Origin of the sequence: Undibacterium paludis, assembly GCF_022568815.1 — a bacterium.
Lineage (GTDB): Bacteria > Pseudomonadota > Gammaproteobacteria > Burkholderiales > Burkholderiaceae_D > Undibacterium.
In genome coordinates this window covers 230687-288100 of the sequence record NZ_JAKZHX010000005.1, presented here as the reverse complement: position 1 = coordinate 288100, position 57414 = coordinate 230687, and the positions used below count along the sequence as shown (strand labels likewise).

Genomic DNA, 57414 nt, shown 5'->3' with positions numbered 1-57414 from the left:
AGCATGCCGGCTTCCAGTATCTTGACTTGTTGTTCTACTTTTTCCAGCTGGGATGCACAGTATTTGACCAGATCAGAGCCACGTTGGTAAGCGCTTACTGATGCCTCCAATGCCAGTTCTCCGGCCTCCATGCTGGCGACGAGTTTGTTTAACTCGGCCATCGCTGCTTCAAAAGACAAACCTTCAAGATGGGCGGGCGTAACCAGATTTGCAGTTGCTTGTTTTTTTGTCATAAAGAAATGTTTGTTTCGCGCCGTTAACAAAAAAAAGTGAAACCAAACGTAAAAATCGGCGTGAAAATCAAGGTAAACAGTGTTCGACCTGCTATTTTAGAGCAATCCCGAGAAATTTAGTGTTTGGTGTTTTCCTGCTAATTCAAATTAGGGGAGACGCTCGAAGTGCTTTTCGTTTTAACTACAGGCAACAAGATATACTTAAAAAAGTTCCCGGAATTGCGTTTCAATCATTTCCATGTGGAAATTAACCGTATATAGTGTGCCTGAAGATGTGATTAATTATTGGGCAGATATTGAGCAGGTAAGCAGCACATAAGCAGTTTGTCATTACCAAGTCATCGTCAAGTCCGAAACTGGAGTTATCAGATAGGGAATTGCAATAAATATATTGATTCCGTGTCTTGCTTTTTTACTTATATTGTTTTATACCTATATCTATTCCTGGCAATCATTATATTTCCATTCTTTTTCAGGTATTGCCTGGTAATAATTGTAATTATTCGTAGCCTTGGTAAAATTTAAATAGATTTTATTGCAGCCATGTCAACGTTGACCAATAAACCTCAAACCAGCGGAACTGCCTTGCAGTCCCGTGATGGCGTTTTGCGTGGTTTGGTTCCGTTGGCCAACCATCTGGTGGCGTCGCAAATTGATGCTTTTTCTGCCCGCCTGTCGAATGCTTTCCTGGCTTTGTCCGAGCAAAGCATGGATGCCCGTGAAGCCAACCTGAGCTTCAATGCCGGCCAGTTACTGAAAAAGAATGCCTATGCATTCTATTACCTTACCACTGCAGGTTTTGAAGCGACCTTCCGTAAAGAAGTGGAAGCGCTCCTGCAAGGCGTCAAGGCCGTGGCCTCGCCAGCTGATGTAGCCCTGACCCTGGTCACTTATGAAGAGATGGACCAGAAGCTGGCGCTCAGTCGCGCCGGGCGCACACTGGAACTCGATAGCGCCGAGCAATATGCCGCCCTCAATATGCGCTTTGCGCATCTGATGGATCATGAAGCACTGAGCATTGCTCAAAACCCTTTCCGTCCAGAGATTTTCCTGCACACGATCTATTCGGCATGGTGTGAGTTTGACCCAGAGGTCAATACCCACGAACTGGTGCTGCCTTTATTGCGTGCAGACATACTGTTTGATCTTGAGCCCATCCTTAATGCGCTCAATGAGGCCCTGATAGCCAAGGGCATTTTGCCTGACCTGCATGAATCCTTCCGCATCCGCCGCAGCCGCAATTCGGAAAGGCGAAAGGATGCAGCTCCAGGTGATGTGTCACAAAAACTTCGAAACCTCCTGTCCGGTAATGGTCAGGCCGGTGCTGCCAATGATGCCTCCGGGCAGTTTGCCCAGGGCAGTGGAGGGCAGGCAGGTGGCCTGGGTGGCGGCTTTGGTGGTCAGGCTGGTGGTCAAGGCGGGCATGCAGATGGTGGCATGGGCCAGGGAGGGCCGTCTGGCAGTACGCCTTACTCTGGTTTTGCGCAGGCGGGTGAGCCACAGACTGTCGCCCGTGCAGAATTGTTCCAGAAGCTCGCAGACCTGCAAAAGAGCGTCAAGCTGCAGCAAATGATGGCTGGGGCGCAAGATGTATTGCGCCTGTCACAAATGCGTGAACATATGCCGGAACTGGCCAATACCGGTGTAGAAAAAAATACCCTGGATTTGCTGTCGCAGGTTTTTGACAGCGTTTTCCGCAACCAGGCCATACCGACCCAGATCAAGGAACTGATTTCCGTCCTGCAGATACCGGTACTCAAGGCCGCCCTGATGGACAAGGAATTCTTTTTCCAGGAAAACCATCCGGCCCGCCGTCTGGTAGAGCTGCTGTCACGTTACAGCCTGGCCTGGGACCAGAAAAAAGGTCAGCAGGACCCGCTGTTCCAGACCATGCAGCGCAATGTACATCGTGTGCAGCAAGAGTTTGATCAGGAAATCGCGCTCTTTGATGAAGTCGTCAACGACCTGGAATCTTTCATACAGAAAGAAGAAAAAGAAGCTGCAGAAGCCCTGCAGGTGCCTATCAAGACGGCACTGAAAAAAGAAAAAGTCAAACAGGCTGGTATTGCCGCTACCCACGAAGTGAATCTGCGTGTCGGCACAGGTGAAGTCGTCGCCTTTGTCGAAACCTTCCTCGAAAACCGCTGGACCAAGGTGCTGACCCTGGCCTACAGCGTCAAGGAAGAAAAACCGTATGCCGTCGAAGACGCCATCAAGACCATGGATGACCTGATCTGGAGCGTCAAGCCCAAGATCACCCTGCAACAAAGACAAGAACTGTTGAACCGACTGCCCGCCATTCTGGCCCGCCTGAACAAATGGCTGAGCCTGATCAAGTGGGAAGATGCTGATCGCGTGCAATTCTTTGCCGAACTGGCAGAATGCCATGCGTCGATAGTGCGTGCGCCGCTTGACCTGTCGCCAGAACGCCAGATTGAAATCGCTGTCGAAGTGGCGCAACAGGCAGCAGAACGCAGGCTGGCCAAACGTGCAGAAGCAGAAAGCAAGGCCGAGGCAGAACCTGAACCGGTGCCGGACGAACATGTCGATACCGTCACTCAACTGGAACGCGGTGTCTGGCTGGAATTCACCAAAAAAACAGGTGGCACCAACAAGGTCAAACTGGCCTGGGTCAGCCCCATGCGCAGCCTGTATATCTTCACCACCGGCGACAAGGAAAAAACCTTCCAGGTCACGGCCGAAGAACTTGAGCAAACCTTCCGCGAAAAACGTGCGAAGATACTGGTACTCGACAAGGTCGTTGACCGCGCCCTGATGGAAGTGCTGGAAAATACACCTGACGAACAAGAAGAGGAAGAAGAGGAAGTCAGCCTGGTCTGATTTCCCTTGCTCGCGCTTTTTATACCACAAGCCCTGCCCTGATTTTTACCTGGTTTCGCATTGGGTGAATCATGTTGCACAAATTCTGCCAATGGGAATTGGGGATGTGGTTACTTCAGGCAGGAGCGGCTTTAGCTGCGCACAATGACCAGCTTTGTGTGTAGCTTTGTTCGCGGTTAAAGCCGCTCCTACAAAAAATACTCCCTTCAATTCTTTGCAAGCTTCGCCCTGACAGTGGCGCTGCCTGTTTTTCTCTGCTCTCAAAACATGTTGAGCTTACTCATATGCCGGCAGGCGTCGCTGTTCATCGGCATTGAAAAACTGGTTGCGCACCTGCGTCAGTGCGGCCTGTTTTTCTGTCTCGCTATGAAAAGTCATTTCTGTGCTGAGACGGCTTTTCTGTGCCAGGTATTGCTCTATGCGTCCCTTCCAGGCGGCTTCTTCCTGGTCGACCTGAGCTAGCCGTGCCGCAGCTTCCGGTGAGGTTGCGCTGGCGCGCAGGCGGAAGATTTCTTCTTCGCTGGCGCCCTGGGCGCGCAGGTTTTTGGCTTGCTCTTCCAGGCGTATCACCTGATAAGGCGCGTTTTTTTCTTCTTTCAGTGCAGCGGGCATGGCGTCGTCCAACGCTTTCAATTGCGCCTGCTTCTGCTCGGGATTGAGGTTGCTGTTTTCTGCAATCTCCATGCGATTCAGTGAGTCAATGTCATAGGCATCGTCAAAGCCGAACATGGCCTGGTTTTCTTTTTCGCTGAAATAGCGTTGACGGGTTTGCTGCATTGCCGACCAGCGCTGTCTTGCTGCCGCGGCCATGCCGGTCTTGCCCATGCTGATATTCTGTGCATTGCTTTCTACACCGACCAGCGCCTGCTTGTATTGCAGATAGCGGGACAGCAAATCCTTTGCCTGCAGGGCTGCCCGGCCCGTCAGTTTCTGGTCAAGTACACGCTCGATTTCAGCACGTATTTCGGGGAGTTTTTTTTCACCGGTGGCGCTCAGGTAATAATCAAATAAAAGGCGCAGTTCGGCGTTGACCTGCAAGTCACCACTGTCATTTTGCGTGAGATTGCCGTCATGGGTGGTGCCCTGGAAAGAGCGCACAAAATCAAAGCTGGGGTCAGCCTTGCGCAATTTGATCGGCTCATCAGCAGGCGCTGATTTCAGGGAGGTAAACACAAAAAAAACCGCGACAGCTACAGCTGTCGCGCCAGCAAATGCCAGATTGGCTGTTCTCATAGACTCCCGCTCCTTATCCAGATTTGAAACGTATTACGACTGTTGCATTAAGACCAAGGTTTATTACACCTGCTTACACGATGTCATAAACTCTTGGCACCAAAAGATGCTTACAGCCCTTGATTCTTGAGACGATTTGCATGCTGGCGATACAGCGTTACCGGACTGGTTTCAAAGATATTGACCAGGCCTATGGTCTGATTGACTTCATCGAGGTGGTTCATCGCATAATCGTCACGTATCACCTTGCCCAGATGGGTCGAGCAACTGGCGACCAGGCCGTCATTTTTTTCACCGCCAAATGCCAGTGAAGTTAGCGCCAGTGCAGGGTCAATCACATCCAGCACATTAGTGTAAGGCTTGGCGCCACTCCAGGAGAAATACGCCACACCGCGCGCCGTGTAGGCGCCTTCACCGCATGCCGTGGTGGGCACACCTTCAGGGTATTTGGCGTTGAACTTCAGTGAACCAGCGGTGCTCAATGAATTGGCTGCGGCCAGCGCATCTTGCGACATGGTTGGTTTGCCCGATAAAAAGCTGATGATCTGCGCCAGACCGTTGCTGATCGAAACCAGTACGGTGTTGGAGATGGAACCAGCGGGTGCTACGCCAAGCAGCACATCAGCTACCTTGGAACCACGATTGACACCACCGACCGAAGTTGCCGATGCGATCAGGTCAGGTCTGACAGAGGCGACATAACGGATGGTGGGGCCACCATGGCTGTGTCCTATCAGGTTGACTTTGGATGCGCCGGTGACGGCCAGGATCTGCTTGACCTGAGTCAGCAACTGTTCGCCGCGGACTTCTGTGCTGTTGGCGGCAGCCACTTGTGTGACATAAACCTTGGCGCCATCGCTGCGCAAGGCAGAAGGAATTCCATACCAGTAATCAACCGGGCCGATATTGTCGAACCCGAACAGGCCGTGCACCAGCACGATGGGATATTTTGTCTCCGTATAGCCTGCTGCCCAGGACGATGCAGGTAACATCATCAGGGCCATTACAAACATGACTGCTTTTCTTGCTAAGTGTTTTTTCATTTTGTCTCTTCCATTGTGTTCGTTAAATGAAACGCAGCGGTGCCTATGTGTTGTCTGACTTCTTTGAGTCGATTGATTTATATGGCAGGGTTCAGGCTAGGTTTGCAAGCCAGGATTGGCAAGTTGCTATGCAACATAAAAAGCAGGGAAAACAGATGGTGTTGGTAATTTCTAACGTCAGAAGTGTTAGTGCAAATAGTTAAAACATTTATATGCACTGCGTAAATGCATGATGGAAGCTGGCAAATATCTGGTTTTAGATGAAATTCACTAAAATACAGTCTTGCATTTCTGACAGTGGCTAATTGTCGGCTCTCCACAACAAGCGACGTACTTGTTCCAGAATTGTCGCCAGACATTTTCCGCAGTGCGGTGTTGTCAGCCTTCCTCACTCCATCTTCCTGGGCGTGCTGTGCTGCCGGGTTGTCACGTCAAGATATTCCCCGGTTGCCAATCTGTTTGCTCAGTGCTGGGCGGCGTCGGACGTCGGCTGGCAATTGCAGCCCGCATCAAGGGGAAAATGCATGCAGATGCTTTGCAATTCCCTGAAAAGGCGTATGATGGACATGTGATATATCAGTTGTTCTACATTGATTCGGTTTTTCAGGAGCGAAAAATGGATGACAAGCAGCGATTGTTCCGCCTTCAATACCAGTCTGCCATCAGTCCTTACTACAATGGTGTCCTGCATGGTTTGTTCGTCTTTGTGACAGGTGTCAGTCTCATCGTGTTCGCCATGGCACAGGTGCAGTCTGCCGGCTGGGCCTGGCTGGGTTTGCCTTTCACCTTGCTGTTTGCCAATGTCAATGAATGGCACATCCATAAAAACCGCTTGCACAAACGTGGCAAGAATCGCCTGTCGCAATTGATCTGGTATCGCCACACCAAAGAGCATCATCACTACTTCACACATGAAGAAATGAGGGTGGCCAGTACGCGTGAATACCGCATCGTATTTTTCCCGGCCTATGCTTTCGTCCTCGTCGCACTGCAAAGTGTGTTGCTTGGCCTGGTCTGTGGTTTGCTGGCGGGGCACAACCTTGGCTATATCGTATTTGCTACGGCGATCGGTTTTTATCTCTTGTACGAGGCCATGCATTTTCTCTGCCATGTCGATGAAAACAGCCTGGTCAGGAATCTGCCCCTGGTCAACACCATGCGCCGCAACCACCTCGTACATCACACCCAGGCACTGATGACCGAATACAATATGAACCTGACCTTTCCCTTTGCTGACTGGCTGCTGGGTACATCCGATTTGCAGCGCGGCCTGTGGGGTACGATATTCAATGGCTATGGCTCGCAACATCTGAAGCCGGAAGTGGCCATGCGCTATCAGCAACTGGGCATGGAGCCGCCGGTGCCGCATGTACAGGCACCGCTGCAGGCAGAGTGCCTGCCTGTGACGGAGCGAGTGTGACCGGGTATGAATGAGCGTGACCTGCCGTCCGCCATGCCCATGCACCTGCACCTGAAAAAAATGACCTGACGCAAGATATTGCAGACCATGGATAAAACAGAATTCCACAAGCTCTTCCCCCTCATCAAGAATGAATCCCAGGCAGCGCGTGCCTATCGCCTGCTGGAATTGCGCATCGTTTCGCTGGACCTTGCTCCCGGTCAGGCGATTACCGAAAGTGAGTTATGCGACTATCTCGACCTTGGCCGCACGCCGGTGCGCGAAGCTTTACAGAGGCTGGCACAGGAGTGGCTGATCAAGATCCTGCCCCGGCGTGGCATGATCGTCAGCGAAGTCGACCTGCAATGCCAGATGCGCCTGATAGAAGCACGGCGAGCCATGGAAAGCAGCCTGATACGCAGCGCCACCCGCAAGGCCGGCAAGGATGAACGCGTCCGCTTTCAAACGCTGGCAGAGCAGTTTCGCCAGGCGGCACACAGCAGGGATGAACTGGCACTCAGTGAGACAGACAGCGCCTTCAATCAATTGGTGTTTGAGGTGGCTGCCAATGAATTCGTGGTGTCTGCATTACAGCGCATGCACGCCTTGTCGCGCCGCTTCTGGAAGATACAGTCGCAGTTTGAAGACATTCTCCATGTCACCGCCATGACCCATGCCGACCTGGCGGAGGCGATCGCCAGTGGTGATGCCGAAGCAGCCGTCAGTGCAACTGAAAAACTGCTCGACAATGTAGAGGCTTATACCCGCGCTGCCCTGGACAGAAGCTGATACAGAACTGAAAGAAGCACATGAGCACACATATCTATAACGCGATAGAAATACAGCGCCCCGTACAGCAGGTATTTGACTATGCCTGCACACCCACACACTGGCCGGACTGGCATCCTTCTTCCTTGAAGCTGTATACCAAGAATGCTGGCATCGCGAAGAAGGGAGCGCGCTTTGAAGAAGATGTGCGTGCCGGTGGCCGTACCGGGCACCTGGTCTGGACCGTGACTGAATACACAGAGCAGCGCAGCTGGACCGGACAGGCAACCGTGGATAATGGCGCGAACCTGACGGTCATCTACCATGTGTCAGCCACCCCGACGGGCACCTTGTTCGAGCGTCACTTGCATTATGATTTGCCCGGTTTTGTGCTGAAAATACTGAACTTACTCGTCTTGCGTCGCCGCATTGTGGCAGAATCGGCATTGTCCTTGCAGCGTTTGCAAGATGTCCTGCAAGCCGGGCAAGAGAGGGGCAAGCAGCATGTCGCCTGAATTGCCTGTGCTCTTGCGTTAGGCTCAGGTAATATTTTCAACAGGCTTTGATGGCTGGATTGAAAAAATGAATTGACTTTGCGACAACTTCTCATGTTTCTATATCATTTCGCCATCATTTCAGGGTAAATTTTTCCAGATCAGGTATAATCTGCGGTTCTGTCCAAAATTTCCTCTTCAAGTCGTTTGATCGTTTGAATTATCTTCAAGACCGAAAGTCTTGTCGAAACAGGTTTTTGTGGATTCTTTCTCTCTTAGGTTGGTGCAAATTAATTTGGGGGGTGGGGATGTCCGATCTGGCTTCTTTGTCTAAACTCGCGCGTTCTGACGCGCAACTTCCTGTTCATGTGTATTTTGATGAAACGCTGTTACAGCGCGAAATCAAAGAACTTTTCCAGTCTGGTCCGCGTTATGTCGGCCATGAGTTGATGGTGCCCAATGTCGGCGACTTTGCCACGCTTGCGGCAGAAAACGAAGGCCGCATGCTGGTGCGTAATGCCCATGGCATAGAACTGATGTCGAATGTCTGCCGTCATCGTCAGGCACTGATGTTCAATGGTCGCGGCAATACCAATAACATTGTCTGTCCGTTGCATCGCTGGACTTATGACCTCAAGGGCGAATTGATCGGCGCACCGCATTTTGCCGACACGCCTTGTCTTAACCTGCAACGCACGCCGCTGCAAAACTGGAATGGCCTGCTGTTCGAGCAAAACGGTTACAACGTCATCGAGCGCATGGCCAATCTCAGTGTCACCAAAGACCTCGATTTCAGCGATTACATGCTTGACCATGTAGAAGTGCATGAGTGTGATTACAACTGGAAGACTTTTATCGAAGTCTATCTCGAAGATTATCATGTCGAGCCTTTCCATCCTGGCCTTGGCAGCTTTGTATCGTGCGATGACCTCAAATGGGAATTCGGCGAAGACTACAGTGTGCAGACTGTCGGTGTACACAAGGGACTGCAAAAATCCGGTTCGCCTGTTTACCAGCGCTGGCAGGAACAGGTACTGAAGTTCCGCAATGGTGAAACCCCCAAATACGGCGCGATCTGGCTGACCTTGTATCCCAACATCATGGTCGAATGGTATCCGCATGTACTGGTGGTTTCCACCCTGTGGCCAACCGCAACAGGCAAGACCCGCAATGTCGTCGAGTTTTACTACCCTGAAGAAATTGTCCTGTTCGAGCGTGAATTCATAGAGGCAGAACGCGCCGCCTATATGGAAACCTGCATAGAAGATGATGAAATCGGCCAGCGTATGGATGCTGGCCGCAAGATACTGCTCGATCGTGGCGTCAATGAAGTCGGCCCCTACCAGTCACCCATGGAAGACGGCATGCAACACTTCCATGAATGGTACCGACAAAAAATGACGTTTTGAAGTGCACAGGTAAAGTGTGTGCTTCAAGCTGAAAGACGCATCTACAATGGCATCAGACCGGGATTTTGCAGCCTCATTTTTTCTCTGTGAACCGCTGTGTCTCCGTGCCTCTGTGGTGAGAAGCCCGTTTTTTCGTATTCAATGCAAGTAGCAAGTAATCATGTAAGGGAGGCCTGTGCCTCCCTTTCCATTTTGGAGTCAGAACACAATGCAGTCTTTATGGATGCTGGTTGCCAGCTTCTTGTTTTCCATCATGGGTGTCTGCGTCAAGCTGGCTTCGGCTGATTATTCCACGGCCGAGATCGTCGCCTATCGCGGCGCCATCGGCATGCTGATGATCATCGCCCTGATACGCTGGCAGGGTGGCACGCTGCTGACCCGCATGCCTTACCATCACCTCCTGCGTGGCGGGGTAGGTGTGATTTCGCTGTGGATGTGGTTCTATGCCATCAGCAAGCTGCCGCTGGCCATGGCTGTCACACTCAATTACATGTCACCGATCTGGATTGCCGGCATCCTGCTTGGCGGAGCCTGGCTCAAGACCCGGCGCATGCTGGCCTGGCAACCGCTGGCGGCAATAGGCATGGGCTTTGTCGGCGTGATAATGCTGTTGCGGCCCAGCATCCATGCAGATCAGGTGATAGGCGGCTTGGTGGCCCTTGGTTCCGGCATGCTGGCTGCCTGGGCTTACATGCAGGTCAGGCAGATGGGTTTGCTGGGGGAGCCTGAATACCGCGTCGTGTTTTATTTTTCCATGACCTGCGCCATTGCCGGTGTGCTGGGTACCCTGTTTGGCAGGGCAGTGGACAATACGACCCAGCATGTCAGCTGGCATAGTCTGGATGTCCGTGGCCTGACCCTGTTATTGGCGATAGGCCTGACGGCTGCCGCTGCACAAATGGCCATGACCCGCGCCTATCGTCTTGGTAACCCCTTGCTGACCGCCAACCTGCAATATGTCGGCATCGTATTTTCCAGCATGTGGGATGTGCTGATCTGGCATGACAGCCTGCACTGGCTGAGCTGGCTGGGCATTGCCGTGATTTTATGCAGCGGCCTGCTCGCGACCTTTTATAATACCAGGACAAATAAGCAAGCCTTGCCCAGCGATGCCATCAGTTCGGAATAGAATGGCATGGTTGACCGTTAGCCGTGTTGACATCAATTGGAGAATTCAATGTTCAAAACCTTAATCAGTGCCGCCAACCTTGCCACGCATAAAGACAATGCCAACTGGGTCGTGCTGGATTGCCGCCATGACCTGATGGACCACAGCGCCGGTCAAAAAGCCTATGACCACGGCCATATCCCCGGTGCGCAGTTCGTTAACCTGGAGCAGCACCTGTCTGCTGCCAAGACCGGGCCTGATGGCACATTCCGTGGCCGCCACCCTTTGCCAGAGAAAGAAACCTTCATCGCCAGCCTGCGCAGCTTTGGCATCAATGATGATACCCAGGTCATTGTCTATGATGCACAGGGCGGCATGTATGCGGCGCGCCTGTGGTGGATGTTGCGCTGGATCGGTCATGATGCCGTGGCCGTGCTTGATGGCGGCCTGCCTGCCTGGCAGGCGGCAGACCTGCCGGTGACGACAGAAGTCCCGGCAGCCCGTGCAGGCCATATCACCGAGAAGCATACCTTGGCGCTGACCGTTGACGTCATCGATGTGCTGGGCAATATCAGCAGTGGTGCCCGAACTCTGGTGGATGCCCGTGCTGCTGATCGCTTCCGTGGCGAGAATGAAACCATCGATCCGGTGGGTGGTCACATCCCTGGCGCAAAAAACCGCTTCTTCAAGGACAACTTGCAGGTCGATGGCCGTTTCAAGCCCGGCGCGCAGTTACAGCATGAATGGGGTGTCATTGTCGGCGATGCCAGCAAGGCCATCATGCAATGCGGTTCCGGCGTGACCGCCTGCCATAACCTGCTGGCGCTGGAAGTAGCCGGCATGCATGGCGCGTTGCTGTACCCAGGCTCCTGGAGTGAATGGTGTGCTGATGCCAGCAGGCCGGTAGAGCGTTGATACACTGATCAGTATGGCGGCAACAGGGCTATGCTTGCATGGCCCTGGTAGTGACAAGCTTAACGATGCGAAGTCACAAACAGCACCAGCGCAACACCCAGGGCCACCAGGATGATCTGCGGTATGGTTTCCCTGATGGTGGCACGGCGCTGCATTTGCGGCATCAGGTCGCTGACGGCAATATAGATAAAGCCAGACGAAGCAAATACCAGCACATAGGGGATCATGCCGCTGGCATGTTCCAGCGTGAAATAGCCGAGTACGCCACCGACCACACCCATCATGCTGCAAATCAGGTTGTACACATAGGCGCGCATGCGGCTGAAACCGGCATTGAGCAAGACAATGAAATCACCAATCTCTTGCGGTATTTCATGGGCGATGATGGCCAGGCCCGTCACCAGACCCAGCTTGGGATTGGCCAGAAAGGCGGCGGCGATCAGTATGCCGTCCGTAAAATTATGCAGGCCATCGCCCACCAGTATCATCCATCCAGCCCGGCCTGCTTCATGCGCATCATGACCATGTTCATGATGATGACCATCGCCTTCATGGTGATGTGAATGACGCAGGATGGCGAATTTTTCCAGCATGAAAAACGCCAGCAGACCGCCGAGCAGGCAGGCAAACAGCGTACGCGGGTCAGCGCCGGATTCAAAGGCTTCCGGCAGGGCGTGCAACAATGAGGTGGACAGCATGATGCCTACCGACAGGCTCACCATGCGTTCAACAACCTTGGACAGCAGCGAAAACGAAAAAATAGCGGCGGCAGTAATGCTTAAAACACCAGCAATCGTGGTGGCAAACAGAATGGATAACAGGGTTGAATGAATTTTAAGCCTCGGGAATTTGCAACCAGGTTGCAAATTAAAGCATATTGCGGGCTTTTCTGCAAATGAGCAGGCTCACCCGCCATGGCATGGCAGTCTGGCAAATCAGGGCTGCCGTATGAAATCCACCAGCTCCAGCGTCTTGGGGTCCGGCCTGGGCGTGCAATAGCTGACCACCAGCATGGTCACAAAACCGGCCGGTACGCCAAATACCCCGGCAGAAATCGGCGCGATATTGAACCACTGGTTAGCAGTACTGCCGCCGAACAGCGGGTGGCAGTACAGCATATAAAACACGCAGACCAGAAAACCGGTGACGATGCCGGTGATGGCGCCCTGGCGGTTCGCCCGCTTCCAGAATATGCCCAGCACCATGGCTGGGAACAATGCAGACGCCGCCACCGAAAATGCCGCCCCGACCAGTGACAGGATGTCCGCCGGCTTGAGTGAGGCCACATAGGCGGCAATCAGCGCCACCACCAGCAGGAACAGTTTGGATATCGTCACCCGCTTTTGCGTCGACGCCTGCGGGTCAATGATCTTGTAATAGATGTCATGCGACAGTGAGTTCGATATCGTCAGCAGCAGGCCGTCAGCGGTCGACAGAGCGGCTGCCAGCCCGCCAGCCGCCACCAGGGCCGACACCACATAGGGCAGGCCGGCAATTTCTGGCGTGGCCAGCACGACGATATCGCCGTCGAGCACAATCTCGGCCAGCTGGACGATGCCGTCGTGGTTAATGTCTATAATGCTCACCAGCGGGTTGTTGCGGTCTATGCTGGCCCAATAGGTGACCCAGGATGGCAGCCGGGAAAACTCGCTACCCACCAGCGAACTATAGATATCGTACTTGACCAGCACCGCCAGCGCAGGGATGGACACATACAGCAGCATGATGAAAAACAGCGACCAGAATACCGATTCACGGCTTTCACGCACGGTGGGTGTGGTGTAATAGCGCACCAGCAAGTGCGGCAGGGCGGCGGTGCCCATCATCAGGCACAGTATCAGCGCCATGAAGTTATTGCGCTTGTCGTCGGATTCTTTTTTGTCCCTGGCGGCATACGGCGTGTATTGCGAAAAGCCCGGCTGTGCCTTGGCCTGGTAGACATTCTTGATGTCTGTCCAGCGTGTCCGCGCCTCTTGCGGTGACTTGGGGTAGGCGGCCAGTACCCGGCTGGCTGTCTTGATATCGATCAGTGATGCGTTGCCTGACTTCAGGTCTTCCAGTTTGCGTTGCAATTCAAAGCGGCCATCTTCCCAGGACTGCGGCAATTGCTGTATTTTCTTCTGCATCTCCGCTGCGCGCTGACCATAGATGGCACGCACTTCTTTTTCCCTGGGGTCGCTGGCAAACGCTTTTTCCTTGCTGACCAGCTCGGGTAGCAATTCACCATAGGTCAACGGTGCGACAGGGCTGTTGGTATGTTTGATCGACAGCCAGGCGACCGGTATCAAAAAGGCGATGATGATAATGATGTATTGCGCCACCTGGGTCCAGGTGACGGCGCGCATGCCACCGAGAAAAGAACAGACCAGTATGCTGGCCAGACCGAGGAAGATGCCAACAGAAAAATCCACGCCGGTAAACCGCGAAGTGATCAGCCCCACGCCGTAGATTTGCGCCACCACATAGATAAAAGAAATAAACACCGTGGCAATCACCGCCAGTATCCTGACCACGTTGTTGTCTGGCGTACCGGCAAAGCGGGCACCGAGAAAGTCCGGTATCGTATATTGACCAAACTTGCGCAGGTAGGGCGCAATCAGCATCGCCACCAGGCAAAAACCGCCGGTCCAGCCGATGATATAGGCCAGGCCATCAAAACCCTGCAAATACAGGCCACCGGCCAGGCTCAAAAAGCTGGCGGCCGACATCCAGTCTGCTGCTGTCGCCATGCCATTGAAGACAGCCGGCACGCGCCGCCCCGCCACATAATATTCAGCAATGTCCGAAGTGCGGCTGACCACGCCTATACCTGCATACAGGACGATCGTGGCAAACATGAACAGATAACCTATCCAGGCGCGCGGCACACCTTCTTTTTCCAGTATCGCCAGACTGATCAGAAAGACGAAAAAAAGCAGGGTGTACCACAGGTAATAGATCGTCAGTTTTTGCGTAAAGCGCTTTTGTGGCATGGGCTAATGTCCTGTTGGTTTGCGGCCTATCCAGCGCATACCCAGCGAATAGATGGCGATGATCAGCACAAAGCTCAGTGTCAGGCCCTGGGCAGCCATGTAAAAAGAAAATGGCCAGCCAAAAAAAGTCCAGCCCGACAGTTCGCGGGCAAAAAACAGCACGCAAAAACACAGCAGCGCCCAGCAGCTTAACAGGCCCACGGTCAGCCGTCTGGTATGTCGCCAGTATTGCCTGCTGACTGTGATCTCACCGGTGTCATTCATGACAGGCCCTCCATGGCGATTTCATCATAGGGATTGAGTCTGAAAGAAATGCGGAACAGACAGCCAGGGAAGGCCGGGTCCTGCGGATGCGGGTTGTCCAGTATCTCTATCACCGCATCATGCTGGCTGGCGATTTCACGCACGATGGCCAGCCCCAGGCCGCTGCCCTGTACATTACTGCCCAGGATGCGGTAAAAACGTTCGAACACACGGGCTCTTTCTGCGACCGGTATACCGGGGCCATTGTCTTCCACTTCCAGTCTGGCCAGCTGCTGGTAACGATCGAGCGCTACCTTTACCGTCACTGCATGATTTTGCGGTGTGTAACGTAAGGCATTATCGATCAGGTTGCTGAGCATTTCGCGCAGCATCAGCGGACTGCCAAAAATCAGTACAGGTGTATCCTGCTGCTCAAAACCGAGGTCGATTTTTTTGCTGAAAGAAGTCTGTATCCAATCCTGCACCACATTACGGGCCAACAGGTTCAGGTCTATCTGTTCCAGCCTCTGGTTGGCCGGCGCCTGGTTTTCTGCCCTTGCCAGTGTCAGCAACTGATTGATCAGCCGGGTTGCTGCTTCTGAGCTCGTGGCCAGCTGCGTCAGTGACTTGTGGATTTCCTGCTGGTCGGTCTGGCGCAGCGCCAGTTCTGATTGCATGCGCATGCCGGCCAGCGGTGTCTTCATCTGGTGGGCGGCGTCGGCAATAAAGCGCTTTTGTATGGCGATGGTCTGCGCCAGCCTTTCCAGCATTTCATTGAGCGAAGTGACCAGGGGGGTGATTTCTTCCGGCACATGGCGCGAATCAATGGGGCTGAGATCATCAGGCCGCCGCGCACGTATTCTTTGCTGTAACTCCACCAGTGGCGACAGGCCGCGCGTCAGCGCAAACCAGACCAGGGCGAGAGCGATAGGCAAAATGATGAATTGTGGCAGTATCACACCCTTGATGATTTCATTGGCAAGCAGGGCGCGTTTTTCCAGCGTCTCTGCCACCTGCACCAGGGCCAGATGCGGTTCTTTGGGGACGCCTTTCTGTACAGTCTTGTTCAAATCGATATAGCTGTAGGCGACGCGTATGTCGATGCCGCGCAGCGAAGCATTACGCAATTGCACGGTGCCGGTCAGCGGTTTTTCTTCTTCGGTTGGCGCGGGCAAATCACGGTCGCCATCAATCACTTCGCCATGGCTGTCCTTGACCTGGAAGTACACATTGTCCAGATCATCGGCCCGCAGGATGTCACGGGCCGGATTGCTGAGCGCCGTCACCACCTTGCCATCCGTTTCCTTGACCTGCTGTGACAGGACCAGCACATTGTCTTCGAGTGCACGGTCAAAAGGCTGGTTGGCAATCGACTTCGCCACCAGGTAGGTGATGGCGATGCTCATCGGCCATAATAGCAGCAAGGGGGCCAGCATCCAGTCCAGGATTTCGCCAAACAGTGAGCGCTGGATTTTTTCTTCAGCCGGCTTCACCAAGGTGCTGTCAGGGCTTGGCGCAGACTGCTGCGCTGCCCCGTCTGCCCTGTCTGGCTGCATGCTCATTTTGATTCAGCGGGCGGTGCTGATGACTGGGGCGGGGTGGCGTTCGCAGCCGGAGTAAAGATTTTTTCCAGACAATACCCCAGCCCGCGTACCGTGGCAATGCGCACACCGTCGACTTCTATCTTCTTGCGCAGCCTGTGTACATACACTTCAATGGCATTGTTACTGACCTCTTCGCCCCACTCACACAAATGGTCGACCAGTTGTTCTTTCGAGACCAGTCGCCCGGTGCGCTGCAGCAGCACTTCAAGCAAACCCAGTTCACGCGCGGACAAATCCAGCATCTGCTCGTGGATATAGGCAATACGCCCGACCTGGTCATACGTCAGCGGCCCGTGCTTGATGACGGTTGGCCCGCCGCCGGCGCCGCGCCGTGTCAGCGCCCTTACCCTGGCTTCCAGCTCAGACAGGGCAAACGGTTTGGCCATGTAATCATCGGCGCCCAGGTCCAGGCCCTTGACCCTTTGCTCGACCGAATCAGCCGCCGTCAATATCAGTACCGGTAGATGTGAGTTGCGCGCCCGCAAGCGGCGTAATACCTCCAGCCCGCTCAGTTTGGGCAGGCCCAGGTCGAGTATCAGCAAATCAAAATCCTGGGTGGACAGGGCGGTATCGGCTTCCTGTCCATTGTCGACAAAATCGATGGCATAGCCCGATTGCCTGAGCGAACGGGTCAGGCCGTCGGCCAGTACGCTGTCGTCTTCTGCTAGCAAAATACGCATGATGATTTACCTGTACGGTTTTGTCTCTGTTATTGTCTGCAGCGCCAGCCGATGAGTAGTGTTTAAGCACGGCCTGCATCCCTTTCTATTCTGGCATGATGCCATTGTGTGCATCTGTGTGCACCTCTTCTAGCGACAACTTTACCTCAATCCGGGCAATTTGCCTGTGACAGACTGTCATATATTTGTGCAAAGGCAAATATCTGTCGCCAGCGGGCGTCGGTATTTCGCTCCAGCTTATCCTCTGCCGCGAAAAAAAGCGCATCAAATCGCTTGACGCATTTGATTACAAGTGTAATCATTGATTATCAATTACATTTGTAATCGATGATCAATGCAGATGAATGTATATAAATGAGGAGGCGCAGCAATGAATACCATCGCCATCAGTGAAGCAGAATCCATCGTCATGGAAACCCTGTGGAAAGAACATCCCTTATCCGCCGACGATGTCATCGCCGCCTTGCAGCGACAACAGGACTGGCAAGAGGCAACCGTCAAGACCCTGCTCAACCGCCTCTTGAAGAAGGGCGCCATCAGGGCAGAAAAAGATGGTAGACGCTTCCTGTATTCGCCGGTACTAAAGCGTGAACAATGGGTGCTGTCAGAAAGCAAGGGTTTCCTGGACCGCATGTTTGACGGCAGGATTGCGCCGCTTGTCGCCCATTTCAGCCAGCAGAAAAAACTGTCCAGGCAAGACATCGCCGAGCTGAAACGCCTGATCGAGGAGCTTGGTGATGGTAAATGACATCCTGGACCTGCTGCTTGGCCTTGCCATCATCAGCAGCGCCGTGCTCATGCTGGTGCTATGCCTGCGCCTGCCGCTGCGCCATTACTTCGGCGCCAACCTCGCTTACCAGTCTTGGATATTGTTGCCCCTGGTCTTATTGGCTGGAATAGTGGCCGCAGTGCTGCCGCATAAAACAGTCCAGCAGGCTGCTTTGCAATTGCCTGCGGAGCAGGTCGCGACAGGCGCTGCCACGGCACTTGGCCTGGCGCCGGTAATCTGGCCCTATGCCATGCTCGCAATCTGGCTGGCCGGGCTGCTGGCCTGTCTGCTGTGGTTTGCCTTGCAGCAGACCTGGTTCATGCGCAGCCTGGGAAAATTGCAGGCCCATGAAAACATCTACCTGGCAGAATATGCGCATGCAGGCCCCGCGGTAGCCGGTCTGTGGCGAACAAAAATCATCATGCCAGCAGATTTTTTTGAACGCTACGACGCAACCGAACAAGAACTGATCCTGCGTCACGAACAGATACACCAGCACAGGCGCGACGTCAGCATGAATACCCTGTTCGCCCTGCTGCAATGCCTGTTCTGGTTCAACCCGCTGGTGCACCTGGCTGCCCGCTGCTTCCGGCTGGACCAGGAACTGGCTTGTGACGCCCTGGTCATCCGCCACCATCCGGCAGCGCGGCGCGACTATGCCCAGGCCATGCTCAAGACCCAATTGAATCTGCAAACCAGCAGTCTTGCCTGTCACTGGCAATCACATCACCCACTCAAGGAGAGAATCATGCATCTGTCACACAATTATCCATCCCGTGCCCGTCGTTTTTCCGCCTATGTCATGCTGGCTTGCGCAGCGACGGTCAGCACCTATAGTGCCTGGGCGAATGCACCGCAGCTTGCTGCCCCACAGGCCACGACTACCGCAGGTCAACACGAACTGGCAGGCAGCTTTGCAGTCAGCACCACGATCAAGATAGAAGGTAAAACCTTCAGCCCCAAAGTCGTTGCCAGGTCGGGCGACCAAGCCGTCGTCCGTATTACAGAAGCTGGTGCGCAATGGGATTTTCTGATGACCGTGACCGCGCAGCAAGACGCCAAATCGGACGATCTTGCCCTGCTGGAAAAAATCAGGAAAAACAGCGGCAAGCCTGTCGCAGCCGATGCTGCTTTGCTATCCATGGTGATCAGCAAGAATGGCGCCGTACTGGCCCAGCCGCGTCTGCTGGTAGGATTGGACCAGACCGCCCGCATCCAGCAGGAAAAGCCCGACCACAAAGGCGATTTTGATATCAGTCTGATCGCCAGCATAGTAAAATAAAACCACCACCTTTCTGTCAATTGTCTGCCCATGCACAAATTATTGCTGACCAGTCTTGGCCTGCTTTTATGCAGCAATTTATACAGCGGTGCTGCCATGGCTGCCACCAGCAAATTGTGCACGGGTGATGCTGCCCTTAAAAAGCTGGAGGGCTATTGGGCTGACACCCGTTTCCTGGCATTGCTGGACCAGCATCGTACATGGGCCGACGCCATGCAGGCGGTGGACAGCCAGCAAAATGGCCTAAGTATCAAAAACGGCAAAATCAAACGCAACCTGGCCTGGCATGAAGGCGACGAAAGCCGTCATTGCCTGCGGCAGGACGGCGATAAAATCTGGTTGCAGGCCGAAGAAGGCAAGCAACCAGAAGCCGGCCCTTACCTGCGTCTGGGCAGCCTGCAAAAAAATGAAGCCGATCTCTACCTGGCCCATATTATCGAAGGCTGCTTTGCCAGTGCAGAAAATGAACAATGGTGCTTCCATCATGGCAAGATCAGCATCAATGGCAAAGCCGTCAATGCCAGACTGGAACTTGATCTGTCTGAACTGGACCTGTATGGCACACCCTTGCGCGTGCAGGGGCGAAAACTCCCATTCTGGTACCTGGTCAGGCAGCAAGACAAGTGGGCCGTGTTTGAAGACGACTACGCCAGCAACGAACAGCGCAAACCTGTTGACCCCAGGACCAGCAAGCCCTGGCGTTTGTTGAAGCTATTGATCATCCATTGAAGTATTGCCATGACGGGTTGTATGGTGTGGTCAGGAAACAGTCAGGAAACGGCCAGGATTTCCAGCTTTTCCAAAGCCTCCGCCAGCCCCCTGTCGTCATCTGCGTAGGGAAAATCAAAATACCTGATCTGCAGCCATTGCGCTTCCTGGCTGGGGTGCACATAAATTTCAAAGTCGTCGACCAGCACAATGTCGCTGACAACTGAGTCGGGTACAAATTCAAGGTTCTTGGTTTCACCTTGCCAGTTCACGTATTCTATGTTGGCAAACCAGGCTGGTGCCATACTTTCCTCCACCAGCAGGCGCGCGATCTGCCTGAATTTGTCTTCTTTGACGGTGGTGAACATCGCCATACGTGGGAATAATTTTGCACAACGTATCAGAAAATCATGCAGGCCAGGGCGTGGTATCTGGCTCATGGCGTTGGAAATCAGCGTACCTTCCAGATCAAGCGCCAGGGTGGTCGGTCTTTTGTGTGTCATTGTCGGTTTTTTCTCATCATGGCTTACAGGTGATTCTCTGAGCGCATTTCAATGCATTTTTTATTGTTCATTATTGCAAATTAATCTTGCAATAATGTCGTTTTCAGGTAGACGCTGTCAGACTACTATAGCTGTCAATGAATGTGTAACAGCCTCCGCTACTTGTGCGGGCAGGCATTGAAGATTATTGAACTGGAGTCAGACATGAACAACCCGGAAGTTTTCCGCCCTAAAACGACAGCAGAAATCGACGACATGGTCGCCCGCAATCCCCTGGCACTGGTGATCAGCGCTGACGGTATTAACATCCAGGCTTCCCCCTTGCCCCTGGTCCTGCAAAGAAATGAAGATGGCAGCGCCGTGTTCATCGGGCATTTTTCCATGCACAACCCGCAGCTTGAAATCATACGCAAGAACCCGCGCGCCCTGCTGGCCTTTACCGGTGTACAGGGCTATATTTCTTCTGCCTGGCTCAGCGACCGTCGCTACGCACCCACCTGGAATTATGAAGTCGCCCACTTTGAAGTCGATATCGTGCTTGACGAAGAACCGGGTGCGGCCATGCGTGCACTCAATACCCTGGTCAGCCAGATGGACGCCAATGAACCAGAGCCATGGAAGACAACCGAAAGCCCAAGGGCAGAACAACTGTCCAAGTACATCGTCCCTTTTCATGCCAACGTCATTTCCACCACGGCCCAGTTCAAGCTGGGGCAGGGTGATCCGGCACAACTGATACAGGACAGTGTGAAGGCATTGCACCGCACCGGCAATCATGGCCTGGCTGACGCCATGAGCAAACTGCATCAGCCCGATACATAAGAAGGTGAAGTTTGGAGTGTATCCAGCAGGAGCGACTTGAGCCGCGAATTTGTCCTGATCGGGGCAGCGGGGTCTGACCAGCTCTTTTTATGCCAGTTAGCGAAGCATTGCTTGAGTGATGCTTGAGACCTATGGGAAAATACTTCTAATATATTTACCATTCGGTCTGATTGAACGCCTCTTCGCCTTTTCGCTCCATCGCTGAACTCAACCCTGACACCACCATGCATCCACAACTGCGCAAGACCCTGATCGCCAGCTTAGTATCCAGCTTCATCGCCAGCCTGCTTGTTTCTCCTCTGTCCACCAGTCATGCTGCATCCCTGGGCACCATGCGCAGCCTGTCCATCAGTGCACAGCGTCAGATAGAGTTCGCCACGGACGACGGCAGCATCGTCCGCATCAGCCTGTTGAAGCCCGACCTGTTCCGCGTGTGGGCAGGCCCCAAAGGGCAGTTGACGGATGCCGGTGACAAGGCCGCACCCATCGTCCTTAAAAAAGACTACGAAGACTTCCACTTCAGCGTGACCGCGCCAGAAGGCTATCAATTGGTGCAGACATCCGCCATGGCCTTGCGCATCTACCGCTCGCCCGTGCGCCTGGCGCTCTACAAGGCAGATAACAAAACCCTGCTCTGGGAAGAAAAACAACCGCTGGAGCTGGGCGACAAGACCAGCTTCCAGACATTATCGAGCAGTGCAGACGAAGCCTTCTTTGGCGGCGGCCAGCAAAATGGTGCTTATGCTTTCAAGGGAAAACAGCTTGAAGTATCTTACTCAGGCGGCTGGGAAGAGGGCGACAGGCCCAGCCCCGCGCCGTTTTACATGAGCAGCAAAGGCTATGGCGTGCTGCGCAATACCTGGGCCAATGGCAGCTATGATTTTCGCTCGAATGAATACTTAAGCACCAGCCATCAGGAAAAACGCTTCGATGCCTATTACTTCGTCGGCGACAGCATCAAGGACGTGCTGGCCAGTTATACCGAACTCACAGGCCGGGCAAAGCTGCTACCGCGCTGGGCCTATGAATATGGCGATGCCGATTGCTACAACGATGGCGACAACAGCAAAAAACCCGGCACCGTGCCCGTGGGCTGGAGTGATGGCCCCACCGGCAAGACGCCAGACGTGGTGGCAAGCGTGGCCGCCAAATACCGCGAGCACGACATGCCCGGCGGCTGGATTTTACCCAATGATGGCTATGGCTGCGGCTACACCAATTTGCCCGAGGTCGTTGCCGGATTAAAAAGACATGGCTTTCGCACCGGTCTGTGGACAGAAAACGGCGTCGATAAAATCGCCTGGGAAGTCGGCACCGCAGGTACGCGCGCGCAAAAACTTGACGTCGCCTGGACAGGCAAGGGCTATCAATTCTCGCTGGATGCCAACATGGCCGCAGCACAAGGCATACTCGATAATTCCAATGCGCGCCCCTTTATCTGGACCGTCATGGGCTGGGCAGGCACACAACGCTACGCCGTCACCTGGACAGGTGACCAGTCAGGCAGCTGGGACTATATACGCTGGCACATCCCCACCCTGATAGGCTCAGGCCTGTCCGGCCAGGCCTATGCGACGGGTGATGTCGATGGCATCTTTGGCGGCAGCCCCGAGACCTTCACACGTGATCTGCAATGGAAGACCTTCACGCCCGTACTCATGGGCATGTCCGGCTGGTCAAAATCAGAACGCAAACACCCCTGGTGGTTTGACGAACCCTATCGCAGCATCAACCGCGATTACCTCAAACTCAAGATGCGCCTCATGCCCTATATGTACACCTATGCGCATGAAGCAGAGCAGAGCGGCGCACCCATCGTACGCGGCCTGATGTGGGATTATCCGCAAGACCTCAACGCCAATAATGAGAACTACAAATACCAGTTCATGCTCGGCAAAGACTTTTTGGTCGCTCCCATCTATCGCAGCCAGGCTGCCAGCAAAGGCTGGCGCAAAGGCATCTACCTGCCACAAGGCCATTGGATAGATTACTGGGATGGCCGCGTCGTGGCAGCAGACGCCAAAGGCAAGGTCATCGACCAGCAAGTCACGCTGGACAAACTGCCCGTCATGGTACGCGCTGGCGCCATCCTGCCCATGTACCCGGTTGCGCTATATGACGGCCAGGTACCCAAAGATGTGCTGACGCTGGACATCTACCCGCATGGCAAATCCAGCTTCACGATGTATGAAGACGATGGCGAAAGCCGTCAGTACCAGAGCGGCAAATCCAGCCTGCAAACCTTCACTGTTGATGCGCCAGAAAACAAGGCAGGTGATATCAGTATCAGTGTTGGCGCCGTCAATGGCAGCTATGAAGGCATGGAACAGCAACGCGCCCTGCAACTGCAAGTGCACACCCGCGTGCAGCCAGATACGGTGCACTTGGGTGAGCAGGGTTTGCAGGCATATAGCAGCCGCGCAGACTACGACAAAGCCAGCAGCGGCTGGTATTTTGACGCTGCAGAAAAGTACGGCACCATCCACATCAAAACCGCCAAACTGCCTGTCAACCAGGCTTACCAGTTCCGTCTGAGCATAGCCGCAAACAGGCAACTCGCGGCAACAGCAGACTACCCGCCGGCACCAGACCTCGGCAACACCATCGCCGCAGATAGCCTCATCATACTAAGCCGCCCGGCAGAAGAACCCGGCTACCCGCTGGAAAACGCCTTCGACGGCAAACCCGGCACCTGGTTCCGCACCGTGCGTGACCAGTCGCAAAAGACAGGCGCCCATGAATTCAGCCTGGCCCTCGGCGAGCGCCGCATGGTCAGCGGTTTCGAGATCGCCCCGCGCAACGACAAGAACTGGCAATACGGCCAGGTCAAAGACTTTGAAATCTACCTGGCCGACACCAATGGCGAATGGGGCAAACCCGTCTACACCGGCCAGCTCAAAAAACAGGAGGGTAAACAAAAAGTCGAATTCGCCGCCAAAGCAGGCCGCCTGTTCCGCTTCCGCGTCTTGAGCACCCACGACCAGAATGATGACGGCGACGCCCAAGACCCCATGGTCCTGACCAGCACAGGCGAAGCCAAACCGGCCAAAGCCTACAACGCCTTCAACCCCGTCGTCGTCAGCCCCATCACCATTTCAGAATTCAGCATCCTCGAAAAACCAACGCCAGACAAAGCCAAGCTGCAAATTTATTTGTCCGACGTAGCACCCAGCACCAAAGCCAGCTATGCCAAAGACCTTGTCTATCACGCCAAGGCAGTCAAGGGTGATGTCAGCATGCAAAGTAACATGCAAATGAATGGCCTGCGCTTCCGCAAAGGCCTGGGCATTGCAGGCAACAGCGAGATTGCCTACCAGCTAAAAGGCGACTGGCAAACCTTCCGCGCCGACGTAGGCATAGATGACAGTTGCCGCAACAACGGCAGCCTGCAATTCCAGGTCTGGGGTGACGACAAATTATTGTTCGACAGCGGCTTGATTACCGCACCCGCAGTCGTTAAGCCAGAACTTGATATTCGCGGCATCAGCAAACTCAAATTGAAGACCACGGGCGTCAAGGCGACAGGCAAGGCCGAGGTTTGTGCAAACTGGGCGAATGCGGCCGTGATTGGGTTTGTGGGGGACGGGGTGGGGAGGTGAGTTTGTAGCTCATCTTGCCGAATCACCGGATTGATCAACGAACGCCACTAGGCTCCCGCCTGCGCATGAGTGGCGTTTTATCCGTGAGCGGGTGCAAAGGCAAGAGTATCGTTGACGGTGATTTTGGGAATTACATGGAAAATATTAATTTCTACTTTTTTTCACGAGTATTTGAGGATAAAGTATAGATAGCCCATCCTAACCCGAGATGGATTGAATAATTGCAAGTTGCTTGAACAACTTAAAGGTTAATTCATTTGTCTACGTTGAATATTTCTCTCAGTACGCTTCGACAACTTCTTTTAGATCTAAAACCTGCTGGCCCAGATGGCTTCGAAGGCCTCGTCGCATGTTCGCTGTCAGAATTAACAGGACTTGTATTCCGCCTCGCAAAATCTGGTTCTCAGTTTGGTCGTGACGCAAGTACGGGACCAGCTCCATTTGCAATAGCAATGGAGGCAAAGCGTTATAAAGAAAAGTTGACTCTAGATGACTTAGTAGGGAAAGCAGGGATTGCGGGTTTTTCTTTGGAAAATCGAATCGACCTTTGGGTGCTGGCTGCAACTAGTGAGGTTGGTGATGATATCAATGCAAAATTACACGAGATATTAGAAAAGTCTGGTATTAGCTTACTTACGTTGGATTGGTCTGAACAATCATTGCCGCACCTTGCTGTCCTGTTAGCAGGTGCTCGCATCAGTAGCGAGGCTTGGTTTGTTCGACATACACCAGATGTATTGCCAACTAACTTATCTACAATTTTTGATTCGATTGTTGCAGATTCCCGTTTCACTTCTCAGATAGAACAATTGCGTCGAAAAGCAAGTTTGTCTGAAGTTGGACTTGATGCTTTAAGAAAGCGTAGCAACGAATGGCTATTGGAGAAGTTTAATGATCGAGATAAATCACAAATTGTATTTGGACAATATATTGACGTAGTTAATTCTGTCTCCAAAATAATTCCACGCAATATCGAAGTTGAAAAGCTCAACGACAAAGTAATAGAGATACAAAATTCGGATGGAGCGCCATCGCTAATTGCCGTTTTAGGAGAAGAGGGAGTCGGGAAGACTTGGGTTGTCGCTCAATGGGTATCTCAATTAGCTAAAGCCCCAGTAGTGTTATTTGTTGCTGGACGCAGAACTGAACAATTAGACCCTGGGAATCCGATAGAGAGTGTTGCCCATTTGCTTTCACAACAAGATGGTTCTGCCCGGCAATCGTCGATACAAAGCTGGGCGTGCAAACTAAAGCGCTGGCAAGAGCAAAAAGCAGATAATTGCATACGTTTTGTCATTGTTCTTGATGGCTTAAACGAACATGCGGGAAAGCCTTGGGCTGACATTCTCAAATCCATGACGTTTGCAGTTGCAAAGCTTGGCGGCTGTGTAATAGCTACTTGTCGTCCAGCATATTGGCAGCGTGAAATTAGTGCTCGATTAGGGAAGTTGCTAGTGAATAGAGTAGACGTCAATAACTACTCTCAATCTGACTTGAATTTAATTTTTAAGCGGCATGATATTGATCCTAATACTGTAGCACCAAAGGTTCAGGTTTTCATCCGTAATCCAAGAGTATGTTCAGTGGCTATAGGTCTGCTGCCACAACTAGATCAACCAGGAGCATTGACAATAGAACGCTTACTTCTTGAGTATTGGAGAGCCAGGCTGGAAGAGCGGGGGGACTTGATTGCTCATAGTGCAGTTGCTTTTTTAAATTTATTGCGAGCTCATGCTCGCGAATGGATACAGAATCCTAATTCATCGTTCGATCGAGATAGTTGGGCAAGCAGATCTCCTGCCGTATCGGGAAATCATGGCAGAAATTATGTTAATGATCTTACAGAAATTGAAGAAGGAAGGTTTTTGCAGATTAGTAAAGGTGATGAAAATTTCTATGAGTTTAAATCGGAGACACTTCCGTTTGCCATTGGGTTGTTGATTGCTCATGAGCTAAAAACGCAAAATACTTCAAATCACCGCGAATTATTAGATCGAATATTGGAGCCAATACGTGCTTTCGATTTGGTGAGCAGCGCAGTTACGGCAGCGACAGTATTGGCTTGCAATAATCCGGACTACCTAGGTTCTGCCCGTGTGGCATTGTTAGAATTCAGTCTTGCTATGCAAAATCCTGACAGGAATATGATTCTAGAATTGTCGCATTGTGTTCCTTCATTTCCTGAGAGTTTTCTTGATATTGTTGAGTTGATTGGGTCACACGTACGTGAAGATGATATATTGAAATTACTACTCAATGCTCGGGATAATGTCAATTTACAATGCACTTTTGAAGAACGTATAAAAAAATGGCTGGGAAGTTGGTCCAGTCGTACGTCCGTGCAAATGAATGATGAAAAACAAATTCAAAGGCAAGAAGAATATGAATTGACAATATCTCAAGTGCGAATGAAATTATCAACTGAAGAGAATTTATTTTTTGCGAAAAATTGCATTGAATGTGAAAAGCCCACGGTGACGCCATTACTAAGAGCTGCTGCTATCTTAGTCGCTGGGAGGCGGCAAGCAAACTTTAGTGCTGCATTTCTTGCTTCAAGATTGGCCGCAGTTGTGGCACCAGATTTTCTAAGTCGAATTGATGATTTGTTATGGGCAGTTCGATTAAATTCACAGGACTATATAAATACAAAAAACTCTTTGGTGCAGCAAGTAGATACTGTTTTAGTTGAAGCCTCAGAATCTATGTGCCAAGCCTCGGTTTATGCTATGAGGATGTTAGGTGATATTGATCTTGATGCTCGCGCAGATGACTTGTTACCTATTTCTAGCGGAGAGCGCTTCAGACGTGTTGAACGATATTGTAATACTGACCCATACGACACTAATTCTCAGATAGGAAGTAACATCCAAAATGCTCGTGATGTAATAACGAAAATTGAAGCAGCCACTCTTTGGAATAATTTTAGTCAAGATAGCGCGGAGATTGACTTGGAAGATGTAACCCCTGCGTTGGCGCGTTTTAGTTCGTCAGATGTTATAAAACTGTTGCGGGATACCATTCACTCGATAGAAGGTCGTTCGCAAATGCCACTCAGGCAGTTGGTTTGGCGATTGCCTGAACTCAGCCCATTATTTAACGAGCAAACTATTAGTTCGGTAACCTCTACTTTTGAAAGAGTAATTAACGACCCTTCTTTAGTTCAGAGCGAAGATTTTCAATTCATTCTAAATTACATCGGAATGAGCCTGATGCCACATCTTGAAGTGGAAGATCAACTAGAAATTCTTTTGAAATTACCAAAAGACATTCATGAATTTGATGCTTTACTATATGCCATAAAACCACTCAGTACTGAGCGATTAGAACATTACTTGAAGATCGCAAGTCAGAACACAGACTTTACTTTGTTGAGAAAAGTCTTGATGATCGCCATGGTTAACCGCCCGGTACTTACTGAGTGTGCAAGAAGAATAATTGCGGAAAACATTGTTAGTAGTAACTCTGCTATTGCAGCTTTCGCGTCAGAATTGGTGTTTGTTGCTGAAGATGAACTGCTTAATAAGATGGCTTTAGAAAAAGTGCCACTTTCAAATCCACCTTTCTTGGCAAATGAAGATGGCTTCCTTTTTTTTCACGAACGCGCAATTGCTGCCGTAGTAATAAGTCAAAAACGGCCAGATCTAGTGTCACTAGTAACATCTGAATTTATTGGTTCCGTAGCTTGTGCTTTGGAAGGCGATGCTTATAAGGCGCTACTTGAAATGACAAGTCAAGCTGTAAATAGATTTACCCAACCTGTTCATGTTTCTGAGCCTTTATCTGCAAGAGTCTCAATGCAAATTAGTGAAAATGGGCAAAAAAGCAGGATGCAGATAGATGAGTTTGAAGATTCAAATTCAGAACAAGATTTAAGGAGCATGCTACGAGATTTAGCTAAGGACAATGATCTTGAAGATTATGCCAAAGAACAAAGAGAAATCTTTGATCAAGTGAAAACATTCAAAAAAGAAATAATAAGTGAGCAGGCACAAGAGTTATTATCAAACTTAGACTGGAGTAGCGCTGCTTTACTTGTAAAGCATGATAAAGATATTGTAGAGAAATGGCTTCAGCAGATTTTGAGTACAAATGACCGTAGGATACTTCGCAATTTTTCAAATTTTGGAACGGTGCTGGCGGGAGTATTTGCAATTCACGATGGAGATATGTCGAAGCGAGTCTTAGGGCACTTGCATGATATCCGCCCCTTCGTTTCAATTCTTGTAGGTAATGCACAAGTTTCCTTATACATGCAATCGCTTTTCAAAAATTGCGCTGTCGCTGAGTTAGACATTTTACGGGAAGCTAGTTTTTCTGAGGCGTTAACGGATCAGGAACTGGAGCTGGTGGTCATATCGGCAGATGCTTGTGGAGCTGGATTATGGCTAGATACTTACATGGCCAAATTGCTTGAATCTAGCTGTTCTGGAGAGCAAGCTAGAGGTTTAACAATTGCAGGATTGCGTCATAGAAATGTAATATCAGAAGCTACATTTAAAAGATTATGGGGAATGGGATTTCTGGGAGATGTAGCGGAGAAGGCAAGCAGAGCTTATATAAAAAATGAGTGGGCATATCATTGGTTTTCGCTAGCTGCAATGGCCGCTGATCAGAATGATTTTTGGCGCTATGGTCAACTGGCAAAAGGTGTTGCTGATAGAAGATGCTATCTATGGTTTTATGAGGTGAGTCGTGGTGAAATATTTAAGAAATTTGGAGATAATCTGATTTCCAATATTGAGTCGGCTGCAAAAAAACGTACGGAAAAAAGAAAAGACACTCTCTTTGGTTTGAAAGCACCAGATAATTTGCTCAAGTTTGCGTTATTGAACTGATGCTGCCGCCTAGCTAATATAAGTAATCAAGAATGATGCAAAGCCTTCAAAACCAACTCCGGCGCAGCGGCAAATACTCTGAGTAGGGAATCTGCCGCACCAGTCGGTTCGCGTCTGTGTTGCTCCCAGTTTTGCAGGGTCTTGATACTGACGTTCATGACTATGGCAAAATCGCTTTGTGACAGACCGGTTTTTTCACGAACTTCTCTGGCATCGATTTTTTTATGTTGAATCACTGGCGCAGTTGCCGTTTTGTTTTTTGGTTTTGCCGGGCCTTTGCTTGTCTTGCCAGATTTTTCCAGTGTCGTGATACGAGGAGGTTTTGCCTGGCCTTTGGCGATTTTCCCTGCTTCTGTGAGGCTGGTGACCAAATAGGCGAATAATTCTTTGTCCATTTTTTACTCCTTGTATCTGCGACTTACAATGATTTTACCAACTCTTTGAGTATGGCTTTTTCGGCGGCGGATAAATTGTCTTTGACTGATTTGGGGTAGATTACCAGCATGTAGATTTGATCATCTGTGGCCCTGAAATAGTAGATTGCCCTTGCTCCGCCGCTCTTGCCTTTGTCACCGTAACTGACACGTATCTTTCGAATACCTCCGTCGCCACTGATCAGGTTGCCTGATTCGGAGTTTTCTACGAGTTCGTTTTGTAATTGCCTGTGCTCATTAACGGTCAACAAGCCTTTCAATTGGCTGGTGAAAATCGTAGTTTCAACAAAAACCTTAGGCACTCTTTCAATATGCTGGCGCTTTGTCATATTGATATGTTATACGTCATTGGCGTATGCGTAAAATTGTCTTAAGTATCCGGGAAGTACGTAATTCATTGTGGTTCAGGCTATCGCAAGAGAGCTGGGCTCAGATATGTACCTTGATCAAGGTTTTGTTCTCAGGTTAATATAATTCTGTCTATCGATGCCCCAATCACCTGGAATTCTTATGCCAAAGTTTTTCAAGTTACCCATCCTGTTGTTAGTCATTGCCTGTCTGCAAGCATCACCCGCCTGGGCTGATCTGGGTTTTCCTGATTATGTGAAGTTCCCGCCGCAGGTGGTGTTGAATCCTGATCAGGCTTTGCAGGCGGAGAATGTGGCCGAGGCTGAGTTTGCTGTTGACAATGCTGGCACAACCAAGGTCTTCAAGGGCAAGCGGTTTGCGCGCTGGATGACTTACAAGCCTGCGGCGGGTGAGCCTGCGCTCGGTTATTACAACGGTAGCGAGGCGCGCATCTATAACGCCATGCAGGCGGTGTTTGGCAAAGGGGGGTGGCAGACAGTTCGCTCGGACGAGAGCAAGTCGGGCTGGACCATGCGGTATCAGGCGGGTGGCAAGCAGGCCTGGGCGGCGGTGAAGATGGATGCGCCGCAGGCGCAGGTGTGGGTGGAGTTGATTGAGTCTGCGGATGCGGGGGCTGCCTTCAGCGTGCCCAAGCCGGGTAAGCAGCCTGAAAAATTTGGGGTGAATGATGACATTCCCTATTTGCCGCCCTGGCCTGGTTCCAAACGCATCGGTGAGGGGCGTGGTAATGATCCGCTCGATGTGACGGAACCCGGCAAGGGGCAAGAGGCGCAACTGGTGGGACAGGCGGTGGAGGTGCGCAATTACCAGGGGCCGACTACCTTGTCCAAGTTGCAGTTCATCGGTGAATATCGCGAGGCTTTGATCAAGGCTGGCTGGACAGTGGTTTTCCCGGCCAGTGCTGCTGCCGTGCGTGATTATGGCTCACTGGTGGCGCATTACACGCAGGACGGGCGCGACATCTGGGCACGTTTGAATTATGAATTTACCGCTTCGCTGACCATCAGCACTACCGATGTCGGCAAGACCGACCTGGGCAGCGTATTCGCCAAGGATTGCCATGTACCGCTGTATGGTGTGTTCTTTGACTTCAACAAGGCCACGCTCAAGCCGGAGTCTGACAGCGTGCTGGGCAAGGTTGCTGCATTGCTGAAGACTGATGCCAACATCAAGGCGGAAATCGAGGGGCATACAGACAATGTTGGCGGTGATGACTATAACCTCAAGCTGTCTGACGCCCGTGCTGCCAGCGTGCGCAACTGGCTGGTGCAGCATGGTATCGATGCGGCACGACTGACTTCCAGAGGTTATGGCAAGTCACGCCCGGTTGCAGACAACAACACGGATGCAGGCCGTGCACGTAATCGCCGGGTGGAACTGGCCAGAATTGGTTGCAGGCGCTAATGCCTGGGGGCATCCCTGAGTATGTATTTTGGGGTATGGCGTAGGAGCGGCAAGGATGTGTTGACCTGGTCGAGCGCGTATGGCAGGCACTTCGTTTTTCACTGCTACAGTCCACTTAATTTACTGCCCCGGCTTCACCGGCACAACCAGTTCACGCAAGATGCCGCCGCGTTCTGCGCTGCCGGATTGGGTTCCTTCCCCGCGCATGCGTTGCAGGCAGTATTCGCGCTCTGCTGGCGGGTGGGCCTCGCAGCGGCGTTCGCGGTTGCGTTGCAATTGATCTTCGCTCTCTGTGGTAAGACCGTTTGACCGGGACTGCTGCAAGGCTGCACCGGCCTCGCGCAGGCAGGTTTCTTTGGATTGATTGGTCTGGCCTTTGATGCAGAGGCTTTTCTCATAGTCATAACGTGCACGGGCGCTGGTGTCCTGGCGATCTGCCGCCATGCAGATGTTGACGAGCAGGAAGGCTGAAATGATTCCGGCAATCACCCTCGCTTTTTTTGGGGTGGCTGGTTTCCTGATGGCAGGCATGTGGGATGTTTCATGCAGAAGATGGCCGGTACTATCTTTTGTTTGATAATGTTTCATGGCATGACCTCATTGATATTGGTAAATATCCTGTACAGACGGGCAGATGCCCATACATTGCCATCAGGCCCGCCATTCATCTTGTCACCTGCATGAGTGTACTCGCCATTGTCCTCAATTTCTGCGCGCCAGCACACATAGACGAATAAAATCTTTAACCGTCAGGTGGGCGTCAACGGGATGGGGGAGGATGACATCAAGTATCATGTCCATGTCTGCGTTGCACACATCTGCGTCATTGTGTTGAGTCCAGAGCGCATCAACATCACATGTATCCATGCCTTATCAGAGAGATCAATAGTCCATGAAGCTTGCCACGTCTATTCAATTCATCGCCCTGTTACTGACCGCGCTGCTGCACGACAACAGTCAGGCGCAGCAAAGCGTACCCTTCGGCAAAAAATTACCGGCCACAGCGCAGGCGCTGCGTGATTTTGTACCGCCTGGCTGGACGGTGGAAAACCAGGTCAGCGGTGACCTCAACGGTGATGGCCTGGCCGATATTGCCGCTGTCGTGGTAGAGGGTAAGGACAGCGCTGGCGCCGATGACAGGCAGCGTGGCCTGATCGTGCTGCTGGCCAGCGCTGGCAAGGGCTACAGCTTGTCGGGCAGTAATGACAAGCTTCTGCAATGCCGTGGTTGTGGTGGCATCAAGGACGGTGTCAACCTCACCATCAAAAACGGCGTGCTGATCGTCAGTCAGTACAGCGGTTCACGTGAATACTCAGTTTTTACCTGGCGCTTTCGTCTGGATGCCGCCAGCCAGCGCCTGAAAATGATAGGGGTGGATGAAGAAGATGCAGATGGCATGGTGGGTAAGGGTTCCACCATCAGCACCAACTTGCTGACCGGGCAGCAAATCAGCGAAACCTACCAATATGACCAGAACCACGATCGCAAGATCATACTCAGTTCAAAGAAAGGCAAGGTCGCCAAAAGCGTTACCCTGCTGGAAGATGCGGTCGGCAATCAATAAGTGTGAAGCTGTGATCGCGTTTAACTCATCGTATCTATGCACTGACCAGGGGGGGCGAAGCCTGGTGCTGCCGTTCAGCGGCGGCAGGCGGGCATGCTGACAATTTGAAGCTACTCCTGCAGGGGGATGAGTGGTTTTCAGGCTGTCAGGTTCAAGGGCCGTGGTCTGGGCGGGGTTGACTTTGTGGTGACTTCAGTCAAATCAATTTTATTGCAACCTTTTGGTTGCATTTATAAATTCCTGCTCCTATAATTCATTTGCAACCATTTGGTTGCTTGATTAATTATTAAGGAGTGATCACATGAGTCATTATCAGCAAAGCCTCGTGATCGGGGCTGATCCTGCCGCTGTCTATGCTGCGCTTGTTACGCCTGAGGGTTTGCAGGGATGGTGGACGCCAGATTGTGATGTGGCATTGGAGGTGGGCGGCACCAGTCATTTCCGCTTTGGGCCGCATCAAAAAAGCATGCTCGTTGAAAAGCTGGAGCCTGGGCGTGAAGTGCAGTGGCATTGTGTGGCTGCACAAAGTAGCGACCCTCATTTTGCCTGTCTTCGTGAATGGCCGGGTACGCGCCTGATCTTCCGCCTGGCGCAGGCTGGTGCGGGGCGCACGCGGCTGGATTTTGAGCATATCGGGCTGGTGCCGGAGCTGGAATGCTATGCCATGTGCAATGATGGCTGGCGTCATTTCCTGTCGAGCCTGCAGCAATTGCTGGAGACCGGCAAGGGGACGCCATTTGAGCAGACAGAAGCCCTGGCTGCCTGAAACTGCAAGAAGACAATTCGGCCGACAAGCCGTCACTGCTTCAGTGACGGCATCCATAACCAGCGGCTATTTTTTATAACGGGACTTACGTAAAATCATCCATGGCAAGATACAGTCATGCTTGGTGGAGTTTTATGTCAGTCCGGCATTCAAAAAATCAGGAGTGAATCACGATGAGCAACACAACAGAAACCGATCGTATCGAACGTAAAGTCATGATCAATGCCCCGCGTGAAAAGGTGTGGCGCGCATTGACCAATGCAGAAGAATTTGGTACCTGGTTTGGCGCCAATCTCAAAGGCCAGAGCTTTGCTGTCGGCCAGCGCACCAGAGGGCCAATCATTCACAAGGGATTTGAACACATCCAGTTTGATGTCGTCGTTGAGCGTATTGACCCGCAAGACGTGTTTGCCTACCGTTGGCACCCCTACCCCATGGACCCAGCCGTGGACTATGACAGTGAAGAGCCGACTTCGGTGACCTTTACCTTGAATGACGCACCCGGCAATGGCACGATGCTGACTGTGGTGGAAGCCGGTTTTGACAAGGTGCCCCCAGGCCGCCGCCTGGAAGCCTTCCGCATGAATAACAATGGCTGGGAAGCCCAGCTCCGTAACATCGCGCGCCATGTCGAAGCTTGATGACAAAGCGGGTACGTCACCGCAAGCGCAGGACGTCGGCGCATCGGCATTGATACAGGCCAGCGATGCCATGGCAAATGTCTTTGCTGCACTGGGCGACCCTGTTCGCCTCAAGCTGGTAGCGGCCTTGTGCGTCGGCGGTGCGTTTTCGATTGCGCAGCTGACCGCCAATACCGACATCAGCCGCCAGGGTGTGACCAAGCATTTGCAGGTGCTGGCGCAGGCTGGTGTGGTGCGCGATATCAAGCTGGGGCGTGAAAGGTTATGGCAGCTTGAACCCGACCAGATTGCCGAAGCCAAGCGCACGCTTGACATCATCGGCAAACAGTGGGAAGTGGCGCTGGGCAGCTTGAAGGCGTTTGTGGAATCATCCTGATACTGTTGGCGATGTCGGTGTTGATGTCTCCGATATGATGGTGAGAGGGGGTGTTGGGTTTCGCAGGTTCAGCACCAACCTGCAGGATTTTTTAATGCGGTGATCAGTTCATGAGTATGGATTTGCTTTGCTGGCATGTGTTATACAATTATCTGCATCATGGTTTTTTGAGCAGGTGATGCCTTTGAATGATTTTTCTCTTTTACCTTATCTGACCCAACGTATAGACAATGTTGACGATTATCTTTTGCTGGTTAAAGGGAAGCGTCTCAAGCAGCAGTTCAAGAAAATAATACGCGTTATGACAGTTACTGATCAGCTGTGGGAATATCACTGGTCTGCCGAACGTGGTGGGCGATTCAATTACTCTTATGGGTGGTGTGTCGTGCGCGATGGGCAGGTTGTGGCGGAAGAACTTATACACACTTCATAAGTCAGCAATTGGGTTTGTTTGACGCTTGTGAGCAAATCGCTTTGGCAGTTTAACAAAGGCATTTCTTTTCTTGTGTTTTGCTTGTGAATTTTTATCTGGATTAAATGAGTATATTCAATTTCTACAAACCCAACATGGCAGATGTCCATTTTCATGAAGATGGCTGGGAGTGTTGTGATAATGCTCAAAACAATCAATCCTGGTATACGGAGACGCGCGATCCGGTGCGGATTCAACTTTTCGGGCCGCCTGCAAGCTGGTCTTTTGATTTGAGGGATGAGAAAGCGGCACATGCATTTTTTTATGCACAGTCACAAAGTTTCGGAGGGGCGCTGCTTGATATCGCAGTGGAAACCATCGCCGGTGTGGAATGCCTGGTGGGTGTGTTCAAATATAAGTCACCGATACCAGATCATTCAGGCATGTACTATGTTGGCATCGTTTGGTTGCCATTCGAAAAATTTTTGTTTCAGGTGAATTTTGAATCACTGGAGCAAGGTACGACGCGGCGTGCGTGAGGCGATGGTCTCCATGATTGCCACCCCGGAACCGGCGAAATCAAGCGAAGAGCCTGTCGTGCTGACATCAATGGATGAATTTTTTGCCAGACGCAGGCAGGCTCAGGTTCGGGTACTACCCTCTGATGACAAGAAATATGACGAGGCATTTCCTGAACACTCATTGAGCAGGGTGCGCGCCATGCTTGAACATTTCCGTCAACATGTGCAGTTGAACAAGAAACTGGTGAATCAAAAACCGTATCGTTTCAAAGGCTGAACATGGGCATGTGAATGAAAAATGCGATCTGTCAGAGACAGATCGCATGGCTGGACATGTGCGGACCTTGCACCTTGGCACCAGGCTACATTGTCACCATCCCCTGTCCGGTGAATAGGAGGGCATGGGCGGCAGGTAGCTGGTTGTGACAGGTGGGCTTTGGTGATTGGTGTCGGCCCTTTTCAGTAACTGTGTGGCGATAGAGAACCAGTCTTCTTCTTTGGTTAAGACATGCAGTGTCAGTGGCAGCAATTCTTTTTCTTCCAGGTCCAGGCGTTTTTGCATTTGCACGCAATAGGTTTCCATTGCGGTGTGTATGTCGGGATTGGCTGCTGCCTCCTGTGCTTGTGTTGTTGATGGTGATGAAAGTTGCTTCAGTGATTTTAAAATCGCTTCACTGGCATCGCTGATCATGTCGAGTTGTGCGATCAAACTATCTGCCAGGCTGGACGCGACGCGCAAGGTCGGTATCAGGCAGCGTTCAACAATACGTTCGTGGCAGGCAGAATGAAAGCGGCTCAGTTCAAGCAGCAATGATGATAGTTCCTGTTGATTGATACGCTGCTGTTCATACCAGGCGGTTTGTATGCGTTGCAGCATTCTTGCAATGTCGTCCCTGTATTTTTTGTGTTCGGCAGAAAGAGTGATAATTGACAATGTCGTACTGAGCATGTTACCTCCTGAAATATTTCTCCCTTAAAGAAATAGACCGCGATATATCTGTGTTTTTTCGCTCTGCATAATGTGATGCAAAACTATGTTAAGCGAGTCGTGTCGGTTTCAGTAGTGATGTTACGATTTGCAATACCGGGAAATAATTGGCTTACATGCAGCGAGCCAGTGAGGTTAATAGAGGGGTTTAGTATAGGCAGGATTCATGAGATTACAAGGTGAAAATCTGCATGACGAATTGAGCAATTCCTCTATGCGGCATTGCAGTATCAGACAAGCCTCTCGCTTCTTTTTCGATCGTCAAATAAATAATCTGTCTGCCTTTGAACATTGCTGCGACATGCCATTGCTTCCTCCACTTGAACAAGCAATAAAAATCAAATTGCAGGCCGGTCCATTAAAAAATAAATCCAGAGTCAAACAGGAAATGGCTATCAGCTTGCCTTTTCTGATTCATGTTTCGCTTGAAACGCAACAGTTCTGGCTGTTTGAATAAATATCTATTTGTTAACCAAGTTAGGGGAATGTAGAATTAAAAGCAATATTTTTTGATGATCTCTCTGTGGATGACGCATTGTATTTTGCCGCATTTTTTTGCTGCGAAATCCTGCTCTTGCTCGTGACCACAGACAGCAATCTGAGCGGCAGTGAGGACAGAACGATTTTTCTGGAAGATGAAAAGGAGTTGTCATGAGCAGTAAAGCGTTGATTGCCAGTATGAAAAATTATGTCGAATCCATAAGCAAAGCACCGCTGGACATACTGACTGAATGTGACTCCGTTGCCGAGGATGACGAGTATGAAAAGAAGCGGCAGATTTTCAATACCAAATTCCAGTTCCGTCCCCAGGTCATCATCCTGGTATCTTCTACAGAGCAGGTCAGCGCTGTTGTACGTTTTGTGAATGAACATCCTGGTCAGATCAGTTTGCGGGTTCGATCTGGCGGACATGATCATGAGGGTGAATGCTCGGCAACCGATGCGTGGTTAATCGATTTTCGCCATATGAAAGAAGTGACGACTATAGATGCCAGTCCGCAAACAAAGGGGCGTCATATTGTCACCGTCGAGCCTGGCGTCATCTTCAGGGAAATCAAGCGCCGCCTGGACAGCAAAGGCTGGGGCATTGCCCACGGCACCTGTGGTACCGTGGGTGTGACAGGCTATACCCTGGGAGGCGGTTGGGGGCCGTGGACCCGGCGTTACGGCATGGGGTGTGAGCGTCTGATCGGCGCCACCATCGTGCTAGGTAACGGGGATGTGGTGGAGGTCAGTGACCCGGATGGGGCGCATACGCAAAAAGCCGAGCTCTTATGGGCTTTGCGTGGCGGTGGTGGTTTTAGTTATGGCATCGTGACGAAGCTGGTATTCGAGCCTTTTCTTCTTCCTGAAAAATTGCACAGTTTCTCAGTCAGGTTTGTCGATGCCAACGATAAGCCGGACAGACCCACCGTGGAAATTCTCAGAATCTGGGAAGAACTGATTGCCGATGGACGTTATCCGCAATTGATAGGGACCAACCTCAAGATAAAAGCGGCTCATTTGTCGCCAGGTCAAAATCCGGATCCACGTGCCAGGCTGGATGCAACGCTTTATGGTTATTTTGACGGGCCAAAAGAAGGTATAACGAAACTGATCAAGAATAATTTTGGCAAAGATTATGAGGTTAAAGTGGACCTGTCTGTGCAGGTTGGGCACGGCTCAGTGAATGGACCCGGAGTAGGAAGTTTGTTCTATGAGTCTTTTGAAGCATGGGACAGGATCTTCCAGGGTTCGCCGAGTGAGAATGGCATACAACTTGAAGGGAGTGGCCCGGCGCCACATAAAATTACTTCGCGTCTGGCTGACCCTTTTGTGCAGCGCTGGCCCTGGGATGGCTTTCTTGATGTATTCCTTTTTCGCGGGCAGAGACGACGCAAGGGATGGGGCGCTCACAGCCGCAAAGCTCTGGTCAATACCTTGCAGTCTTCCCTGGTCATACCTGACGAAAGCAAGACCCGTTTTGGTGTTCAGCAATACATCACCATTTTGGCGATTGCCGGCCCCTTTTATCAGCACTACAAGCAGGCCGGAATTGGCTGCGCGTTTCCCTATCGGGACCGCCCTTTTATCTTGCAGTTCCAGGCCTGGTGGAATCAATTCCTTGACAGTAACGGTAAGCCTGTCGTCGGCCAGGAAAAAGAAGACCAGCATGGCATAATCAACCAGGCCATCGTGGCAAACCGGCGTTGGAGCAATCTTGCCGAAGACTGGATTGAAGCCTGCCGCGATGCCGACATCCCCGGTAGCGGCGGGGCTTTCATCAGCTTCAAGGATGATGCGATAGAAACCAACACCTATTTTGCAGACAACTTCAAGAGGCTCTGCAACATCAAGGCAAATTATAGTCAGGACAATAATCACCTGTTTACTACCCGGAAAACCGTATTCTCAGAAAGAGACTGATATTGCATTGTGCTATTTTTTGCGCAAGGCCAGCACCAGTCCGGCAACGACTGCCATGGTCCCCACACCCATCCAGACACTGGCTTGCTCACCGAGCACCGCCACTGACAGGGCAACGCCAACTACCGGCGCCAGTACGGTAAACATCGATGCCCTGATGCCCAGCAGCTGCACGGCGTGGTTGAACATGGCGATGGAAATGATGCTGACGATCAGACCGTGGTAAACCGCCTGTTCCAGCAATACTTGTGCGGGGGCATCGAAGATCGCGCTGCCTTTGTACAGCAGGTAGAGCGGCACATAGGCAAAGCCGCCAACCTGTATGACGCCGACCACGGCCATGGGTTCGGTCTTCCATTTGCGCATCAGGCCGATGTAGAGTGACCACATGATGGCGGCGGCGACAAAGAACAGGTCGCCTATCCACGCACTGCTGTCTGCCCCATTTGCTGAATGCATGATGTTTTCTGTAGCGATAGCCAGCATGCCAATGACCAGCAAGACCAGGCCGGGGGCGGAGATAGGCTCTTTCTGCTTGAAGATCAGCCTGCCAAACACGGTGCTGAAGAGCGGCGTGAATGCCGGGTAAATCAAGGCGCCGTGTGATGCAGGCGCCCAGGTCAGGCCGCCTGTCAGTACCAGGCTGTACAGCGGTCCGGCCAGCAATATCAATACCGATGCACGCCGCCAGCCCAGGCCACAGGCACTGCCCAGGCCCTGCCGCCATACATAAGGCAACATCAGCACGCCGCTTAACAGGTAACGCAAAAACGTCAGGTCGGTGACGGTGAGCAGGGCGCGGTAACCAAGCTTGGATACCACTGGCTGCGCACCCCAGATGAAAGCGGCGATGCTGCCAAACAGGACGGCGATGCTCATCTCTTGTTCCCTGTCTTCAGATAACGGCGTAGTCACTGTGGCGCATATCGGTGATCAGCATATGACCAGCTGCATGGGTGATGCCAAATGCGGGACGGGCTTGCTGCAAGGCCAGCTGTGGCGTGACGCCGCAGGCCCAGAATACCGGCAGCTCGCCCGGCCTTACTTCAACGGCATCGCCAAATTCCGGCTGCGACAAATCCCTTATGCCTATCAGCGACGGGTCACCGATGTGGATGGGGGCGCCATGCACACCAGGGTAGCGTGAGCTGATCTGTATGGCCCGTATGGCATCCGCGGCTTTCATGGGACGCATGGTGACGACGGTGGGGCCGGAGAAACGGCCCGCAGGCTGGGTGGCGATGCTGGTCTGGTACATGGGGACATTGCAGCCTTGCTCTATGTGACGTATGCCTATGCCGGCGTCTTGCAGGGCATGTTCAAAAGTGAAAGAGCAGCCCAGGGCAAAGGTCACCAGGTCATCACGCCACAGGCTGCTGATGTTGTCAGGTTCTGCCACAGCCACGCCGTCACGGAAGACGCGGTAGCGCGGCACATCGGTACGCAGGTCTATATCCATACCGAGCGATGACGGTGCATGGTCGCCGGGTTCCGAGATGGCCAGCAAGGGGCAGGGCTTGGGGTTGCGCTGGCAAAAACGCTGGAACTCTGCCGCGTCAGCGGCGGGCAGCATCACCAGGTTGACCTGTACATAGGCTTCAGCCATGCCTGCGGTGGGCTTGTTCCAGTCGCCTTTACGTATCAGCTGGCGGGCTTCTTGCGAAGAGAGATTTTTCATGCGGGCTTCCTCAATCGTTAAAAAAAACGGGTATGCAGGAAGTGTAGATTTGGCAGATAATTAAAGATAATGAATCATATAATCAAAAGATGATAAGAAATTCTTATCATATGAGCCGGATATAAAACCAGTCAATCTAGTCAAGCGATGAAGCCAAGCATCCAGCAGTTGGAAAGTTTTTACTGGATCGCCCGCCTGGGCAGCGTCCATGCCGCAGCACGTCACCAGCACCTGACGCAACCGGCGCTGACAGCACGCCTGCGCGAGCTTGAAGACATCATCGGCACCAAATTATTTGACCGCAGCGGTTATAGGGCAGAACTGACGCCGGTGGGGCGTGAGCTGCTGGTCTATGCAGAAAAGATACTGCAACTCAGCGACGAAATGCTGAACCTGCCCGGCATCGCCAACCCTGTACATGGCTTGCTGCGCCTGGGCGTGAATGAGTCAACGGCGATGGTGGGACTAAGCAATCTGCTCACCCGGGTCAAGGCCATGTACCCGGCCCTGAAAATAGAGTTGACGGTGGAGATAGGTGCAACGCTGAGCAAGAAACTCAATGCACGCGAGCTTGATATCGCCATCCTGACCAACCCGGTATCGGCCCCGCATATCACTGATGAGGCCCTGGGCAGTGCCGAGTTGAACTGGATTGCATCAGTCAGCCAGAAATTCACCAGCAAAGTGTTGACGCCAAGGGACATGGCTGAACTGGCGATACTGACGCTGCCGCCGCAATCGGCACTGCATGAAGTTGTCGTTGAATGGTTTCGTTCAGGCAGTTGCCGCTTTGATCAAAGCGGGCATTGCAATTCACTGGCGCTGATCATGGACCTGGTGGCGGCAGGGCATGGCGTTGCCATTTTGCCCAGGTCCATCGTGCAGAAAAAACTCGCGCATGGTGTCGTGCAATTACTGACGGTGACACCCGCGCTGCCTAAGGCCAGTTACTTCGTGTCGTATGTGCAGGAAGTATCTCACCTGGCACGCAACACGCTGATACCACTCGCCAGAGCCACGCTGGGTGAAGCGGGTTTGTTTGATATTGCCTGAACCTCGCCTCATTGCATTGCCGCCATGTGTGCTGTTATGTGATTGGGTACAGGGTTTAGCGTGCGAAGGATTTAAAATCACGCTTGATCCAGATGGACAGCCCCGTCACAAAAAACAATAAAGGCATCAGGCCAAAACACGTGATGAAAATACGCCCCGCCAGGCCAAAGGCTTCGCCGCTGTGGAGCGGGAAGAGCCAGTTCAGCAAGGTGTCCCCGGCTTGCGCCCGCAACGGGTCCTGCACGCGCAAAACCCTGCCATCTCCAGAATCGATACTGACACGTGTTGCGCCGTCACCCTGACGAATTTCACCCGGCTGACGCAATCGCACTTCATAGGGAGCAGACGATTTGGCCGGTAAGGTAAGACGCGATACGCGCGCCTGCGGAAACAGGGACAGCGCTGACGATGCCGCCTGTGCCGGGGAAATCTGTGATTGTGGCATGCTGCTGCGGTTCAGTGTCTTGACCGCAGGGGTAACGCTGGCCACTGCATTGACTACGGGCACTATCCATGTCGGCAGGTTAAAGTAAGTGCCGGAAAAACCCAGCACCAGCAACACCGGTGCAGCAAAAAAACCGGCAGCCCTGTGCAGGCGAAAATGAAAGCGCGGCCAGGAGCCACCATGCGAAACGGTTATCGCCTGCCAGATGGCTTTTCTATGCATCCTGGGCCACCACAAGATGATGCCACTGATCGCCGTCAACACCAGTACCAGACCCGACACGCCGATAATCGTCTTGCCGACATCACCGGCAACCAGGTAGCGATGCAGATGGAACAGGGTAGGCATCAACAGCCGCCGTGACAGACCGAGTTCGCCCCAGTTGCGCTCACCGGTGACGGCCAGCGTGGCCGGATCAAGCATCACCTGCCGTGCGACTTCCAGCGCCAGCGGGGAAGCCTTCGGTGCTCTCCTGGGCCGGTACCAGGCGACAACGACATCGCCCGCGTGTTCAGGAAAAACCAGCATCGACGGTCGGCCATAACGCGGATTGGCGCTGAGCGTGTCCGCCATGGTTTCAATGTCGGCAGGGCTGAAACGGATAGTCGTACCAGCAGCCAGACCCGGTGGCGGCGACACCTGCAACAGGTCGGGGTTCAGCATATGGTCCAGCTCATGCAGCCAGGCGATGGCGCTGCCGGTCAGGCCTAGCGTCACAAAGACCATACCGAACAGTAAACCTATCCATAGATGTAACTTGCGGCTAGTCAGTTTGATGCGTGACATGTGGGTGAAATGTTCAATCGCTGGAAAGCTGGTGATGGGGCAGCAATAGTACTGCGCCCATCACCTATCACTAATGGACTATGATCAGAAACGGTAACGAGCCGTCACCAGTACCGAACGCGGTTCACCCGGCATGTTGTAGTCGTTGGCGCCGCTATGGGCAGCCACATAATATTTCCGGTTCAGCAGGTTTTTCAGCATGATGCTGACGTCCAGTTTTTTCGCGACATAACCTGCACCGAGGTGTAGCGCGCCGTAACCTGGCAGTACCGTCAAGTCATCCGGCGAGGCAAAACGCGCAGATTCTGCACGTCCGCCTGCGGCGACATAATAGCCATCATAAGCTCCGCTGAACTTGTGCTTGAGCCACAGATTGAAGCTATGCTTGGGTGTCAGTGCCGCAGTGTTGCCCTGAAATGGCGTACCGATGGAAGTGCGTTCAGTCGATTCGACGATCTTGCCATCCATATAGGCATAGCCGCTGATCAGTTCCCATTGCGGTGCGATTTCGCCGGTAAAGCTCAGCTCCACACCGCGCGTGCGCTGTTTGCCTACCGGCAGGGAATAATTACTGTTGGCCGGATCAGCTACCTGGATATTGGTTTGCGACATCTCGAATACAGCGGCAGTCAGGCTGGCCCTGGCGGCGATATCGAGCTTGATGCCGACTTCATGATTGACGGTCTGGGTCGGTTCCAGCTGATCGCTGTTGGTGCGAAAGCTGAAAGAATCGGCCAGCGGCTGGAAAGACTTGCTATACGCCGCATACAGCGAAACCTGCTCGGTCGGCTGGTAGATCAGGCCAACCCGTGGCGCCAGGGTATTGTCGGTACGTTGCAGGTCGAGATTGCGCGTGGTCCTGTCATCCCTTTGCTGTTTCAGATGGTCGTAGCGCAGGCCGCCCAGCACTTTCCAGTGCGAATCAATGGTGACCAGGTCTTGCAGATACACTGCTGCGATATCAACCCGGTTCTTGTTGTCGTTGCTCGCTGTCAGGCTGGCAGGCAACGGCGACAGATTGGCCAGGACAGGGTTGAACAGATTGTAGGTGGCGACATTGTTGCGCGACCACAGCAGCTCACTCTTGTCCTGCTGGCCGAGTTCTACGCCATACAGTATCTGGTGACGGGTAGTACCCCACTGTATTTTCTGGTTCAACTCATTTTGCAGGTAGACGCCACGCTCGTCGCGCAGGCGGCGTGTCTGTCCGATGCTGACAGTCGGCGCTGCACCGCTGGAGATATTGCCTATGCCCGTATAGTTTCGGTCCAGCGAATAATCGTAGGCGCGCAGCACGCTGTGCAGGTTCAGCGTATCGCTGAATGCATGGTCCAGTGTGACGGTGCCGCTGCTGACTTCAGACTGCACAAACGCACGGTCACGTCCGTTGGCTGCGCCGAAATACGTTTCTATGGGGACATCGACAGGACGTCCCTTGTAGCTGGGTACACCCTGGTCAGCCAGTCGTTTGTCTTTCAGGTAATCGGCCTGCACGGTCAGTCTGGTTCCCGGTTGAAGCAGGAATGAGGCGGATGGTGCAATGGCTTGCCTTTCCAGGAAGTACTGGTTGCGGAAGTTGCGGGAATCTTCCAGCGCGCCGGTCAGGCGGAACTGCATCTGCTTGTCCTGGCTGGTTGTTCCGATATCGAATTCACCGCGCTTCTGGCCTTCAGAGCCGAGTGTGGCGGCCACTTCTGTCACCGGGTTGGCGTTCGGTTTCTTGCTGACGCGATTGATCAGGCCGCCGGCAGAGCCGCGCCCGTACAGCACGGAGCCCGGTCCTTTCAGTACTTCAATGCGTTCGATATTGGATAAATCACGAAAATACATGGCGTCGTCGCGTACGCCATCAATGAACTGATCGGTGATCGCAGTGAAACCGCGAATAGCAACCTGATCGCGCTGGCCGTCACCGACACTGAAGCTCAAGCCCACGACGTTTTGCAACACATCCTGCACCGACAGCGCATTCTGGTCGCGCATCACTGCCTTGGGGACGACGTTGACAATCTGCGGTACATTGCGCAGCTGGGTTGTCATCTTGGTTGCAGTAGCTGATTCAGTCACCTCGTATTTGTCGGCGGGCTGGGCACTCTCCTTGATCACGATTTCCGGCAAGCTGGTCTGGGCTTGCGCACTGTGTGCCAGCAGCATGGTAGTGACTGCACTGCTCACCATGCGGGTGATGTTATTCAACTTCAATTTCATGACTTCCTTCTTTTTGGGTTTTACATTCTGATGACACGGAATTCAGTGCGGGATCAGGCCTCACTTTTCTCACTTTTCGGCATGTTCTTGTCGTGTTTTCGATGTATCAATGACAAATTTCTTGCCCTTGCCGCGTGCACTGTGACGGTTGACCAGAGCCATGGCAGGGTTAGCAATGACAGCCGTCATCACGAAGCTGGCCTGGGCTACGCTGCTGAACCAGGCCAGCACCGAAGAGGGAAGTTGCACCGAACTGTGCAATGCCCATTATTCTGACGATGGAGCGACGCTCACCTTCGCTATACAGAATATTGGTCGCGCCAGACAGGTGCTCAAAAAGTCATGGCACATCACGGTTACTGCAGAAGTCGTCAAGCGGCAGCATCGATTGCTGAACCATGACGGCCATCGGGAAATGGTCCTTCGTCGATGAAATGCTTGATGGAGAGGTGTGGCTAACCCGGTGCTTCAAGATCGTAAGCCTGCTTTCAGTCTTCAACAATGGAGGTGGATTTTACATTGAATAAGAATGATTCGCAATATCATTATCAAATGAGAGGGCAAGCAAAGAGTACTTAAGACCGGATTTGAGAAACGAAGGGGGATTCGGACATCTGTCCGTCAGGGTGAATTTGTCATGCCTGGTCGCCATGACAAAACATGTTAAATAAGTAATACGTCTTTCGTTTTCTATGGAATGACTGAGTAAAAAGCGACAATCCTTGACCCGCGTCAAGCAAACAGATTTACATCACTAGTAGTACAAATATATAATAGAAATCATTCTCATTTGCGTTGTCAATTGCAGGTGCCTGTCATACCCTGTATTGCCTGTACTTGCCTGAAATTTGTGTGAATACAGGCCAGTCGGGTGCATGCAGGCTCATCAAGACAGACATCTGGGTCAAGCAGATACACAAACAGATACATACATGCCTTGGCCCGTCCGGGCCTATTTACGGATTCAATAATGCAGTCAATTTTTGAAGCCCCTGTGCGGGCTATCTCAGTACGATTTATCCAGGGAAAAGTGTTAGGTCCGGCCATGGCTGGTTTGCTGGTGGTCGCCCTGGCTGCCTGCGGTGGTGGCGGTGGTAACAACACATCGGGTGGCACGCCCACGGCGCCTGATGCAGGCATGAGTGCCGCAGCACAGGTAGGCGAAAAAATCTTCAAGGATGTCAGTCTGTCAGCCTCGGGAAAGATGTCATGCGCAACCTGCCATGATGAAGACAATGCCCATGCGCCCAAGAACGACCTCAGCGTGCAGTTGGGCGGTGCCAACCTGGATGTGCCGGGCTTTCGCGCCGTGCCGTCCCTGCGCTACAAGGATCTGACACCGGCTTTCTTCTTTGCAGCCGATGGTACGCCGACCGGCGGCTTTACCCATGACGGCAGGGCCAACACCCTGGCGCAACAGGCAGAAACACCTTTGCTGGCCGCACACGAAATGGCCAACAAGGACAGGGCGGATGTCGTCGCCAAATTGCAAAAAGCCAGTTATGTCAATGAGTTCAAGGCAGCCTTTGGCAATGCCATTTTTGACAATGCCGACACGGCGTTTGAACGCATCCTGTTCGCGCTACAGCAATACCAGAAAGAAGACGGCGATTTCCATCCCTATGATTCCAAGTATGACCAGTTCCTGGCTGGCCGTGTCAAGTTGAGTGATGCAGAATTGCGCGGTCTGGCGTTGTTCAATAATCCGGTCAAGGGCAACTGCGCTGCCTGCCATACCAGCAGCAAGGGTGCCAATGGCGCCGCACCTTTGTTCACGGACTTTACCTATGACAATCTGGGTCTGCCGCGCAATACGCGGATTCCGGCAACTGCTGATCCCAAATACTTTGATCTTGGCCTGTGCGGACCGGATCGTCTGGACCTGGCGAATCGCACCGACCTGTGCGGCGCTTTCAAGGTGCCCACCCTGCGCAACGTGGCGACCCGCAAGGTGTTTTTCCATAATGGCCAGTTCAGGAGCCTGCGCGAAGCAGTTGGTTTCTATGTACGCCGTGATACCAATCCGGAAGAATGGTTCCCCTATGCCGCTGACGGCACGGTCTTCAAGTTCAACGATTTGCCGGCAGCATTCACCGGTAACGTGAATACGCTGGAAGTGCCTTATAACCGCAAGCCCGGCATGGCCGCAGCCCTGTCGCCTGACGAAGTGGAAGATGTCGTCAAGTTCCTGGCGACGCTCACGGACGGTTACAAGCCTTGACATGCAAAACGGGCCATTTAGCCCGGTCAGTTCCCCAAAAAGAATCCTGAATACGATAGATACGATAGAAAGCCCAATATGAAAAAATCCTTTTTTGTCAAAGCCGTGTGTGCCACCCTGGTCGCCGGTGCATTTGCCGCCCCTGTCCATGCCGGTGAGGCAGAACTGCTGCAAAGAATCGACAAACTGGCCGCAGAACTCGAAGCCATCAAGGCTGAGCTGGCAGCCACTCGCAAGAAAACCGAAGTGGTGGAACAGAAGCAGGAGGCCATGATCAGCAGCGCCAAGGCGTCACCGGCTTCACCAGTTGCACCGATTGCGCCGCTGGCATCAGCAGCCGCCACAGACAGCAGCCAGACCAGCCTGAATCGCGCCATGCAGCAGACCGTCATCAGCAGCTACGGTGAAATCAACTATACCCGTCCGAAGAATGCCGGTGAGCAGGCGCAGACCGATGTGGGCCGCGCCGTAATAGGCATCACCCACCGCTTCAACGAAAAGACCAAGATGGTCGCCGAGTTTGAATGGGAGCATGCGATTGCTTCCAAAGGTGACGATGGCGAAGCCGCTGTCGAGCAACTGTATGTAGAGCATGAAATCAAACCCGGCCTGGCCGCCAAGGCAGGCTTGTTCCTGATACCTGCCGGTTTCCTCAATACCAGCCACGAACCGACAGCTTACTATGGCGTACACCGCAATTTTGTCGAGACGGCGATTATTCCATCGACATGGCGTGAAGCCGGCCTGGGTTTGTCCGGCTCGCATGACAATGGCCTGAGCTGGGACATCGGCCTGACCACCGGTTTTAACCTGACCAAGTGGGACGCCACATCGGGCGATGGCCGCGAATCACCGCTGGGTGCTATCCATCAGGAAGGGCAGTTTGCCAAATCCCGTGACCTGAGCCTGCATGCTGCCGCCAATTACCGTGGCGTACCTGGTTTGCTGGTGGGTGGCTCGGTATTCTCGGGCAAGGTTGGTCATGAAACGACAGATTTTGCCGCCAATGACGCGCGCCTGACCCTGTGGGACCTGCATGCACGCTACAACCCTGGCAAGCTGGACCTGACAGCTCTATATGCTCGCGGCACCATCAGCAATACCGATGCCCTGAACCTGACCTTTGTCGGTCAACCCACCCCGGTGCCGTCTGCCTTTGCCGGCTGGTATGTGCAGGGTGCTTACCAGTTGTGGAAGAATGAAGACTATAGCCTGACACCTTTCCTGCGCTATGAACAGTTCAACACGGCCAAGTCTTATTCTGCCGTGCCGCAGGGTCTTGGTGTTGCTGCCAGCCCGGATGAAAAAGTCACCACCATCGGCGCCAGCTTCAAGATTGGCGAAGGCGTGGTATTGAAGGCTGACTACCAGAAATTCAAGCAGGACAGCAGCCGTGATCGTTATAATCTCGGTGCCGGTTATTCTTTCTAACGCACTGATAACGATATCCATGACCAAGCTTGCTCCCCTGTCCCTGATTGCTCTTGCTGGTTTCAGCAGCACGGCATTTGCCACGCAATACCTGACAGCGGAGCAGGCGCAGCAAACCATCTTTCCCGAGGCCAACAGCTTCAAACCCTTGCCACTGCAACTGGATGCAGCGCAGATGAAGCAGGTTGAAAAACTGTCCGGCCTGCCTGCGCGCTCGGTAGCCTGGCGCACGGTTGCCGCCTATAAGGACGACAGGCTGCTCGGCTATGTCGTCTTTGATGATGTTGTCGGTAAGTTTGAGCTGATCTCTTATGCCGTTGGTCTGCAAGCCGATGCGACCGTGCAGCAGGTGGAGATCATGGCTTATCGCGAGAGCCATGGTTTTGAAATTCGCAATGCCAACTGGCGCAGGCAGTTTGTCGGCAAGACCGTCAGCCATGGATTGGCCATCGGCGATGGCATCGCCAACATCAGTGGCGCGACCTTGTCCTGCGCCCATGTCACTGACGGTGTGCGCCGCATTGCCGCGATAGTCCAGGTCGCACTCAAAAAATGATGCGCCGCGCCCAACCAGCGCTGGGCACTCTGGTTGAGATTTCCCTATCAGACCTTGGCAATGAGGCAAGCCGTGACGCTTTTCAGGATGCCTTTGCCAGTATTCATGCCATCCACAGGCTGATGAGTTTTCATGAGGCTGCCAGCGATATTGGCCGCTACAACCGTGCCAGTGTCGGCGCCATCCTTGATATTGATACACGCACGGCCAAGGTTCTCGGCGCTGCACAGCGCGTGACAGAACTCAGTGATGGCCTGTTTGATATCCGTGTCGCCAATTGCCTGGTGGCGCTGGATTACCTGCCCGCCCCAGACGCAAGCTTGCCAGCTTATTGCAGGCAGAAGCAGGCTTATCGCCTGCTGCCCGGAAACCAGCTTGAAAAACTCAGCGCAGACTGGCTTGATGTCGGCGGTATCGCCAAAGGCTATGCGGTCGATTGTGCAGTCGCTGCCTTGCAGGCGCACGATGTACAACACGCCTGTGTCAATGCTGGTGGCGACTTGCGTGTATTGGGTGAGCCACAGGCGGTCGGCATACGCGATCCGCAACAACCACAAAGCATGGCCAGGCAATGGCTGCTCGGTGACAGGGCCATGGCCACATCAGCCAGTTACTTTTCAACAAAACACGTCAATGATGAAACCGTCTGCGCCCTGATTGACGGGCGTACCGGCAAGGCCATACAGGGCGGGCACAGTTATACCGTACTGGCGGATGAATGCATATGGGCCGATGCCCTGACCAAGGTACTGGCTGCCAGCGCCGATGTGCAGCACTCCTGTTTGCGCCATTTTGCGGCAGAAGCTTTTATAATCTGAATTGTTTTCCCTTCAGATTGTTTTCATGCGCACCAATAAGCACAGCCTGCATCATCGTAAGCTCCCACCTGTCGTCAGCCAGCAGTTCAAGCTGGAAGCCTGGCACAGGTATGCTCTGTATGGCATGGTGGCGGCCTTGTTTGCCAGCGGCCTGGCCTGGTTGCTGGCGCATTTCTTTTTGCGTGTTGCCGGTGAATTTGGCGAGAGCAACCATCCGCTGGAACACTGGTCCATGCAGTTGCATGGCGCGCTGATTTTGCCTTTGAGTTTCCTGGCGGGTGGTCTGCTGTTCCAGCACATGCGCCGCGCCCACAGGGCAGGGCGCAACCGCAACAGTGGCTGGAGCATGATTGCCCTGTTGCTGTGGCTGGCGCTGACTGGTTATGCCTTGTATTATTTTGCCAGTGAAACCCTGCGCCCTTACTGGTCACTTGTCCACTGGGTGGCAGGCTGCGCCTTGCCGCTGCTGCTGTGGCTGCATATACGTCTCGGGCGTCGCCATAGCTGAAGCAGAGCTTGATTGTGAGAACCTGTTGACGATCTTACTGCGCGTGCGTGATCGAGGCTCATGTGCTGCTCAACATGCTCATGTACTCAAGTACATTCCGCTTTTTGCGCTGCTCTTTTGTTACCCTTACCCCGCTGACGCACGCTCGCTACAGATCGTAAACAGGTTCTGAGGGATAAAGCCATGTCACAACGTTTCAAAGCCGGTGATTTTTATCTGGAAGTGACAGAGGGCAGCCCGATTTCTGCCGACCCCGCCGCCGCACAGAAAAAAGCTGAAAAACCGGAAACACCAGAACCGCTGGAAGAGCCGCAATACATCTACCGCCCGAATGACCCCTTCCAGTCATCGATCGATGAAGCGCGGGCGATCACCAGCATCAGCACCAGTCACAAGCCCTGGGTAAAAAAGACCTGGTATGTGTTGTTCGTCATCGGCCCGCTGGTCTATGCAGAATTGTTTGCCCTGTCTGTATTCCTGGGTGAGGGCGGTGAATATGATGCTGGCAGGTTTGTATTGATCAATACGCTGGTCTTGCCAGCATGGGCAATGTATTACATGATCTGGCGCAAGAAGATGAAATCCTGATCTTGCCAGAGCACGCCATGATGTAGGCGGCAGTCTGCCGGGCGGGCGCGACAGACAGGGCTACCCGGCGGGCAAGCCCTGGCCGTGGCAAACAGATCAGAAACGCGTATTCACTACCAGGCTGACATTGAACGGTGCGCCCGGCTGTATCTGCACATTATTGTTGGCTGATTCCATATAGCGTGTGTTGCCGATATTGCTGAGTTTCAGGCTGACATCATAACGTGGCTGCTGGTAAGTCAGCACCAGGTCGGCACGGGCATAACCGGGCAGGCGCACGCTATTGTCTGTCAGCGCATATTGCTCACTGTGGGCCAGCAGGCCAAGACCGGCGCTGAAATGGGCAAACAGCTGTTGCCTGACCCAGATACTGGCATTATGCGAAGGCGTCATTTCAGCACGGTTGCCAACGCGTATATCATTCGATGCGATGATTTTTGCATCGTTATAACTATAGCTGGCGTTGACCTGGGTGGCGCTGCCCAGTTGCGCCTGCAATTCCACTTCTATCCCCTGGTTGCGCTGGCGGCCTATCTGCAATTGACGCAGGCCGCTGCTGTCAGTCGGGTCTGCCGTCAACTGATTGCTCTGCTCTATACGGAACAGCGCGACGCTGGTGTACAGGCGTTTATCCAGCCAGTCCTGTTTCAGGCCCAGCTCTTGCAGATTGGTTTGCAGCGGTTTGACCTGGCTAAGCGCTGTTGTACCGGTATAGAGCAGATCACCGCCGGCCGGCTGATGAGAGCGGCTCACATTGGCGTACACCGATTGCTGCGGCGTGATTTTGTAGACCAGGCCCAGGCGTGGTGAAAACAGATGGTCTGTGCGTTCCACCACGGCATTGTTTGCCAGGCGGTTGGTCTGTTTTTGCTTGAACTGGTCAAAGCGTGCACCGAGCAGGATATCCAGCTTGCTTGTCACACTGATCTGGTCTTGCAGATACAGTGCTGCCGTGTCGGCATCAAAGCGGCTGTCTATCGCCGCCGGCAGGGTTTTGAAATCCGGTATGGCCAGCACTTGCTGCGGATGGTACAGATCAACCGGGAAAGCCGTGCCTGTCTGCCTGACCAGCGAATCACGTTTTTGCTGTGCCAGCTCCAGACCGACCAGTATCAACTGGTTTTGCAGTGCATAGCTGAGTTCGGTCTGGTTGATCAGGTTTTTTTGCTGGATAGGGAAGTAAGTGATTTGCCGAGATACCGTTTTATCTGCATTCACGCGGCGGTTGCGGGTATTGACGCCATCAAGGTCCGTCTGGCTGTATTGGAGGGTGTTGACCAGGCTCAGTTGCCCGTTGAACTTGTGCTCCAGCCTGGCTTTGAACATGTCACTGTCGGTTTTGGTGAAGTCAAATTTTTCACCGTAGAAAGTTGCAACCGGCACGTCAACGGCGCGGCCATTGATGGCGGGGATGCCGCGGTCCGGGGTATGGTCTTCACGCTGTATCTCTGCCTGCAGCAACAGGCTGGTGCTGGCGGCCAGGTTCCATGCCAGCGAGGGGGCCAGCAGCAGGCGCGTGTGATCGACGACATCACGGTAACTGTTGCCTGCGTCATAGGCAGCGATCAGGCGGCCATTGACTTGTTCTGACAGTGCGCCACCCGCGTCGATGGCCAGTCTGCGCTGGCGGTCAGAACCCAGGCCCAGCGACAGTTCGGTGTCCTGCTTCGCCTGCGGTTTTTTACTGACACGGTTGATCAGACCACCGGCTGAACCACGCCCGTACAGCGCGCCACTCGCTCCCTTGATGATTTCCAGTCTTTCTGTTGTCGCAAGGTCGCGGTAGTAAAGACTGTCGTCACGTACACCGTCGAGCAGGGTTTCACGCGGCGAGTAAAAGCCGCGCAGGTAAAATTCATCGCGCCGGCCTTCGCCCTGGCCTGCGATGACACCACTGCTGTATTCAAGAGCATCCTTGCTGGTATTGGCCAGCCGTGCGCGCAGGTCTTCACCCTGTACGACGCTGATGGATTGCGGTGTTTCCAGAAGACTGCTCTGGTTTTTCAAGGCGCCGCTGACCAGGGCGCCGCCCCCGGTTTGCTGCGCCTTGACTTCGATGACGGGGAGTTCGTTCTTTTCCTGCGCCACACTGGTTGTGGCACAGGTGAACAGACTGGTGACGAGTAAGGCTATAGGTTTGAGTTGCATGATAAAAACATCGAGTGAAAAAAATCAGAGTAGCGGGCGGGTACCGGTGACCACACCTAAAGGATGATACAAAGGCAGATACGCAGCCTGACGGTCAGGCTGCTTCAAAAAACGGATCAGCAGATTGCCCTTGACAGGCAAGGCTTCGCCGGACAGCAGGCCCTGAATGCGGCGCGCTGCTTCGAGATTGGGGAAGCGGGCCAGATAAGCCTGCAGCACATTACGCAGGCAACCCCACAGATCAAGGTAAAGATCATGATTGCCATTGGCCAGCGTGGCGATGACTTCGCAGATATTGTTGACCAGCAGGCAGTAGCCTATGCGCGTCCAGCCAGCCTCGTCACTGCAGCAGATTTCACTGCGGGTTTTTTGATCGATCTCCAGGCCATCTGTCAGGGCGTGTGAGCGCGGTGTCAGTCTGGTCAGCTCCAGGTCGCGCAGGATGAAGCGTGCCGGCCCGCCATCAGGCCCCAGGCCGATAATGGTGTTTTGCATGTGCGGTTCAAAGGCGATACCCTTTTCAAACAGCAGGTAAAAGATGGGGTAAATCGCCAGTTCGGCATAGCTGGCAAACCACAGGCGCATGCCCTGGCTCAGGGGCAGTCCCTGGCGGTGTGCATAGCGTTCTATCAGGTTGGCAACATCTTCACGGCCAGCCTGGCCATTGCCAAACAGCGAGGCGCAAATCATTGGCGTGATACCTTGCGCCAGTTGCGTTGACAGGCCTTCACGTATCACCAGGCCAAAACCGTCTTCGATCTCTTTGTGTTCCCGCTTGTTGCCTGTTGTCGTATCGGGGAAACTCATGCTCAGGTAGGCGCGTTCTTCCAGGGCGTGAAAATGCGGGAAATGCGTCTGCATTTCTGCCTTCATGCCGCGATACAGTCTGCTCGCTGTCAGTGCCGCCGCCAGTTCATGTCTGGCATTATTGCGTATGCAATTGGTGATGCGCAGGTTGAGTGAAAGCTTCAGGAAGGCATCAGCCCTGCCTGCCAACATGGTGCGTATGGATGCTGTCGGATAAAAATGCTGGCCGCTGCTGCCCAGGTCCTTGATGTCACCCTCCAGCACGGCCCTGATAATGCGCGGTTGTCTGAGCAGCCAGTCTGCCTGCCAGGGATGCAAAGGCACGATTGCATGACCGGGTGCTGCCAGCAATCCATGTTCGGTCAAGTTGGATAGCAGTTGATCGGTAGTAGCGCCATCAAGACTGTCACTGATGATCCATGCGCGCGGCAGCTGAAAGTAGCGCAATTGCAGGCGGCTGCCATGTTCAGGTGAATACAGTTTTTCTTCTGTACGCGTCCAGCCCGAGCGGCTTTTGGGTGTCGGATGAAACGGATGGCCGGTCAGCAGGTGCTGTTCACTGGCGATGTATTTTTGCAGCGGCGTCTGGCTGGCAAGGCCGGACTGCCCCGTGCCGCGCGCTTCCATAAAGTGCTGCATGGTGTCTATGCTCTCTTCGATTTGCGAAAGCAGGTCATGGTTATACGGTGTATTTTCACGTTGCGACAAATCGCTGATGATCAGATCTGCCAGGTCGCGCCAGCTGGCTTCTTTCCAGTGGTTTTCTGGGTGGGCCGGGGTTTGCAGGTAAATGGCCGTACTGTATTCATAGTTGCCGGTGACCGATACTTGCTGCACACCTACACACAGGCGGCTATGCAGGCGCGGCAGCTGGATATCGAGTATCTGGCCACGATGGTTGCGTAGCGCGGGCGGTACTTGGCGGGTATGTTCGGGCGCACGTACGGCCAGGTTGTGCTCCTGCATGGCGACTTCGCGTGCATAGCAATTGAGTAAAACGCGGCCATGCTGGGTCTGGGCAAATTCTTGTGCATCGACGTCCTGATGCATGTGCTGCTCGGGCCTGGTCGGGTAGTGATGGATATTGTTGCGCAGGGTGAATGCTTCGTGATGCGGGCTTAAAGTGAGACGTGGGAGAGTGGCTTTCATATGCGTTTACTTTCTATCAAAATAAACAGGCTGGCCAACAGGGCGCAACCTAACCAGATGGGAGCGGTATAGCCGACTGAGGCCGCCAGACCGCTTGCGAAAATTCCTGCCAGTACAGCGCCCCATTTGTTGGCGCCTTCGAGCTTGCCAAAATGCCGGCCTGCGCTGGCTGTTTGTGTTGTGGCAGCCGCCAGGGCATTGATGGCGATGTATGCGCCTGTCATGCCTATGCCCATCAGGACACGGCCTGTGGCCAGCGTTGCCAGATTGCCAGCCAGCACCTGGAATAAGAGGCTGATACAGGTTAGTGCAGAAAAACGGGCAAGTGCAATGCGGGCATTGTCAAAATTCACCAGCCGCGCCATCGGCCATGCCAGCAGCAGGAACAGGGCATGCGGCAAGCCAAACAGGGCGCCAGCCCAGTTTGCAGAAAGATCAAGACGTCTGGCCAGATCAAGCACAAAGTAAGGAAAAGTCAGTACCGTGCCTACGGTGAACATGACCTGACAGCGATACAGGCTTTGCGCATTCAGGCTAGCTGGCAGTAAACCGGTTACGCGCTGTTCTGTCTGCTCCGTGATGTCGTCAATGCTGATAGGAGGGATGGGCGTTGTAGCGATGCCTTGTGCGGGAAGCAGTAGCAGGACCAGACCTGCCACGCCGGGAAAAATCGCCAGATAAAAGAAGATATGCAAGAGATTATGTTCTGCACTCATCAGGCCAATCACGGCGGGGCCGACAAACAGGGCCGTGCGGGCTGAACCCTGCATGACGCTGAGCAACGTAGCCAGCCGCTTGCCCGGCAACAATGACGCCAGGTAGGCGTTGGACGCGGCAAAGGTGCCGCCCAGCAGGCCCTGCAAGGTCAGGCCAAAAGCAAATTCCCAGGGAGTGCTTGCCATGCCCGTGATGAGAAAACTCAGGCACAGGCCCCAGTGTGCACGTATCAGTGAGGCGCGTATGCCGATGCGGTCAGCCAGCCTGCCCCACAGGGGATTGGCGATGGCTGCCGCCAGCGTGGGCAGGGTGAAATACCAGCCTGCCATCACCAGCACCTGGCTGGAAAAATTGCTGCTCAATATCTGCGCATAAAACGGTGGCATGCACAGTGCTGCAAAGGCTGCACCAAAATGCCCCAGGACGGTGATGGTAACGGTTTGCTTCAGCATGGGTATTCACCGCGTTATCACCGCTGCCTGGCCGGCATGCAGGGGATTGGGGGCTGCGTGGAACTGCTGAGTGCTGCCGGCAGAAAGGCGACGTGTTGCCAGGCGTTCCAGTTGAATTTCTGCCACATGCAGGTCAAACAGGGCGAAGCGTTCAGCCATGTCCGGCACCTGCTGCTGGTAGTTGGCGACGGCCTGTACAGCCAGTTGCCAAAACCTGTCTTCGCTGAAACCATGAAAGATGTCGAGCCGGTAGGCCAGTTCCCCCAGGTGGATGAACAGCAGCACTTCGAGCAGATAATCGCGTGCTTCGACAATGCTATGCATGGCAAAGCCGGTACTGGCATTGGCCGCATTACGGTGGGCCGGTGCATTGCGCAACTGGCTGATGCGGGCTTCGTCAGTCGTATGACCGGCGATGTAATGCAGGCCGCCGGGCAGGTCACGGATGGCCACACCGGCAGGCATGCCATCCTTCAGTATCAGCAGGGTGTTTTGTGCATGTGCTTCA

The 57414-nt window shown here is 53.0% G+C and carries 53 protein-coding genes (2 of these 53 only partly in view); 31 read left to right on the top strand and 22 right to left on the bottom strand.

What is annotated here, in order from left to right; translation table 11 throughout:
• A protein-coding gene (locus LZ463_RS11020) for an exodeoxyribonuclease VII small subunit (RefSeq protein ID WP_241455676.1) crosses the window boundary here: on the bottom strand, positions 1–233 show its 5' portion. 61 nt of this gene lie to the left of the window's left edge; 233 of the gene's 294 nt are visible here — the first part of the coding sequence; its start codon is at positions 231–233; its stop codon lies beyond the left edge, outside the window.
• A gap of 543 nt (positions 234–776) precedes the next feature.
• Between LZ463_RS11020 and LZ463_RS11015 the strand changes: the two genes are divergently transcribed.
• A complete protein-coding gene (locus LZ463_RS11015) occupies positions 777–3074 on the top strand; it encodes a DUF1631 family protein (protein ID WP_241455675.1) in 2298 nt (765 codons plus the stop codon).
• Between the two features lie 276 nt (positions 3075–3350).
• Here the strand turns inward: LZ463_RS11015 and LZ463_RS11010 are convergent, their stop codons facing one another.
• On the bottom strand, positions 3351–4307 hold the full coding sequence (locus tag LZ463_RS11010; protein ID WP_241455674.1) for a lipase secretion chaperone: 957 nt from the start codon (positions 4305–4307) through the stop codon (positions 3351–3353).
• Positions 4308–4417: 110 nt separating this feature from the next.
• Positions 4418–5350, bottom strand: coding sequence for a lipase family alpha/beta hydrolase (locus LZ463_RS11005; protein ID WP_277624019.1), 933 nt, complete (start codon positions 5348–5350; stop codon positions 4418–4420).
• A 616-nt stretch (positions 5351–5966) separates the two neighbouring features.
• On the opposite strand from LZ463_RS11005, the gene LZ463_RS11000 reads away from it, so the two are divergent.
• The 6 genes from LZ463_RS11000 (at position 5967) to LZ463_RS10975 (ending at position 11443) form a co-directional block, all read left to right on the top strand.
• Positions 5967–6770, top strand: coding sequence for a fatty acid hydroxylase family protein (locus tag LZ463_RS11000; RefSeq protein ID WP_241455673.1), 804 nt, complete (start codon positions 5967–5969; stop codon positions 6768–6770).
• 87 nt (positions 6771–6857) lie between these two features.
• Positions 6858–7538, top strand: coding sequence for a GntR family transcriptional regulator (locus LZ463_RS10995; protein WP_241455672.1), 681 nt, complete (start codon positions 6858–6860; stop codon positions 7536–7538).
• A gap of 20 nt (positions 7539–7558) precedes the next feature.
• Positions 7559–8032 carry an SRPBCC family protein gene (locus tag LZ463_RS10990; RefSeq protein ID WP_241455671.1) on the top strand — a complete coding sequence of 158 codons (474 nt, stop codon included), beginning with the start codon at positions 7559–7561 and terminating at the stop codon, positions 8030–8032.
• Between the two features lie 287 nt (positions 8033–8319).
• Positions 8320–9420: an aromatic ring-hydroxylating oxygenase subunit alpha gene (locus LZ463_RS10985; protein ID WP_241455670.1), complete on the top strand. Its 1101-nt coding sequence runs from the start codon at positions 8320–8322 to the stop codon at positions 9418–9420.
• Between the two features lie 208 nt (positions 9421–9628).
• A complete protein-coding gene (locus LZ463_RS10980) occupies positions 9629–10549 on the top strand; it encodes a DMT family transporter (RefSeq protein ID WP_241455669.1) in 921 nt (306 codons plus the stop codon).
• Between the two features lie 48 nt (positions 10550–10597).
• Entirely contained in the window at positions 10598–11443 is an 846-nt protein-coding gene (locus LZ463_RS10975) for a sulfurtransferase (RefSeq protein ID WP_241455668.1), read from the top strand.
• A gap of 59 nt (positions 11444–11502) precedes the next feature.
• On the opposite strand, the gene LZ463_RS10970 is transcribed toward LZ463_RS10975, so the two are convergent.
• Entirely contained in the window at positions 11503–12204 is a 702-nt protein-coding gene (locus LZ463_RS10970) for a ZIP family metal transporter (RefSeq protein ID WP_241455742.1), read from the bottom strand.
• Between LZ463_RS10970 and LZ463_RS29075 the strand changes: the two genes are divergently transcribed.
• Positions 12140–12274, top strand: a complete 135-nt coding sequence (locus tag LZ463_RS29075; protein WP_277624017.1) for a hypothetical protein — start codon at positions 12140–12142, stop codon at positions 12272–12274. The genes LZ463_RS10970 and LZ463_RS29075 overlap by 65 nt on opposite strands.
• Positions 12275–12378: 104 nt before the next feature.
• Here LZ463_RS29075 and LZ463_RS10965 read toward each other — a convergent pair whose 3' ends face one another.
• The 4 genes from LZ463_RS10965 to LZ463_RS10950 are packed head-to-tail and all read right to left on the bottom strand — an operon-like array spanning position 12379 to position 16942.
• Positions 12379–14415 carry a sodium:solute symporter family protein gene (locus LZ463_RS10965; protein WP_241455667.1) on the bottom strand — a complete coding sequence of 679 codons (2037 nt, stop codon included), beginning with the start codon at positions 14413–14415 and terminating at the stop codon, positions 12379–12381.
• Between the two features lie 3 nt (positions 14416–14418).
• Positions 14419–14679 (bottom strand): DUF4212 domain-containing protein, encoded by a 261-nt coding sequence (locus LZ463_RS10960; protein ID WP_241455666.1) that lies wholly within the window; start codon positions 14677–14679, stop codon positions 14419–14421.
• A complete protein-coding gene (locus tag LZ463_RS10955; RefSeq protein WP_489686105.1) occupies positions 14676–16220 on the bottom strand; it encodes a sensor histidine kinase in 1545 nt (514 codons plus the stop codon). Before LZ463_RS10955 ends, LZ463_RS10960 begins: the two co-directional genes overlap by 4 nt.
• Complete coding sequence (locus tag LZ463_RS10950) at positions 16217–16942, bottom strand: response regulator transcription factor (RefSeq protein ID WP_241455665.1); 726 nt, start codon at positions 16940–16942, stop codon at positions 16217–16219. Before LZ463_RS10950 ends, LZ463_RS10955 begins: the two co-directional genes overlap by 4 nt.
• A gap of 370 nt (positions 16943–17312) precedes the next feature.
• On the opposite strand from LZ463_RS10950, the gene LZ463_RS10945 reads away from it, so the two are divergent.
• Genes LZ463_RS10945 through LZ463_RS10935 form a run of 3 tightly spaced genes read left to right on the top strand, consistent with a single transcriptional unit; the run spans position 17313 to position 19722 of the window.
• A complete protein-coding gene (locus LZ463_RS10945) occupies positions 17313–17690 on the top strand; it encodes a BlaI/MecI/CopY family transcriptional regulator (RefSeq protein ID WP_241455664.1) in 378 nt (125 codons plus the stop codon).
• The gene (locus LZ463_RS10940) at positions 17680–18993 is read left to right on the top strand and encodes a M56 family metallopeptidase (protein WP_241455663.1); all 1314 of its coding nucleotides are present in this window, start codon (positions 17680–17682) and stop codon (positions 18991–18993) included. Before LZ463_RS10945 ends, LZ463_RS10940 begins: the two co-directional genes overlap by 11 nt.
• Positions 18994–19023: 30 nt before the next feature.
• Positions 19024–19722: a hypothetical protein gene (locus LZ463_RS10935; protein ID WP_241455662.1), complete on the top strand. Its 699-nt coding sequence runs from the start codon at positions 19024–19026 to the stop codon at positions 19720–19722.
• A 41-nt stretch (positions 19723–19763) separates the two neighbouring features.
• Here LZ463_RS10935 and LZ463_RS10930 read toward each other — a convergent pair whose 3' ends face one another.
• The gene (locus LZ463_RS10930; protein ID WP_241455661.1) at positions 19764–20204 is read right to left on the bottom strand and encodes an NIF family HAD-type phosphatase; all 441 of its coding nucleotides are present in this window, start codon (positions 20202–20204) and stop codon (positions 19764–19766) included.
• A 204-nt stretch (positions 20205–20408) separates the two neighbouring features.
• Between LZ463_RS10930 and LZ463_RS10925 the strand changes: the two genes are divergently transcribed.
• The 3 genes from LZ463_RS10925 (at position 20409) to LZ463_RS10915 (ending at position 29460) form a co-directional block, all read left to right on the top strand.
• On the top strand, positions 20409–21026 hold the full coding sequence (locus LZ463_RS10925; RefSeq protein ID WP_241455660.1) for an FMN-binding negative transcriptional regulator: 618 nt from the start codon (positions 20409–20411) through the stop codon (positions 21024–21026).
• Positions 21027–21196: 170 nt separating this feature from the next.
• Positions 21197–24625, top strand: a complete 3429-nt coding sequence (locus LZ463_RS10920) for an NPCBM/NEW2 domain-containing protein (RefSeq protein WP_241455659.1) — start codon at positions 21197–21199, stop codon at positions 24623–24625.
• Positions 24626–24882: 257 nt separating this feature from the next.
• Positions 24883–29460 carry an NACHT domain-containing protein gene (locus LZ463_RS10915; RefSeq protein WP_241455658.1) on the top strand — a complete coding sequence of 1526 codons (4578 nt, stop codon included), beginning with the start codon at positions 24883–24885 and terminating at the stop codon, positions 29458–29460.
• Positions 29461–29486: 26 nt separating this feature from the next.
• On the opposite strand, the gene LZ463_RS10910 is transcribed toward LZ463_RS10915, so the two are convergent.
• A complete protein-coding gene (locus LZ463_RS10910) occupies positions 29487–29855 on the bottom strand; it encodes a helix-turn-helix domain-containing protein (RefSeq protein ID WP_241455657.1) in 369 nt (122 codons plus the stop codon).
• Positions 29856–29878: 23 nt separating this feature from the next.
• Positions 29879–30223 (bottom strand): type II toxin-antitoxin system RelE/ParE family toxin, encoded by a 345-nt coding sequence (locus LZ463_RS10905; protein WP_241455656.1) that lies wholly within the window; start codon positions 30221–30223, stop codon positions 29879–29881.
• 181 nt (positions 30224–30404) lie between these two features.
• Here LZ463_RS10905 and LZ463_RS10900 point away from each other — a divergent pair, with 181 nt between their 5' ends.
• Entirely contained in the window at positions 30405–31667 is a 1263-nt protein-coding gene (locus LZ463_RS10900) for an OmpA family protein (protein ID WP_241455655.1), read from the top strand.
• Positions 31668–31787: 120 nt separating this feature from the next.
• Here LZ463_RS10900 and LZ463_RS10895 read toward each other — a convergent pair whose 3' ends face one another.
• A complete protein-coding gene (locus LZ463_RS10895) occupies positions 31788–32255 on the bottom strand; it encodes a hypothetical protein (protein ID WP_241455654.1) in 468 nt (155 codons plus the stop codon).
• Between the two features lie 304 nt (positions 32256–32559).
• Between LZ463_RS10895 and LZ463_RS10890 the strand changes: the two genes are divergently transcribed.
• The 7 genes from LZ463_RS10890 (at position 32560) to LZ463_RS10860 (ending at position 36224) form a co-directional block, all read left to right on the top strand.
• Positions 32560–33231, top strand: coding sequence for a hypothetical protein (locus LZ463_RS10890; protein ID WP_241455653.1), 672 nt, complete (start codon positions 32560–32562; stop codon positions 33229–33231).
• A 301-nt stretch (positions 33232–33532) separates the two neighbouring features.
• Positions 33533–33997 (top strand): SRPBCC family protein, encoded by a 465-nt coding sequence (locus LZ463_RS10885; RefSeq protein WP_241455652.1) that lies wholly within the window; start codon positions 33533–33535, stop codon positions 33995–33997.
• Positions 33998–34170: 173 nt separating this feature from the next.
• Entirely contained in the window at positions 34171–34638 is a 468-nt protein-coding gene (locus LZ463_RS10880) for an SRPBCC family protein (protein WP_241455651.1), read from the top strand.
• Positions 34639–34708: 70 nt separating this feature from the next.
• The gene (locus LZ463_RS10875) at positions 34709–35014 is read left to right on the top strand and encodes an ArsR/SmtB family transcription factor (RefSeq protein WP_241455740.1); all 306 of its coding nucleotides are present in this window, start codon (positions 34709–34711) and stop codon (positions 35012–35014) included.
• A 184-nt stretch (positions 35015–35198) separates the two neighbouring features.
• A complete protein-coding gene (locus LZ463_RS10870) occupies positions 35199–35447 on the top strand; it encodes a hypothetical protein (protein WP_241455650.1) in 249 nt (82 codons plus the stop codon).
• Positions 35448–35581: 134 nt separating this feature from the next.
• Entirely contained in the window at positions 35582–35965 is a 384-nt protein-coding gene (locus LZ463_RS10865; RefSeq protein WP_241455649.1) for a hypothetical protein, read from the top strand.
• On the top strand, positions 35928–36224 hold the full coding sequence (locus LZ463_RS10860) for a hypothetical protein (protein ID WP_241455648.1): 297 nt from the start codon (positions 35928–35930) through the stop codon (positions 36222–36224). Before LZ463_RS10865 ends, LZ463_RS10860 begins: the two co-directional genes overlap by 38 nt.
• Positions 36225–36317: 93 nt before the next feature.
• Here the strand turns inward: LZ463_RS10860 and LZ463_RS10855 are convergent, their stop codons facing one another.
• On the bottom strand, positions 36318–36896 hold the full coding sequence (locus tag LZ463_RS10855; RefSeq protein ID WP_241455647.1) for a hemerythrin domain-containing protein: 579 nt from the start codon (positions 36894–36896) through the stop codon (positions 36318–36320).
• A 205-nt stretch (positions 36897–37101) separates the two neighbouring features.
• Between LZ463_RS10855 and LZ463_RS10850 the strand changes: the two genes are divergently transcribed.
• The gene (locus tag LZ463_RS10850) at positions 37102–37392 is read left to right on the top strand and encodes a hypothetical protein (protein WP_241455646.1); all 291 of its coding nucleotides are present in this window, start codon (positions 37102–37104) and stop codon (positions 37390–37392) included.
• Between the two features lie 194 nt (positions 37393–37586).
• Positions 37587–39341 (top strand): FAD-binding protein, encoded by a 1755-nt coding sequence (locus tag LZ463_RS10845; RefSeq protein ID WP_241455645.1) that lies wholly within the window; start codon positions 37587–37589, stop codon positions 39339–39341.
• Positions 39342–39353: 12 nt separating this feature from the next.
• On the opposite strand, the gene LZ463_RS10840 is transcribed toward LZ463_RS10845, so the two are convergent.
• Positions 39354–40220, bottom strand: a complete 867-nt coding sequence (locus LZ463_RS10840) for a DMT family transporter (RefSeq protein WP_241455644.1) — start codon at positions 40218–40220, stop codon at positions 39354–39356.
• A gap of 16 nt (positions 40221–40236) precedes the next feature.
• Positions 40237–41019, bottom strand: a complete 783-nt coding sequence (locus LZ463_RS10835) for a putative hydro-lyase (protein ID WP_241455643.1) — start codon at positions 41017–41019, stop codon at positions 40237–40239.
• A gap of 147 nt (positions 41020–41166) precedes the next feature.
• On the opposite strand from LZ463_RS10835, the gene LZ463_RS10830 reads away from it, so the two are divergent.
• Entirely contained in the window at positions 41167–42072 is a 906-nt protein-coding gene (locus LZ463_RS10830; RefSeq protein WP_241455642.1) for a LysR family transcriptional regulator, read from the top strand.
• A 55-nt stretch (positions 42073–42127) separates the two neighbouring features.
• Here LZ463_RS10830 and LZ463_RS10825 read toward each other — a convergent pair whose 3' ends face one another.
• From LZ463_RS10825 to LZ463_RS10815, 3 genes are all read right to left on the bottom strand, one after another.
• Complete coding sequence (locus LZ463_RS10825; RefSeq protein ID WP_241455641.1) at positions 42128–43303, bottom strand: PepSY-associated TM helix domain-containing protein; 1176 nt, start codon at positions 43301–43303, stop codon at positions 42128–42130.
• 84 nt (positions 43304–43387) lie between these two features.
• Positions 43388–45511, bottom strand: coding sequence for a TonB-dependent receptor (locus LZ463_RS10820; RefSeq protein ID WP_241455640.1), 2124 nt, complete (start codon positions 45509–45511; stop codon positions 43388–43390).
• A 69-nt stretch (positions 45512–45580) separates the two neighbouring features.
• Positions 45581–45760 (bottom strand): hypothetical protein, encoded by a 180-nt coding sequence (locus LZ463_RS10815; RefSeq protein WP_241455639.1) that lies wholly within the window; start codon positions 45758–45760, stop codon positions 45581–45583.
• 718 nt (positions 45761–46478) lie between these two features.
• Here LZ463_RS10815 and LZ463_RS10810 point away from each other — a divergent pair.
• The 6 genes from LZ463_RS10810 (at position 46479) to LZ463_RS10785 (ending at position 51633) form a co-directional block, all read left to right on the top strand.
• Positions 46479–47732: a cytochrome-c peroxidase gene (locus LZ463_RS10810; protein WP_489686108.1), complete on the top strand. Its 1254-nt coding sequence runs from the start codon at positions 46479–46481 to the stop codon at positions 47730–47732.
• 78 nt (positions 47733–47810) lie between these two features.
• The gene (locus tag LZ463_RS10805) at positions 47811–49163 is read left to right on the top strand and encodes a hypothetical protein (RefSeq protein ID WP_241455637.1); all 1353 of its coding nucleotides are present in this window, start codon (positions 47811–47813) and stop codon (positions 49161–49163) included.
• Between the two features lie 19 nt (positions 49164–49182).
• Positions 49183–49719, top strand: coding sequence for an FMN-binding protein (locus LZ463_RS10800; RefSeq protein WP_241455636.1), 537 nt, complete (start codon positions 49183–49185; stop codon positions 49717–49719).
• Positions 49716–50537: an FAD:protein FMN transferase gene (locus tag LZ463_RS10795; protein WP_241455635.1), complete on the top strand. Its 822-nt coding sequence runs from the start codon at positions 49716–49718 to the stop codon at positions 50535–50537. The genes LZ463_RS10800 and LZ463_RS10795 overlap by 4 nt, the downstream gene beginning before the upstream one ends.
• A 25-nt stretch (positions 50538–50562) precedes the next feature.
• Entirely contained in the window at positions 50563–51045 is a 483-nt protein-coding gene (locus LZ463_RS10790; RefSeq protein WP_241455634.1) for a DUF4405 domain-containing protein, read from the top strand.
• A 183-nt stretch (positions 51046–51228) separates the two neighbouring features.
• Positions 51229–51633, top strand: a complete 405-nt coding sequence (locus tag LZ463_RS10785; RefSeq protein ID WP_241455633.1) for a hypothetical protein — start codon at positions 51229–51231, stop codon at positions 51631–51633.
• A 96-nt stretch (positions 51634–51729) separates the two neighbouring features.
• Here the strand turns inward: LZ463_RS10785 and LZ463_RS10780 are convergent, their stop codons facing one another.
• The 4 genes in view from LZ463_RS10780 to LZ463_RS10765 are tightly spaced (at most 24 nt apart) and all read right to left on the bottom strand, a layout consistent with a single transcriptional unit that may run on beyond the window.
• The gene (locus LZ463_RS10780) at positions 51730–53781 is read right to left on the bottom strand and encodes a TonB-dependent receptor (RefSeq protein ID WP_241455632.1); all 2052 of its coding nucleotides are present in this window, start codon (positions 53779–53781) and stop codon (positions 51730–51732) included.
• A 24-nt stretch (positions 53782–53805) separates the two neighbouring features.
• Positions 53806–55737: an IucA/IucC family protein gene (locus tag LZ463_RS10775; RefSeq protein ID WP_241455631.1), complete on the bottom strand. Its 1932-nt coding sequence runs from the start codon at positions 55735–55737 to the stop codon at positions 53806–53808.
• Positions 55734–56906, bottom strand: a complete 1173-nt coding sequence (locus LZ463_RS10770; RefSeq protein WP_241455630.1) for an MFS transporter — start codon at positions 56904–56906, stop codon at positions 55734–55736. The genes LZ463_RS10775 and LZ463_RS10770 overlap by 4 nt, the downstream gene beginning before the upstream one ends.
• 6 nt (positions 56907–56912) lie before the next feature.
• Positions 56913–57414 carry the 3' portion of an IucA/IucC family protein gene (locus LZ463_RS10765; protein WP_241455629.1) on the bottom strand. Its footprint extends 1298 nt past the window's final position, so the window shows 502 of its 1800 coding nt (coding positions 1299–1800); its start codon lies beyond the right edge, outside the window; the stop codon is at positions 56913–56915.

What these genes read in the sequence shown, in the direction of transcription:
- LZ463_RS10995 (WP_241455672.1), top strand. Translation starts at nt 6,858, where the DNA reads ATGGATAAAACAGAATTCCACAAGCTCTTCCCCCTCATCAAGAATGAA.
- LZ463_RS10805 (WP_241455637.1), top strand. Translation starts at nt 47,811, where the DNA reads ATGAAAAAATCCTTTTTTGTCAAAGCCGTGTGTGCCACCCTGGTCGCC.
- LZ463_RS29075 (WP_277624017.1), top strand. Translation starts at nt 12,140, where the DNA reads ATGATGCCTACCGACAGGCTCACCATGCGTTCAACAACCTTGGACAGC.
- LZ463_RS10790 (WP_241455634.1), top strand. Translation starts at nt 50,563, where the DNA reads ATGCGCACCAATAAGCACAGCCTGCATCATCGTAAGCTCCCACCTGTC.
- LZ463_RS10820 (WP_241455640.1), bottom strand. Translation starts at nt 45,511, where the DNA reads ATGAAATTGAAGTTGAATAACATCACCCGCATGGTGAGCAGTGCAGTC.
- LZ463_RS10830 (WP_241455642.1), top strand. Translation starts at nt 41,167, where the DNA reads ATGAAGCCAAGCATCCAGCAGTTGGAAAGTTTTTACTGGATCGCCCGC.
- LZ463_RS10910 (WP_241455657.1), bottom strand. Translation starts at nt 29,855, where the DNA reads ATGGACAAAGAATTATTCGCCTATTTGGTCACCAGCCTCACAGAAGCA.
- LZ463_RS10955 (WP_489686105.1), bottom strand. Translation starts at nt 16,220, where the DNA reads ATGAGCATGCAGCCAGACAGGGCAGACGGGGCAGCGCAGCAGTCTGCG.
- LZ463_RS10890 (WP_241455653.1), top strand. Translation starts at nt 32,560, where the DNA reads ATGAAGCTTGCCACGTCTATTCAATTCATCGCCCTGTTACTGACCGCG.
- LZ463_RS10935 (WP_241455662.1), top strand. Translation starts at nt 19,024, where the DNA reads ATGCACAAATTATTGCTGACCAGTCTTGGCCTGCTTTTATGCAGCAAT.
- LZ463_RS10855 (WP_241455647.1), bottom strand. Translation starts at nt 36,896, where the DNA reads ATGCTCAGTACGACATTGTCAATTATCACTCTTTCTGCCGAACACAAA.
- LZ463_RS10980 (WP_241455669.1), top strand. Translation starts at nt 9,629, where the DNA reads ATGCAGTCTTTATGGATGCTGGTTGCCAGCTTCTTGTTTTCCATCATG.
- LZ463_RS10950 (WP_241455665.1), bottom strand. Translation starts at nt 16,942, where the DNA reads ATGCGTATTTTGCTAGCAGAAGACGACAGCGTACTGGCCGACGGCCTG.
- LZ463_RS10845 (WP_241455645.1), top strand. Translation starts at nt 37,587, where the DNA reads ATGAGCAGTAAAGCGTTGATTGCCAGTATGAAAAATTATGTCGAATCC.
- LZ463_RS10905 (WP_241455656.1), bottom strand. Translation starts at nt 30,223, where the DNA reads ATGACAAAGCGCCAGCATATTGAAAGAGTGCCTAAGGTTTTTGTTGAA.
- LZ463_RS11005 (WP_277624019.1), bottom strand. Translation starts at nt 5,350, where the DNA reads ATGAAAAAACACTTAGCAAGAAAAGCAGTCATGTTTGTAATGGCCCTG.
- LZ463_RS10985 (WP_241455670.1), top strand. Translation starts at nt 8,320, where the DNA reads ATGTCCGATCTGGCTTCTTTGTCTAAACTCGCGCGTTCTGACGCGCAA.
- LZ463_RS10990 (WP_241455671.1), top strand. Translation starts at nt 7,559, where the DNA reads ATGAGCACACATATCTATAACGCGATAGAAATACAGCGCCCCGTACAG.
- LZ463_RS10895 (WP_241455654.1), bottom strand. Translation starts at nt 32,255, where the DNA reads ATGAAACATTATCAAACAAAAGATAGTACCGGCCATCTTCTGCATGAA.
- LZ463_RS10875 (WP_241455740.1), top strand. Translation starts at nt 34,709, where the DNA reads ATGGCAAATGTCTTTGCTGCACTGGGCGACCCTGTTCGCCTCAAGCTG.
- LZ463_RS11015 (WP_241455675.1), top strand. Translation starts at nt 777, where the DNA reads ATGTCAACGTTGACCAATAAACCTCAAACCAGCGGAACTGCCTTGCAG.
- LZ463_RS11000 (WP_241455673.1), top strand. Translation starts at nt 5,967, where the DNA reads ATGGATGACAAGCAGCGATTGTTCCGCCTTCAATACCAGTCTGCCATC.
- LZ463_RS10885 (WP_241455652.1), top strand. Translation starts at nt 33,533, where the DNA reads ATGAGTCATTATCAGCAAAGCCTCGTGATCGGGGCTGATCCTGCCGCT.
- LZ463_RS10865 (WP_241455649.1), top strand. Translation starts at nt 35,582, where the DNA reads ATGGCAGATGTCCATTTTCATGAAGATGGCTGGGAGTGTTGTGATAAT.
- LZ463_RS10925 (WP_241455660.1), top strand. Translation starts at nt 20,409, where the DNA reads ATGAACAACCCGGAAGTTTTCCGCCCTAAAACGACAGCAGAAATCGAC.
- LZ463_RS10880 (WP_241455651.1), top strand. Translation starts at nt 34,171, where the DNA reads ATGAGCAACACAACAGAAACCGATCGTATCGAACGTAAAGTCATGATC.
- LZ463_RS10965 (WP_241455667.1), bottom strand. Translation starts at nt 14,415, where the DNA reads ATGCCACAAAAGCGCTTTACGCAAAAACTGACGATCTATTACCTGTGG.
- LZ463_RS10795 (WP_241455635.1), top strand. Translation starts at nt 49,716, where the DNA reads ATGATGCGCCGCGCCCAACCAGCGCTGGGCACTCTGGTTGAGATTTCC.
- LZ463_RS10775 (WP_241455631.1), bottom strand. Translation starts at nt 55,737, where the DNA reads ATGAAAGCCACTCTCCCACGTCTCACTTTAAGCCCGCATCACGAAGCA.
- LZ463_RS10960 (WP_241455666.1), bottom strand. Translation starts at nt 14,679, where the DNA reads ATGAATGACACCGGTGAGATCACAGTCAGCAGGCAATACTGGCGACAT.
- LZ463_RS10930 (WP_241455661.1), bottom strand. Translation starts at nt 20,204, where the DNA reads ATGACACACAAAAGACCGACCACCCTGGCGCTTGATCTGGAAGGTACG.
- LZ463_RS11010 (WP_241455674.1), bottom strand. Translation starts at nt 4,307, where the DNA reads ATGAGAACAGCCAATCTGGCATTTGCTGGCGCGACAGCTGTAGCTGTC.
- LZ463_RS10840 (WP_241455644.1), bottom strand. Translation starts at nt 40,220, where the DNA reads ATGAGCATCGCCGTCCTGTTTGGCAGCATCGCCGCTTTCATCTGGGGT.
- LZ463_RS10825 (WP_241455641.1), bottom strand. Translation starts at nt 43,303, where the DNA reads ATGTCACGCATCAAACTGACTAGCCGCAAGTTACATCTATGGATAGGT.
- LZ463_RS10975 (WP_241455668.1), top strand. Translation starts at nt 10,598, where the DNA reads ATGTTCAAAACCTTAATCAGTGCCGCCAACCTTGCCACGCATAAAGAC.
- LZ463_RS10940 (WP_241455663.1), top strand. Translation starts at nt 17,680, where the DNA reads ATGGTAAATGACATCCTGGACCTGCTGCTTGGCCTTGCCATCATCAGC.
- LZ463_RS10850 (WP_241455646.1), top strand. Translation starts at nt 37,102, where the DNA reads ATGAGATTACAAGGTGAAAATCTGCATGACGAATTGAGCAATTCCTCT.
- LZ463_RS10835 (WP_241455643.1), bottom strand. Translation starts at nt 41,019, where the DNA reads ATGAAAAATCTCTCTTCGCAAGAAGCCCGCCAGCTGATACGTAAAGGC.
- LZ463_RS10900 (WP_241455655.1), top strand. Translation starts at nt 30,405, where the DNA reads ATGCCAAAGTTTTTCAAGTTACCCATCCTGTTGTTAGTCATTGCCTGT.
- LZ463_RS10800 (WP_241455636.1), top strand. Translation starts at nt 49,183, where the DNA reads ATGACCAAGCTTGCTCCCCTGTCCCTGATTGCTCTTGCTGGTTTCAGC.
- LZ463_RS10785 (WP_241455633.1), top strand. Translation starts at nt 51,229, where the DNA reads ATGTCACAACGTTTCAAAGCCGGTGATTTTTATCTGGAAGTGACAGAG.
- LZ463_RS10945 (WP_241455664.1), top strand. Translation starts at nt 17,313, where the DNA reads ATGAATACCATCGCCATCAGTGAAGCAGAATCCATCGTCATGGAAACC.
- LZ463_RS10770 (WP_241455630.1), bottom strand. Translation starts at nt 56,906, where the DNA reads ATGCTGAAGCAAACCGTTACCATCACCGTCCTGGGGCATTTTGGTGCA.
- LZ463_RS10780 (WP_241455632.1), bottom strand. Translation starts at nt 53,781, where the DNA reads ATGCAACTCAAACCTATAGCCTTACTCGTCACCAGTCTGTTCACCTGT.